This window comes from Haloferax sp. DFSO60, from assembly GCF_046557615.1.
In the GTDB taxonomy this organism is placed as follows: Archaea; Halobacteriota; Halobacteria; order Halobacteriales; family Haloferacaceae; genus Haloferax.
In genome coordinates this window covers 887,748-942,482 of the sequence record NZ_JBKIII010000002.1, presented here as the reverse complement: position 1 = coordinate 942,482, position 54,735 = coordinate 887,748, and the positions used below count along the sequence as shown (strand labels likewise).

The 54,735-nt window shown below is 60.0% G+C and carries 58 protein-coding genes (1 of these 58 cut by a window edge); 31 read left to right on the top strand and 27 right to left on the bottom strand.

Annotation, left to right across the window (positions count from 1 at the left end):
- The first annotated feature begins 118 nt into the window (after positions 1–118).
- Positions 119–1,552 (top strand): Fe-S cluster assembly protein SufB, encoded by a 1,434-nt coding sequence (gene sufB / locus ACK509_RS14440; protein WP_410767229.1) that lies wholly within the window; start codon positions 119–121, stop codon positions 1,550–1,552.
- Between the two features lie 662 nt (positions 1,553–2,214).
- On the opposite strand, the gene ACK509_RS14435 is transcribed toward sufB, so the two are convergent.
- The 4 genes from ACK509_RS14435 to thyA all read right to left on the bottom strand — a co-directional run bounded on the left by ACK509_RS14435 (position 2,215) and on the right by thyA (position 4,237).
- Positions 2,215–2,385 (bottom strand): hypothetical protein, encoded by a 171-nt coding sequence (locus ACK509_RS14435; RefSeq protein ID WP_410767228.1) that lies wholly within the window; start codon positions 2,383–2,385, stop codon positions 2,215–2,217.
- A 141-nt stretch (positions 2,386–2,526) separates the two neighbouring features.
- Positions 2,527–2,721 carry a DUF4177 domain-containing protein gene (locus ACK509_RS14430; RefSeq protein ID WP_410767227.1) on the bottom strand — a complete coding sequence of 65 codons (195 nt, stop codon included), beginning with the start codon at positions 2,719–2,721 and terminating at the stop codon, positions 2,527–2,529.
- Positions 2,718–3,236: a dihydrofolate reductase gene (locus ACK509_RS14425; RefSeq protein ID WP_410767226.1), complete on the bottom strand. Its 519-nt coding sequence runs from the start codon at positions 3,234–3,236 to the stop codon at positions 2,718–2,720. Before ACK509_RS14425 ends, ACK509_RS14430 begins: the two co-directional genes overlap by 4 nt.
- A complete protein-coding gene (thyA, locus tag ACK509_RS14420) occupies positions 3,233–4,237 on the bottom strand; it encodes a thymidylate synthase (RefSeq protein ID WP_410767225.1) in 1,005 nt (334 codons plus the stop codon). Before thyA ends, ACK509_RS14425 begins: the two co-directional genes overlap by 4 nt.
- 97 nt (positions 4,238–4,334) lie before the next feature.
- Here thyA and ACK509_RS14415 point away from each other — a divergent pair, with 97 nt between their 5' ends.
- The gene (locus ACK509_RS14415) at positions 4,335–4,916 is read left to right on the top strand and encodes an MBL fold metallo-hydrolase (protein WP_410767224.1); all 582 of its coding nucleotides are present in this window, start codon (positions 4,335–4,337) and stop codon (positions 4,914–4,916) included.
- A gap of 3 nt (positions 4,917–4,919) precedes the next feature.
- On the opposite strand, the gene ACK509_RS14410 is transcribed toward ACK509_RS14415, so the two are convergent.
- Positions 4,920–5,225, bottom strand: coding sequence for a DUF5827 family protein (locus ACK509_RS14410; protein WP_410767223.1), 306 nt, complete (start codon positions 5,223–5,225; stop codon positions 4,920–4,922).
- Positions 5,226–5,506: 281 nt separating this feature from the next.
- On the opposite strand from ACK509_RS14410, the gene ACK509_RS14405 reads away from it, so the two are divergent.
- Complete coding sequence (locus ACK509_RS14405; RefSeq protein ID WP_410767222.1) at positions 5,507–6,916, top strand: response regulator; 1,410 nt, start codon at positions 5,507–5,509, stop codon at positions 6,914–6,916.
- 203 nt (positions 6,917–7,119) lie between these two features.
- Positions 7,120–7,548: a hypothetical protein gene (locus ACK509_RS14400; protein WP_410767221.1), complete on the top strand. Its 429-nt coding sequence runs from the start codon at positions 7,120–7,122 to the stop codon at positions 7,546–7,548.
- 59 nt (positions 7,549–7,607) lie between these two features.
- Here ACK509_RS14400 and sod read toward each other — a convergent pair whose 3' ends face one another.
- From sod to ACK509_RS14385, 3 genes are all read right to left on the bottom strand, one after another.
- Complete coding sequence (gene sod / locus ACK509_RS14395; protein ID WP_410767220.1) at positions 7,608–8,207, bottom strand: superoxide dismutase; 600 nt, start codon at positions 8,205–8,207, stop codon at positions 7,608–7,610.
- Positions 8,208–8,342: 135 nt separating this feature from the next.
- Entirely contained in the window at positions 8,343–8,948 is a 606-nt protein-coding gene (locus ACK509_RS14390) for a DJ-1/PfpI family protein (RefSeq protein ID WP_410767219.1), read from the bottom strand.
- A 78-nt stretch (positions 8,949–9,026) separates the two neighbouring features.
- Positions 9,027–10,460: a cryptochrome/photolyase family protein gene (locus ACK509_RS14385; RefSeq protein WP_410767218.1), complete on the bottom strand. Its 1,434-nt coding sequence runs from the start codon at positions 10,458–10,460 to the stop codon at positions 9,027–9,029.
- Positions 10,461–10,734: 274 nt separating this feature from the next.
- On the opposite strand from ACK509_RS14385, the gene ACK509_RS14380 reads away from it, so the two are divergent.
- Entirely contained in the window at positions 10,735–11,580 is an 846-nt protein-coding gene (locus tag ACK509_RS14380; RefSeq protein WP_410767217.1) for a hypothetical protein, read from the top strand.
- 19 nt (positions 11,581–11,599) lie between these two features.
- Here ACK509_RS14380 and ACK509_RS14375 read toward each other — a convergent pair whose 3' ends face one another.
- Together ACK509_RS14375 and ACK509_RS14370 are read right to left on the bottom strand one after the other, a co-directional pair.
- Positions 11,600–12,274, bottom strand: a complete 675-nt coding sequence (locus ACK509_RS14375) for a 6-hydroxymethylpterin diphosphokinase MptE-like protein (RefSeq protein ID WP_410767216.1) — start codon at positions 12,272–12,274, stop codon at positions 11,600–11,602.
- A 213-nt stretch (positions 12,275–12,487) separates the two neighbouring features.
- Positions 12,488–13,630 carry a dihydropteroate synthase gene (locus ACK509_RS14370; protein ID WP_410767215.1) on the bottom strand — a complete coding sequence of 381 codons (1,143 nt, stop codon included), beginning with the start codon at positions 13,628–13,630 and terminating at the stop codon, positions 12,488–12,490.
- A 125-nt stretch (positions 13,631–13,755) separates the two neighbouring features.
- Here ACK509_RS14370 and ACK509_RS14365 point away from each other — a divergent pair, with 125 nt between their 5' ends.
- Both ACK509_RS14365 and ACK509_RS14360 read left to right on the top strand, forming a co-directional pair.
- Positions 13,756–14,334: a hypothetical protein gene (locus ACK509_RS14365; RefSeq protein WP_410767214.1), complete on the top strand. Its 579-nt coding sequence runs from the start codon at positions 13,756–13,758 to the stop codon at positions 14,332–14,334.
- Positions 14,331–15,077, top strand: a complete 747-nt coding sequence (locus ACK509_RS14360) for an RNA methyltransferase (RefSeq protein WP_410767213.1) — start codon at positions 14,331–14,333, stop codon at positions 15,075–15,077. Before ACK509_RS14365 ends, ACK509_RS14360 begins: the two co-directional genes overlap by 4 nt.
- A 3-nt stretch (positions 15,078–15,080) precedes the next feature.
- Here the strand turns inward: ACK509_RS14360 and ACK509_RS14355 are convergent, their stop codons facing one another.
- A complete protein-coding gene (locus ACK509_RS14355; RefSeq protein WP_410767212.1) occupies positions 15,081–15,536 on the bottom strand; it encodes a MaoC family dehydratase in 456 nt (151 codons plus the stop codon).
- Positions 15,537–15,669: 133 nt separating this feature from the next.
- Between ACK509_RS14355 and ACK509_RS14350 the strand changes: the two genes are divergently transcribed.
- Together ACK509_RS14350 and ACK509_RS14345 are read left to right on the top strand one after the other, a co-directional pair.
- Positions 15,670–16,590 (top strand): M48 family metallopeptidase, encoded by a 921-nt coding sequence (locus ACK509_RS14350; protein ID WP_410767272.1) that lies wholly within the window; start codon positions 15,670–15,672, stop codon positions 16,588–16,590.
- A complete protein-coding gene (locus ACK509_RS14345; RefSeq protein WP_410767211.1) occupies positions 16,591–17,124 on the top strand; it encodes a hypothetical protein in 534 nt (177 codons plus the stop codon).
- 20 nt (positions 17,125–17,144) lie between these two features.
- Here the strand turns inward: ACK509_RS14345 and gatE are convergent, their stop codons facing one another.
- The 3 genes from gatE to ACK509_RS14330 form a co-directional block, all read right to left on the bottom strand.
- Complete coding sequence (gene gatE / locus ACK509_RS14340; protein WP_410767210.1) at positions 17,145–19,013, bottom strand: Glu-tRNA(Gln) amidotransferase subunit GatE; 1,869 nt, start codon at positions 19,011–19,013, stop codon at positions 17,145–17,147.
- Positions 19,014–19,060: 47 nt separating this feature from the next.
- Positions 19,061–19,225, bottom strand: coding sequence for an HVO_2901 family zinc finger protein (locus tag ACK509_RS14335; protein ID WP_390221229.1), 165 nt, complete (start codon positions 19,223–19,225; stop codon positions 19,061–19,063).
- A gap of 238 nt (positions 19,226–19,463) precedes the next feature.
- The gene (locus ACK509_RS14330) at positions 19,464–20,873 is read right to left on the bottom strand and encodes a class II fumarate hydratase (RefSeq protein WP_410767209.1); all 1,410 of its coding nucleotides are present in this window, start codon (positions 20,871–20,873) and stop codon (positions 19,464–19,466) included.
- Between the two features lie 243 nt (positions 20,874–21,116).
- Here ACK509_RS14330 and ACK509_RS14325 point away from each other — a divergent pair, with 243 nt between their 5' ends.
- From ACK509_RS14325 to ACK509_RS14310, 4 genes are all read left to right on the top strand, one after another.
- Entirely contained in the window at positions 21,117–22,496 is a 1,380-nt protein-coding gene (locus ACK509_RS14325) for an ABC transporter substrate-binding protein (RefSeq protein ID WP_410767208.1), read from the top strand.
- 6 nt (positions 22,497–22,502) lie between these two features.
- Positions 22,503–23,507 (top strand): carbohydrate ABC transporter permease, encoded by a 1,005-nt coding sequence (locus ACK509_RS14320; RefSeq protein WP_410767207.1) that lies wholly within the window; start codon positions 22,503–22,505, stop codon positions 23,505–23,507.
- Positions 23,504–24,463, top strand: coding sequence for a carbohydrate ABC transporter permease (locus ACK509_RS14315; protein ID WP_410767206.1), 960 nt, complete (start codon positions 23,504–23,506; stop codon positions 24,461–24,463). Before ACK509_RS14320 ends, ACK509_RS14315 begins: the two co-directional genes overlap by 4 nt.
- A gap of 69 nt (positions 24,464–24,532) precedes the next feature.
- Positions 24,533–25,672, top strand: a complete 1,140-nt coding sequence (locus ACK509_RS14310; protein WP_410767205.1) for an ABC transporter ATP-binding protein — start codon at positions 24,533–24,535, stop codon at positions 25,670–25,672.
- A gap of 45 nt (positions 25,673–25,717) precedes the next feature.
- On the opposite strand, the gene ACK509_RS14305 is transcribed toward ACK509_RS14310, so the two are convergent.
- Both ACK509_RS14305 and ACK509_RS14300 read right to left on the bottom strand, forming a co-directional pair.
- Complete coding sequence (locus tag ACK509_RS14305; protein WP_410767204.1) at positions 25,718–25,888, bottom strand: hypothetical protein; 171 nt, start codon at positions 25,886–25,888, stop codon at positions 25,718–25,720.
- A 108-nt stretch (positions 25,889–25,996) separates the two neighbouring features.
- Positions 25,997–26,260, bottom strand: coding sequence for a BolA family protein (locus ACK509_RS14300; RefSeq protein WP_410767203.1), 264 nt, complete (start codon positions 26,258–26,260; stop codon positions 25,997–25,999).
- Between the two features lie 92 nt (positions 26,261–26,352).
- Here ACK509_RS14300 and ACK509_RS14295 point away from each other — a divergent pair, with 92 nt between their 5' ends.
- Positions 26,353–26,799, top strand: a complete 447-nt coding sequence (locus tag ACK509_RS14295) for a hypothetical protein (RefSeq protein WP_410767202.1) — start codon at positions 26,353–26,355, stop codon at positions 26,797–26,799.
- On the opposite strand, the gene ACK509_RS14290 is transcribed toward ACK509_RS14295, so the two are convergent.
- Positions 26,800–27,123 carry a hypothetical protein gene (locus ACK509_RS14290; RefSeq protein WP_410767201.1) on the bottom strand — a complete coding sequence of 108 codons (324 nt, stop codon included), beginning with the start codon at positions 27,121–27,123 and terminating at the stop codon, positions 26,800–26,802.
- Between the two features lie 188 nt (positions 27,124–27,311).
- Here ACK509_RS14290 and ACK509_RS14285 point away from each other — a divergent pair, with 188 nt between their 5' ends.
- Complete coding sequence (locus ACK509_RS14285) at positions 27,312–28,352, top strand: hypothetical protein (RefSeq protein ID WP_410767200.1); 1,041 nt, start codon at positions 27,312–27,314, stop codon at positions 28,350–28,352.
- A 188-nt stretch (positions 28,353–28,540) separates the two neighbouring features.
- Positions 28,541–29,458 carry an A/G-specific adenine glycosylase gene (locus ACK509_RS14280; protein WP_410767199.1) on the top strand — a complete coding sequence of 306 codons (918 nt, stop codon included), beginning with the start codon at positions 28,541–28,543 and terminating at the stop codon, positions 29,456–29,458.
- 2 nt (positions 29,459–29,460) lie between these two features.
- Here the strand turns inward: ACK509_RS14280 and ACK509_RS14275 are convergent, their stop codons facing one another.
- Together ACK509_RS14275 and ACK509_RS14270 are read right to left on the bottom strand one after the other, a co-directional pair.
- Entirely contained in the window at positions 29,461–30,765 is a 1,305-nt protein-coding gene (locus tag ACK509_RS14275) for a PQQ-binding-like beta-propeller repeat protein (protein ID WP_410767198.1), read from the bottom strand.
- A 55-nt stretch (positions 30,766–30,820) separates the two neighbouring features.
- Positions 30,821–31,162 (bottom strand): DsrE family protein, encoded by a 342-nt coding sequence (locus tag ACK509_RS14270; RefSeq protein WP_410767197.1) that lies wholly within the window; start codon positions 31,160–31,162, stop codon positions 30,821–30,823.
- Positions 31,163–31,269: 107 nt separating this feature from the next.
- On the opposite strand from ACK509_RS14270, the gene ACK509_RS14265 reads away from it, so the two are divergent.
- The 6 genes from ACK509_RS14265 to ACK509_RS14240 all read left to right on the top strand — a co-directional run bounded on the left by ACK509_RS14265 (position 31,270) and on the right by ACK509_RS14240 (position 38,636).
- On the top strand, positions 31,270–31,848 hold the full coding sequence (locus ACK509_RS14265; protein ID WP_410767196.1) for an NADPH-dependent FMN reductase: 579 nt from the start codon (positions 31,270–31,272) through the stop codon (positions 31,846–31,848).
- A 232-nt stretch (positions 31,849–32,080) separates the two neighbouring features.
- Positions 32,081–32,668, top strand: coding sequence for a thymidine kinase (locus ACK509_RS14260; protein ID WP_410767195.1), 588 nt, complete (start codon positions 32,081–32,083; stop codon positions 32,666–32,668).
- Positions 32,669–32,676: 8 nt separating this feature from the next.
- Positions 32,677–33,273, top strand: coding sequence for a YIP1 family protein (locus ACK509_RS14255; protein WP_410767194.1), 597 nt, complete (start codon positions 32,677–32,679; stop codon positions 33,271–33,273).
- Positions 33,274–33,380: 107 nt separating this feature from the next.
- Positions 33,381–35,546, top strand: a complete 2,166-nt coding sequence (locus tag ACK509_RS14250) for a DHH family phosphoesterase (protein ID WP_410767193.1) — start codon at positions 33,381–33,383, stop codon at positions 35,544–35,546.
- Positions 35,547–35,677: 131 nt separating this feature from the next.
- On the top strand, positions 35,678–37,324 hold the full coding sequence (locus tag ACK509_RS14245) for a tRNA uridine(34) 5-carboxymethylaminomethyl modification radical SAM/GNAT enzyme Elp3 (RefSeq protein ID WP_410767192.1): 1,647 nt from the start codon (positions 35,678–35,680) through the stop codon (positions 37,322–37,324).
- 118 nt (positions 37,325–37,442) lie between these two features.
- A complete protein-coding gene (locus tag ACK509_RS14240) occupies positions 37,443–38,636 on the top strand; it encodes a mechanosensitive ion channel family protein (protein WP_410767191.1) in 1,194 nt (397 codons plus the stop codon).
- Between the two features lies 1 nt (position 38,637).
- Here ACK509_RS14240 and ACK509_RS14235 read toward each other — a convergent pair whose 3' ends face one another.
- Both ACK509_RS14235 and ACK509_RS14230 read right to left on the bottom strand, forming a co-directional pair.
- The gene (locus tag ACK509_RS14235; RefSeq protein ID WP_410767190.1) at positions 38,638–39,081 is read right to left on the bottom strand and encodes a GNAT family N-acetyltransferase; all 444 of its coding nucleotides are present in this window, start codon (positions 39,079–39,081) and stop codon (positions 38,638–38,640) included.
- Entirely contained in the window at positions 39,078–40,439 is a 1,362-nt protein-coding gene (locus ACK509_RS14230; protein WP_410767189.1) for a hypothetical protein, read from the bottom strand. The genes ACK509_RS14235 and ACK509_RS14230 overlap by 4 nt, the downstream gene beginning before the upstream one ends.
- A gap of 99 nt (positions 40,440–40,538) precedes the next feature.
- Between ACK509_RS14230 and rqcH the strand changes: the two genes are divergently transcribed.
- The 6 genes from rqcH (at position 40,539) to ACK509_RS14200 (ending at position 47,546) form a co-directional block, all read left to right on the top strand.
- Complete coding sequence (rqcH, locus tag ACK509_RS14225; protein WP_410767188.1) at positions 40,539–42,641, top strand: ribosome rescue protein RqcH; 2,103 nt, start codon at positions 40,539–40,541, stop codon at positions 42,639–42,641.
- Between the two features lie 175 nt (positions 42,642–42,816).
- Positions 42,817–43,533 (top strand): DUF4013 domain-containing protein, encoded by a 717-nt coding sequence (locus ACK509_RS14220; RefSeq protein WP_410767187.1) that lies wholly within the window; start codon positions 42,817–42,819, stop codon positions 43,531–43,533.
- 58 nt (positions 43,534–43,591) lie between these two features.
- Positions 43,592–44,293 (top strand): DUF4013 domain-containing protein, encoded by a 702-nt coding sequence (locus ACK509_RS14215; RefSeq protein WP_410767186.1) that lies wholly within the window; start codon positions 43,592–43,594, stop codon positions 44,291–44,293.
- A gap of 45 nt (positions 44,294–44,338) precedes the next feature.
- Entirely contained in the window at positions 44,339–45,409 is a 1,071-nt protein-coding gene (locus ACK509_RS14210) for an mRNA surveillance protein pelota (RefSeq protein ID WP_410767185.1), read from the top strand.
- A 277-nt stretch (positions 45,410–45,686) separates the two neighbouring features.
- On the top strand, positions 45,687–46,829 hold the full coding sequence (locus tag ACK509_RS14205; protein ID WP_410767271.1) for a glutamate-cysteine ligase family protein: 1,143 nt from the start codon (positions 45,687–45,689) through the stop codon (positions 46,827–46,829).
- 291 nt (positions 46,830–47,120) lie between these two features.
- Positions 47,121–47,546 (top strand): hypothetical protein, encoded by a 426-nt coding sequence (locus ACK509_RS14200; RefSeq protein WP_410767184.1) that lies wholly within the window; start codon positions 47,121–47,123, stop codon positions 47,544–47,546.
- Positions 47,547–47,549: 3 nt separating this feature from the next.
- Here ACK509_RS14200 and ACK509_RS14195 read toward each other — a convergent pair whose 3' ends face one another.
- The 3 genes from ACK509_RS14195 to ACK509_RS14185 all read right to left on the bottom strand — a co-directional run bounded on the left by ACK509_RS14195 (position 47,550) and on the right by ACK509_RS14185 (position 49,172).
- On the bottom strand, positions 47,550–47,813 hold the full coding sequence (locus ACK509_RS14195; RefSeq protein ID WP_410767183.1) for a hypothetical protein: 264 nt from the start codon (positions 47,811–47,813) through the stop codon (positions 47,550–47,552).
- A gap of 48 nt (positions 47,814–47,861) precedes the next feature.
- A complete protein-coding gene (locus ACK509_RS14190; RefSeq protein ID WP_410767182.1) occupies positions 47,862–48,860 on the bottom strand; it encodes an ornithine cyclodeaminase family protein in 999 nt (332 codons plus the stop codon).
- A 66-nt stretch (positions 48,861–48,926) separates the two neighbouring features.
- Positions 48,927–49,172, bottom strand: a complete 246-nt coding sequence (locus tag ACK509_RS14185) for a hypothetical protein (protein ID WP_410767181.1) — start codon at positions 49,170–49,172, stop codon at positions 48,927–48,929.
- 225 nt (positions 49,173–49,397) lie between these two features.
- Between ACK509_RS14185 and ACK509_RS14180 the strand changes: the two genes are divergently transcribed.
- On the top strand, positions 49,398–50,738 hold the full coding sequence (locus tag ACK509_RS14180; RefSeq protein WP_410767180.1) for an MFS transporter: 1,341 nt from the start codon (positions 49,398–49,400) through the stop codon (positions 50,736–50,738).
- Between the two features lie 39 nt (positions 50,739–50,777).
- Here the strand turns inward: ACK509_RS14180 and ACK509_RS14175 are convergent, their stop codons facing one another.
- Both ACK509_RS14175 and ACK509_RS14170 read right to left on the bottom strand, forming a co-directional pair.
- A complete protein-coding gene (locus ACK509_RS14175) occupies positions 50,778–51,194 on the bottom strand; it encodes a DUF3054 domain-containing protein (RefSeq protein WP_410767179.1) in 417 nt (138 codons plus the stop codon).
- A gap of 21 nt (positions 51,195–51,215) precedes the next feature.
- Positions 51,216–51,797, bottom strand: a complete 582-nt coding sequence (locus tag ACK509_RS14170; protein ID WP_410767178.1) for a class I SAM-dependent methyltransferase — start codon at positions 51,795–51,797, stop codon at positions 51,216–51,218.
- 59 nt (positions 51,798–51,856) lie between these two features.
- On the opposite strand from ACK509_RS14170, the gene ACK509_RS14165 reads away from it, so the two are divergent.
- Together ACK509_RS14165 and fen are read left to right on the top strand one after the other, a co-directional pair.
- A complete protein-coding gene (locus ACK509_RS14165; protein ID WP_410767177.1) occupies positions 51,857–52,465 on the top strand; it encodes a GNAT family N-acetyltransferase in 609 nt (202 codons plus the stop codon).
- A 54-nt stretch (positions 52,466–52,519) separates the two neighbouring features.
- Positions 52,520–53,500: a flap endonuclease-1 gene (gene fen / locus ACK509_RS14160; protein ID WP_410767176.1), complete on the top strand. Its 981-nt coding sequence runs from the start codon at positions 52,520–52,522 to the stop codon at positions 53,498–53,500.
- Here fen and ACK509_RS14155 read toward each other — a convergent pair whose 3' ends face one another.
- A protein-coding gene (locus tag ACK509_RS14155; RefSeq protein ID WP_410767175.1) for an aminotransferase class III-fold pyridoxal phosphate-dependent enzyme crosses the window boundary here: on the bottom strand, positions 53,501–54,735 show its 3' portion. 118 nt of this gene lie beyond the right edge of the window; 1,235 of the gene's 1,353 nt are visible here — the last part of the coding sequence; its start codon lies beyond the right edge, outside the window; its stop codon occupies positions 53,501–53,503.

Below are 54,735 nucleotides of genomic sequence, written 5' to 3'. Positions count from 1 at the left end.
ATACGCGAGATAACCGCCTTCGAAGAGTCGTTGTACACCGACTACCGGCCGAAGTAGACAGTCTCGCGTGCTGAACTCCGTAGGCATGCTGATATCCGCTCGGCACCCCTAGAACATCATGAGTACACGAGAGGAACAGTATTTCAAAGACACTGACGTACAGAACCGCTTCGACTTCAAGAAGGAACAGCGGGCGGCCTTCATCGCAGAAAAAGGGCTAAACGAGGAGACGGTACGCGTCATCTCGGCGGACAAAGACGAACCCGAGTGGATGCTGGAGCGCCGTCTGCGCGCGCTCCGAATGTTCCAGAAGATGCCGATGCCGACCGGCTGGCCGGGCCAACCCGACCTCTCGGAAGTCGATGTGAACGCCATCGTCCCCTACATCCGGCCCGACGTGGACGTTCGCGGCGGCGTCAAAGACTGGATGGATCTCCCCGAAGACATCCGTGACACGTTCGACAAACTCGGGATTCCGGAAGCAGAGCGCAACGCCCTCTCGGGTGTTGGTGCCCAGTACGAATCCGAAATCGTCTACCAGAATATGCAGGAAGAGTGGGAGAGACAGGGGGTCGTCTTCTGCGACATGGACAAAGCCGTCCGCGACCACCCCGAGTTAGTAGAGGAGTACTTCATGACGAAGTGCGTCCCACCGAGCGATAACAAGTTCGCCGCACTCCACGGCGCAATCTGGTCCGGTGGGTCGTTCGTCTACGTTCCCGAGGGCATAACCGTCGAGATGCCGATTCAGGCGTACTTCCGCATGAACTCCGCCGGAATGGGCCAGTTCGAACACACGCTCATCGTCGCCGAAGAGGGGTCGGAAGTCCACTACATCGAGGGCTGTTCGGCACCCAAGTACTCGGTCTTTAACCTCCACTCTGGGTGCGTCGAAGTCTTCGTCAAAGAGGACGCACACGTGCAGTATTCGACGGTCCAAAACTGGTCGAAGAACACCTACAACCTGAACACGAAGCGCGCTATCGTCGATGCAGGTGGCCGCATGGAGTGGATTTCCGGGTCGATGGGGTCGAAGACGACGATGCTCTACCCCGCGACCATCCTGAACGGCCGCGGTGCCTCGGACAACCACATCACCATCGCGTTCGCCAGCGAGGGTCAAAACATCGACACCGGCGCAAAAGTCTACCACAACGCACCGCACACGAAATCGACTATCGTCTCGAAATCAATCTCTCGCGGTGGTGGCCGCACCAACTACCGTGGCCTCGTCCGCATCGCGCACGGCGCGAAAGGGTCGTCGTGTGCCGTCGAGTGCGATGCGCTGATGTTCGACAACGAGTCGCTCTCGGATACGATGCCGCACATCGAGATTCACGAGAGCGAAGTCGATGTCGCTCACGAGGCGACCGTCGGGAAAATCGGCGACGACGACATCTTCTATCTCCAGTCGCGCGGCCTCTCTGACGACGAAGCCAAGCAACTGATTGTCTCTGGGTTCATCGAACCGATTACCAAAGAACTCCCCATCGAGTACGCCGTCGAACTCAATCGCCTGGTCGAATTAGAGATGGAAGGTAGTCTCGGCTGAATCGTCTGTTTTCTCTGTTTCAGCTCTTCTAGAGTGTGCGAACGAAGGTATGATAACGCGAATCGGGTCCCATTGGGCAGCCTGCTCGGCAAAATGAATAGATACTGTCTCCTATCTGATGGTTTTTAATTAACGGGGCATACTGTCTCAACTGCAATGGGAATCTCGAAGAGAAGGGTCTTACAACTCTCGTCAGGTGTCCTCATCGGTTTGTCGGGGTGTCTTAGTTTTCAGACTGAGCAAGGTACAACTCCAGAGAGACAGAATACGTCGAGCGAGATGGACCTGGAGGTACTAGTTAGTAACGAGACAAGTGAATATTTTCAGGGAGATCTAGTCGTTCTTGATCAGCACATGAGCGAAGTGCTGGGTAGTGATGGAAACGGTTGGAACGCTCAGGAATCAGATAGTTATGAAGAACATCTCGATCGAACTCGGAGTGACAGTCTTACTCTCAAGGTCTATTTACAACAAAACTCCGCGACAGAACGATTTCGAGCTGAACTTGGGCCAGATACTGGGTCCGGCTCGGTGAGAATTCTCGTGAGTATCACTGATGGTCCAGAAGTTGGTTTTTCACTGGAATGAAAATCAAGTAGAGAGTGTGGCCAGCAGAAATCAAACTTGACCGAGAGGGCGGATTTGAGTGGTGAATGGGTGGCTCACTCCCGTTCGCCTACGAATCCTGCAACCACCCCAATCGCGCCGACGACTAGTCCTAGATTGACCACCAACTGAAAACTGTTTCCGGGCTCGACGAGCCAGTAGAATCCCCCGAATGCGACTAGCACCAACGCGAACAACTCGACGAGAATCGCCTGTTGGACGTTCATTGTTGGTGAAATGAGTGGTTCCTGTCTAACGGTTCCGAAATTGTCACTGCTCTTTCTTATGTGGTGGCTGGCTCACACCCGCTATTCAGCACGGCTCCCCAAACCAATCGCCGAGTAAGAACCGAAACGAGATTTTGCGTTCTATTCGACCGGTCGCTTGAACACGAGCGCCGTCTGCCCGCTTCCTGCACCTGCACCGCGCGAGTCCGAGATGGCATCGACGAGTTCCCAGCCCTCACTTCCGAGTGAGTCCATCACGTCTTCCATCGGTGCAGTATCACCGCTAAACAGGCCGCCATCCGAGGTTCGGATGATTTTGTACTCCCAGTTGGTCATCGGCTTTCACCGCCATCGCGGCGCTCGTAGGTGACGAACGCGAATCCGTCGCGCTCGTCGCGTTCGACCTCTGTCCACTCGTCGGCGTCCCAGTCAGGGAATCGCGTATCTCCCTCGAACGACTCGTCGAGTTGGGTGAGAACCATCGCGTCGGCACGGTCGAAGAACTGCTCGTAGACGGTCTGCCCGCCGACGACGTATGCCGAATCGACACCCATCTCGTCGGCCGCGGCTTCGGCGGCGTCGATTGCTTCCTCGACTGAGCCGACGACTTCAGCACCCTCGGGGAGGTCGATATCGCGGGTCGTGAGGACGATGTTGTGTCGTCCCGGAAGCGGGCCGTCGATTTGGGCGGCGATGCTCTCGTAGGTCGTTCGGCCCATGACGACGGGATGGCCCATCGTCGTCTGCTTGAAGTGTGCGAGGTCTTCGGGGAGGTGCCACGGCATGTCGCCGTCGCGACCGATGACACCGTTCGCAGCGACCGCGGCGATGAGCGTGAACGAGACGCTCATTCGGCCACCGAGAAGCGAATCCCGTCGGCGGGGTCGTAGTCACGGAGGGCGAAGTCGTCGAAGGTGAGGTCCGAGAGGGGGACATCAGCAATGTCGAGCGTCGGGCGTTCACGGGGTTCGCGGGAGGCTTGCAGGAGCAGACCGGGAACGTGGTCGTAGTCCTCTTTGCCCTCGGCTTCGGCGGGCGCTTCTTCGAGTAACCAGTCGCGCACGTCGAGGTAGCCTTCGGGGTCGGTCACGTCTGCGATACGAGATTGAAGTTCGTCGAGGTTGTCGCCGTACCACTCGCCGCGCTCGCCGGTGCCGCAGTAGACGTGTGCGTCCACGATAGTGTGGCCAAACGACCCGAGTTCGAATCCGGTCTGTTGGGCGACGACCTGCGCGAGAATGGAGTAGGCGGCGATGTTGAAGGGAATCCCGAGCGCGATGTCACCGGAGCGCTGGGTGAGGTGGACGTTGAGTGTGTCCCCTTGGACGTTGAAGACGAAGGTGTAGTGACACGGTGGCAGGGTCGAGACGGCGGCGTTGGCGGGGTGCCACGCGTTGATGACCATGCGACGAGAGTTAGGATTCTCTTCCAGCGTATCGAGGACGTACTGGAGTTGGTCGAAGGTACCTTCGTCGTTCATCCAGCGCTGGTCTGCGTCGGGCCACGCCTCACCTGGCAGTTGAGCATCGTCGTCGGGGACGGGGAATCGCCGCCAAAAGCGTCCGTAGGCGGTGTCGAGGTTACCATCGTCGTCGGCCCACGCGTCCCAAATCTTCGTCTCCTCACGGAGCGTTCGAATGTGTTCTTCGCCCGAGAGATACCACCGCAGTTCGTGAATCAGCGAGTTCCAGCGAAAACCCGAGAGGTCTTTCGTCGTCAAGAGTGGGAACCCCTCGGCGAGGTCGATTTGGTAGTGTTTCGAAAAGCCCGAGATGGTGTCCACGCCGGTTCGATTCGGCTTGTACTTCCCGGTACCGATAACGTCCGTCACGAGGTCGAGATATTGGCGCATATGGGTCCCCCTGTGTTATCTGTTGGTCCTCGTTAGGGCTACAAAGTCTGTTCGGATGGGGCACAACAGGAAAGACCCCACTCACCCTATCCACGGTATGATTCGAAATCTCGCGCAGGGCGTCAGCGCCTTCACGAGTAACGTGTTTCTCGTCGAAGGCGAGACCACCGCGCTCGTCGATACCGGCGCGAACTTCGACGTCGTTTCGGCCGTCCGAGAACACACTGACCACCTCGACGCGATTTACGTGACCCACACCCACCCGGACCACATCGACAACGTGGATGCCGTGCGCGAGGCGTTCGACGTACAGACGTGGGGATACGACCCCGGCCACCTCGCCGTGGACAACCGCGTGGACGACGAAGAGCGCGTCCAAATCGGCGATGCGGTCTTTCAGGCGCTCCACACACCGGGCCACAAGAACGACCATCTGTGTTTCTACGCCAAGCAGACGGGCGTCTGCTTCGGCGGCGACCTCGTGTTTGCAAACGGTGGCTACGGTCGCACCGACCTCGCCGAGGGCGACCGAGACCTGATAATCGAGAGTCTCGATAGACTCCGCACTATCGTTGGCGACGACCTCTCAGAACTCCACGTCGGCCACGGCCCGAGTGTGTTCACCCGTCCGCAGGACGATATCGAACTCGCATGTCGGGCGGCGCGAATGACGGCCTAAGTCCTACTCCTCGTCGGATTCGTCGTCCGTTTCGTCCTCGATAACGTCGGGGTGGAGACCGAAGTACCCCGGTTCGTCACCTCGGGGGTCGTTGATGACGAACTGTTCTTCGTTGGCGACAATCCACGGAATCGTCCACTCGATGAGGTGGTCTTCGGTATCTTCGGCGAGGTCTGTCGTCGGGTCGAGTCCCTGCAACATGCGTGCAATCTCGGAGACCGTGTACATGTAGTCGGGGTGGAGGATGTCGGCGGGTTCGTACAGTAGATAACCGTACAAGGTCTCGAACTCGTCTTTTGACTTCGGCATACCTGCACTATTTCTCCGAGGGTCAAAACACCGACGACCTCACACTGATTGCTACGCTCTGGGTATTCGACGCTCTCAAAATCAGTATTCCTGCTCACAGTTACGTACTGTGACGATTTTTCGAGTTCGTGCGGAATACAGGATACGAGTTGGCAACAAGACGAATTTGACTGTGTTCATGGTTGGTAGATGTGTCAAATAAAACACCTGACACATGCTTGTAAATTCTTGGTAAGTATTATGTATGTAGGAAACTGCTTCACGGTAGGTGACGGATTTCTATGGCTACTCTCAATCAATCTGAAAATTCGGGAATAAATCGAAATTCCTCTACACAAGTCCTCTATGTCGATGACGACTCTCAATTGACTACTCTGGTGGCAACATATCTTGAACGGCTTGACGACGACCTCTCGGTCCTCACGGAATCGAACACTGCTGACGGACTAGACCGTCTCGACGCCGACCAAATCGATTGTATCGTCAGCGATTATCAAATGCCAGGGGCGGACGGGTTGGAATTTCTGGAAGCTGTGAGAAACAAATATCCAAACCTCCCATTTCTCCTCTATACTGGCCAGGGTAGTGAGGACGTTGCTACCAAAGCAATCACTGCAGGCGTCTCCGCGTATGTCCAGAAAGGGGGCACCGAGACCTACGAACTCTTGGCTAACCAAATTTCCAATCTCGTCGGCAAGCGCCGGGCGGAACTTCGGGCAACAGTCGCCCGAGACCAACTGCTCGAAATGTTCGAGCAAGTTGATGGGTTCTTCACCCTCGACAGGGACTGGGACATCACGTATTGGAATCAGGAAATGGCAGAACGAACCGGAATTTCCTCCGACGCCATCATCGGTCAACGTTTCTGGGAGGCGTTCCCTGATGCAGACGGTACAGAACTTGGAGAACAGTACAAGAAAGCCTTTGCCACCGGTGAGTCAGTCAAGTTCAAAACGTACTACGAACCTCACGACTACTGGGTAAAGGTCCGTGTCTTCCCCATGACAGACGGGTTGTTTGTCCACTCGCGTGTGATCACGTCCGAAGTAGAGCATAAGCAGGAACTCCAATGGCGGAACGAACGACTGGAAACGTTCGCGAGTACCCTCTCCCACGACCTGAAAACGCCGTTGAACGTTGCAGAAGGGAATCTGGAGTTAGCAGTACAAACTGGTGACGAGACGTACCTCGAAGAGGTAGCACGAGCACACAATCGGATGGAAAACCTCCTCGAGGAACTCCTGGGGCTGGCCCGTGGGGAGAACCTCACAGCAGAACTACTCTCGTTGGAGGAAGTCGCCTCCAACGCTTGGGCCACCGTTAGCACTGGAGGGATGGACCTGACCATCGAATCCAGTGATACCGTGGTAGCGAACGAAGTCCAGTTACGTCGAGTGTTCGAGAACCTCTTTGGGAACGCAGGCAAACATGGAGATGCAGAGACTGTCCGCGTTGGTATTCTCGATACTGGGTCTGGCTTCTATATCGAAGACGACGGGTCCGGAGTTCTGGAGTCCGAACGCGAGAAGGTTTTCCACTCGGGCTATTCGACAATTGACGGAAGTCCCGGATACGGGCTCTCGATTGTTGCCCAGATTTGCGATGCCCACGGATGGGGAGTTACGATAACCGAAAGTGAGGCTGACGGTGCCAAATTTGAGATAACCGGTGTGGACTTCCTCTTGAAATAGTGCTGTGCGCGTCTGTGACTGAGGCAGACCGCTCTACCGACTGTTGCACAGTTGTATACTGGAATGAACAAGACCTGGCTACTGCACCCTCTATATTCAGCACATCACTCCACTCGATTCCTGCAGATTTCAACAGAATCCACGAGTCGTGTATCGACGTTCCACGACAACACTTATCAGGGGTTGTGAGAGACTGGCGAAAGATGAGCGACGCTTCCGCGCGAGTTGTCGACGTATTCCGAGAATTTGGTGGAGAGTCCCTCCGCGACGTGTGGGTATTCGACCAACGGGCGAACGACAGTCTCTACGTGAGAGACGACGTTTCGACGGCACTCGACTCGGTCGATGTCTCGCGTTTCATCGACAACGAACGATACGGGTACGTCACGAGACACACCTACGAAGCGCTGTACTACGCGGATTACAGTTACACCGTCCGCGGGTTCGACTCGTTCGTGCAGTTCCGAACGTTCGTCGGCCCACACCCTGTCGGCATCCTCGCCGGATTCGACCGTATCGGCGAAGGCCGCGACTTCGCACAACTCGATGAAGCTGTCCAACGACTCGGCGACGAACTCGACCTCTCACGACTTCTCCCCACCGTCGTCGACGGTGCATCTGACGGCCACTAAGTCGCTGTGGCTGTCGCTGTCGGGTGTTGCGCTCGAAAGAAATTTGTCGGGATGAGGGATTACTCGAACAGTTCGACAGCCTGCTCGTAGCGAGCAGACGGCTCTTCCCAATCGACGACCTCGAAGAAGTTCGAGATGAAGTCGCCACGGGCCGGGCCGTAGTCGTGGTAGTACGAGTGTTCCCAGACGTCGAGTGCAAGGATGGGGTGGGAGCCCCAGAGTGCGCCCTGGTCGTGCTTGTCGACGACGACGTTACGAAGCTGGTTCGAGAACGAGTCGTAAACGAGCAGTGCCCAGCCACCTGCTGCGCCTGCTGCGGCTTCGAATTCGCCCTTCCAGGCGTCGTAGGAGCCGAAGTCCTCAGCGATGCGGTCTGCGAGCGCACCTTCTGGCTCGTCGCCGCCTTCGGGCGACATGTTCTGCCAGAAGAGGTCGTGCAGGATGTGACCCGAGCCGTTGTGGGTCACGTTGCGAAGCGCACCGGCGGACGAACCGAACTCGCCCGCTTCACGGTTTGCTTCCAGCGTCTCGTCTGCGGCGTTCCATCCGTTGACGTAGCCCTGATGGTGGGTGTCGTGATGCCACGTCAGCACCTGCTCCGAGATGTGTGGTTCGAGAGCGTCGTAGTCGTACGGAAGTGGGTCGAGTTCGTAGCTCATAATGTATTCCTCCACCCAAGAAGTGGGTTGGAATCCTGTTAAAAGTTGAGGAAACGTATGGTAACACTAGACACAGGCAGGGCGGTCCAGACTGCTGATTTCTCCGGTTTACTGATTGGTCGTGCAGCCGTATTGTCAGCCACCGTAGGGTACGGTTCGGCGCTCGTATTCAATCTCCGTCGCAATTTGTTCGGCGACATATGCACCGAACTCGCGTTCGACGATGTGAAGCGATAAATCCAGCCCCGAGGTGACGCCACCGGCAGTCAGTACGTCGCCGTCGTCCACGACGCGGGCTTCGACGATTTCGGCGTCCGTCTCGCGGAGGTCAGAGAGCGCGCTGTTGTGGGTGATAGCAGGTCTGCCAGCGAGTATCCCAGCACGAGAGAGGAGCATCCCGCCGGTACAGACACCCGCGACAGTGGCCCCCTCGTCGTGAAGGGTCGCAATCGCCGCCGGAATGTCTCCCTTTTCGGCCTCGGCCCACGCACTCTTTTCGGCACGGTTGTTCCACCCACCACCGGGAATCACGAGCAGGTCTGGGCGGTCTGTTTCCGGGTCTAACACGCCATCGACACCGACGCGGAGGCCATGGCTCGCGGTGACGAACTCGCGTTGGTCGAGTGTGACGATGCGGGCTTCGCAGTCGTTCCCGAACGCACCGGCGTTTTGAAACACCTCGAACGGGGCAATCGCGTCGAGTTCGTCGAAGCCGTCGAAGACGAGAATGGCGACATCCATGTGTCGAGAGTCGCATCGGAGTGTGATAGAAATTGGCGTGGCGGTGAACGGCTCGGTCGGTCGAATCGAAACGACGACTCAGTCGTCGCCGCGAGCGTTCTCGAACATCTCCAGTGCCATCTCGCGGCGCTCAGAGTGGTCCACGATGGGGGCGGGGTAGTCTGGGGCGAGTCGTTCGCGCTCCATCTCGCTCAACTCGTGCCACTCGTGGATGGTGTTCGAGGTGACCGCCTCCAGTTCGGGGATGTACTGTTTGATGTACTCGCCATCCGGGTCGTAGCGTTCGCCCTGCGTCATCGGATTGAAGATGCGGAAGTAGGGCTGTGCGTCGGTTCCGGTCGATGCGGCCCACTGCCAGCCACCGTTGTCGTTCGCGGTGTCGTGGTCCGAGAGGTACTCGCGGAAGTGGGCGTAGCCCTCACGCCAGTCACACAGGAGGTCTTTGGTGAGAAACGATGCGACAATCATGCGGACGCGGTTGTGCATGTAGCCCTCTTCGCGGAGTTGTCGCATTCCGGCATCGACGATTGGATAGCCCGTCTCGCCTGCTTTCCACGCTTCCAACTCTTCCTCGTTGTCTCGCCACTGAATCCCGTTCTCGTACGATTTGAAATTCTCCGTGACGACATGTGGGTTGAAGTAGAGGACGTGAGTGTAGAACTCGCGCCACGCGAGTTGTGATTGGAACTCTTCGACCGATTCGGCTTCCTCGTCGCTCTCGGCGCGCTCGGCGGCCTCGGCAGTGGCCTCGTAGACCTCTCGAATCCCAATCGTTCCGAACTTGAGGTCGGTCGAGAGGTGTGAGGTGGCATCTCTCGTCGGGTAGTCTCGGTCTTCGGCGTAGCGGAAGATTGCGTCGTCGCAGAACTCGGCGAGTCGCTCGCGTGCCGCGTCGGTTCCGGCGGTGACGATATCCGAAGATGGTTCTTCGAATCCGAGTGAATCGATGGTCGGTAGCCTCCCGACACTCACTCCATCGAGGTGATTAACCGCGGATTCGAGCGTATCGGCATCGACTAACTCTGTCGGTTCAGAATATGTCGCTGGTTTCTCGCGGTTACGCCACTTCTTCCAGAAGTAGGTGTAGACAGAATACGGGTCACCAGCGTTTGTCGTAATCGACCCCGGCTTGTAGAAAATGGCGTCGTGAAGCGTTTCGCGCTCGATACCCGCGTCGTCCAGTGCGAGACGGACAGCAGCGTCGCGTTCTTTTGCCAACCCAGAGTAGTCGATGTTCCAGACGACACGGGCGTCATCGAGCGCCGCTGCGACCGCTGGAATCTGTTCGCGTGGGTCGCCCATCGCCACGAGCAAGTCACTCCCCTGTGCGCGGTACCACGATTTGAGTTCCTCGAGTGCGTCTAACAGATACCGAACTCGTGGTGGACTGGCGTAGGCGAGAACGTCCGTGTCGAACACGAAAATCGGGGCGACAGGCCCGTTAGTCGCCGCTTGAGAGAGACCGTGGTTATCGGAAGCACGAACGTCTCGCCGATGCCAGTGGAGTTGCATACCGCCGCTCAGGACGGGAAAAACGTCAATGTAACGGCGACAGTCAAATGGGGACTCGGCGTAAAGTGTGACCTAATAACGACAGTGTGAAAATTAATCAGTAAGCGACTGTCAGTCCGTACAGAGTTGCAATTTGTGTGAGAATTCTCTCAAACCAAAGAGTCGGTACTAATGTGATGTTATCTCTCGTTTTCCCACCCGAACGTTGGATTACAGTCTGCGTATCTGACGTACCCGGACCATACCTATACCTATAAAAGCCATTTGGTGTACCATGTCACGGCGTGGGGTCTCTCTGAGGTTCAACACATTCGAGCCACTGCTCACGGCATCCGGGGCAGTTCCAATCGCATTCTTGACAATTCTCTGTGGGATACTCGGGTTCATCGTGTGGTCACCCTATGGCGTCGTCCTCGGCGCGCTTCCACCGGCGGTCGTGTTCTTCCTCTCGTACAACGACCAGCAACTCCAGAACTTCCCGCTTCCAGAACTCCCGTCAGCACGCCCTACTGCCCCTCTCTCGCTCGACGACCGTAACGACCTCGTGAGCGCCCTCGCGTCTGCGAACGTCCTCACGATCGACCCATCCGGGAAGATGGCGGTTTCGAACGAGTTCAAAACTGAATGGCGCGGTCGGATGGTCGATATGGATGGCCGGGACAAAGACGCAGCAGCGCTCGCAACCCTCCTCGGCGTCCACCCCGCACGCGTGGAACTCTCGTGGGGAACCGAAAAACTGGTCGCAAAACTCGACGGTGGCTCTGTCGGTCAGTGGTCGTCTCGCGCCGCGTTCGTCGCCGACTTGACCGCCGTTGCGACGTTCCGAAAGCAGTACCCTGCGTGGTGGCGACTCTCGACTGGCGACCGAAATCGCGTCCTCGGCGCACTGAGACTGAGCCTCCAGCGATGCCCCACCTGCGATGGCCGCATCGACGTGGACACGTCGCTCGTCGAAGTCGAACCGGACGACCACAAGTTGGCCCGCCCCAACAAGAGCGAACAACACGTGACGGCAACGTGTCTCGGGTGTGAGTCGCTCCTGTTCGACTCAGTTATCTCGGTGACCGGTCAGGCGTCAGGAACCGACGCAGAAGCAGGCACGGCCCCACAAAGCCAGTAGAATCGACTCCAGACGGTTTTTACAGCGGGTCGAGCGCGCCGCGTCGCCCGTCGAGAATCGAGAACTGTTCGGAGCGACGGCGTTCGAGCCACTCCAGCAATCGCTCGGCCCATGCGAGTTTTTCGGCCTTCATCGAATCGACCGTCGGGTCGTCGAAGTCCCACCCTGCAAAGCGGAGTTCGCCAGCGCCGAGTTGGTCAGCAATAAAAGCCGCTCTGTCGCCGTCGGTAAAGCCGCCCCAGTTGACGACTGGCCCAGTCGGTTCGGCCTGTGTCGTCGCCAGCACATTGTCGAGGTCGCACTTCGGAACCCACTCGCGGAGGGCAGGGATGTTGTCGCCGTGGGCCGCGATGGCGACGGGAACGCCAGCAGTCGTGAGTTCGACGACTGTCTCCGGGTTTTTGTCGAGGTCGGTCACCATCAAATCCACCGAGTAGCCAGCGTCTCGGACCACATCCGCGGCAGACGAGGCGGCCACAATCACGTCAACGTCGTCGAGGATATCGAGGTCAGCAGAAAGTGACGGTCCTGCGCCGCAGATTACGACCGTCTTTCCGGCCCATGCAAGCCGAGACCGGTCGAATGGGCGCGCGAGTCCTGCGAGGATGTCACGGGCGTCTTCGTCGCCCCTGCGTTCGAATCCCAAACTATCGAGAATCTGTCGGTAGACCGGCTCCCACTCCCTAAATCGCATGGCTGTCGCTCTCGAATGTGTAATGGTATGGGCCGGAATGGCACCCGTGTACCCCTACCCGCGTGCCCTTCCGGCGTCCACAGGCCAGTTTTACAGTCGGATGGTATAAGTTTTCTCTTAGTCGAACGGTCTGTGTCTGCCGAACGTCAGACGATTCTGACTGTCTTGTGTTGGCTATTGACATGGGTGCCGAACCTGAGCGTTTCGAGCCATCTACCGGATGTTTTCCAGAATCAGTTCGAGCGCACCATCGAGTGCATTCGACGATTCGTCACCGAGAATCGGGGGGATTCGACCGAGTGCGGCGGGGGTACCAATCAGTAATGCGCCAGTTTCTCCGCCTGCGAGGACGGCACCGGCGTCGCTCGCAGCAGCGGTGAGAACACTTCGGTCCGATTGAGAGAGACCTTCTAGCTCGAAGACACGTGTGACGCTCTCTTGGGTCGCTTCTCGGGATGCCCCGATTCGATTCAGGTGGCGACCAGCGTCGCCAGTCGTCGTCACGTCGAGTTCTTCGACCGAAACGTCACCGGGTTCGCGGATGCGACGGCGCTTGAACTCGTGGCCGATGAGCGCGGCGTCTCGCGTCTCTCGCACGTCGTGGGTGCGGATGATGTGTGCGCCGCGTTCGACTGCCATCGACGTGGCCGCGAGACTAACTGGGAGTGCGTCTTCGGTCGAGCGCCCGGCTACGTCGCGGAGGAAGTTCTTCCGGTTGATAGAGACGAGAATCGGGTAGCCGTAGCCACGGAACTCGCGGAGTCGATGGAAGGTTTCGCGGTCGTCTGCGAGCGTCTTCTCCTCGGACCAACCGCCGAATGCCGGGTCGAGGATGGTCTTGTCGGTGAAACCGTTCAGTTCGAGGGCGTCGTAGATGTCGTCAACATTCTCGATTGCGCCGGGTCGAGTGAGGTCCGGCGGACTGGCCATCTTGGCAACGGCAGCGTCGTACTGCTCGCAGACTCGAGGCATCTCGGGGTCGGCAAAGCCACAGATGTCGTTCACCATGTCGAACCCGCCGGAGAGTGCGGCGTCGGCGACTTCGTGATACCGCGTTTCGATAGAGAAGACGGCGTCGCCAGAGACGTGGTCGATAACCGAGAGCGCGGTTTCGAGGCGCTCCAGTTCGCCTTCGGCAGAGAGTACGTCGAACTTCTTGTTCGCCGATTCGAGGCCGATATCGACGATATCTGCACCTTCTCCGATGAGTTTCTCGTCGACGTAGGCGGCGGCCTCGGCAGGGTCGTTGAACACACTCGGCTTGTAGGGTGACTCGTTCGAGACGTTCAGCACACCCATAATCCGAGGTGGGTGGTCGTCACCGATAGAGAGACCAGCGGCATCGACGGTTCGCATGGCCGGGTGTTGGACTACACGAATATAGGCAGACCGGTCGCGGATAATCGCGTGATAGCCACCACGTGACCCCCGCAACGCCTGGCATCACGTTCTTTTTATTCGTCGCTCGGATACCTCCGACCATGGCGAAGGTCAGTGTTGGACTCCGAGGATGGCGATTCGAGGAATCCGAGATATTCAACGACGAGGGCGAGTTCAAGCCGCTCGATGAGATTCCGGAGGACGCTCGTCAGCGACTCGTTCGACTCATCACGCTCGTCGAAGAACCGTGCGACGCCTGTTATCTCACGTTCGGCGACGACGAGATTCAGCGGTGCAAACAGGCCAAAATCGTCTACGGCGAACCCGGACACGAGGCACTGTTGTGTACCGACCACGAACCGGACTTCCTCTACTGGTTCCGCGAGGCCGATGGCCGCGAACTCGTCGGTGACGACGTATTCGCCGACGCGTTCCACGAGTGGTTCGCGAGCGGCGAGCGCGCACCCGACGGTTACGCTGGCGTCGAACACGTCGAGACTGACCCCGAGAACATGCCGACGCCGCCGGATGCCGCCGAAATCCAGCGCCGCCTCGAAGAGAACTTCGAAGGCGAGCGCATCAACATCCGCGACTACGGCCCGCAAGACGACGACGGAACGCCACTCACCGACGAGGACTTGGAAGACGTCGACCTCGGCACGGACTATCCGACCAAATGAGCGCCGAAGAGTCTGCCCACGAGTTCATCGTCGTCGTGGTCGAACCCGAGACCCCCGGCAACGTCGGGACGATTGCCCGGGCGATGAAGAACTTTGGCATCTACGACCTTCGACTCGTCAACCCGCCCGAGTTAGACCCCGAGGGCGAGGCGTACGGATTCGCTGGACACGCCCGCGAAGACGTGCTTCCCAATGCGACCGAGACGACGCTCGAAGAAGTCGTCGCCGAGTACCACACTATCGGCACGACCGCCGTTTCGCACGAAGACTCGACGAAACACGTTCGCTACCCGTTCAAAACGCCGGTCGAAATCGCCGACTCCTTGGAGTCGGTCGAGACCAAGACGGCGCTCGTCTTCGGTCGCGAAGGGACCGGCCTCGACAACGAGGAGTTGAAGATGCTTGACGAGATTTGCTGTATCCCGGCTGACCACCGCTATCCCGTCCTCAATCTCGGCCAGGCGGCGACGATTCTCATGTACGAACTCCGGCGTTTTACCGTCAGTGAGACGCAACTGCCCGACGTCGAACGCGAACGTGCCTCCGAGGAAGAAATCGACGTCCTCTATCGGTTCTTCGACGACCTCCTCGAAGCGACGGCGTACCGCGAACACAAACGCGCCAAAACGTCGCAGATGATGCACCGACTCATCGGTCGTGCGCACCCGACAGAGCGCGAGGTCGCAACACTGACGGGTGTGTTTCGACGCGCCGCAGAGCGAGCGCGAGACGACCGAGAGTAGCCCTTACTCGTCGCGCTTGCGACCGAACATCGAGAGACCGACGAACGAACACACCTTTTCGACGTCGCCTGATTCGCGTTCTGCGTACGTGGTCGTCTTGATTTTCGCGAGGCCGCGTGACTCGCTTTCGGGCGTCAACTCCAGCACCTCGTTTTCGATAGAGAGCGCGTCGCCGGGGGACACCGGTGCCCACCATCGGAGTTCGTCCACGCCCTTCGCACCAAGCGACTCCATGTCGCCGACGTACCCATCGACGATGAGGCGCATTGTCATCGCCACCGTGTGCCACCCGCTGGCGATGAGGCCGCCGTACATCGACTCTTCTTCGGCGCGTTCGGGGTCGGTGTGGAACCACTGTGGGTCGTACTGCTCGGCGAACTCAAGAATCTCGTCTTCGGTCACGTCGTAGGTGCCATACTCGTACGTGTCGCCGACAGACAAGTCTTCGAAGAATCGCATGCCGTACGTTCACCGAGACGAGTGGAGAACCTGGCGATGCACAACACGATTGCCGACAGACCGTGCCGCCGATACTCGTTTGGACTTCGACAGCGTATCTCAGGACATGCCACAGCATCGACTGCGGCTCCCGATGGTCCTCGTCGGGCTGACGATATTTGCCTTCTATCTCGTGTTGGCGGCACTCAGTGCGTTCGCGCTGTTGACACTCTGGGAGTTCCGACCGGACCCGGTGACCGCAGCACTCGTCGGCATCTCCGTCTCGCTCGTCTTGGGGTATCTCAGTTTCCGTCTCGGGACGGTTCAACTGCTCTCACGGTTGGAGGCGCGTGATTTGCCACCCGAAGAAGCCCCCGCCGTCTACCGGATGCTCGACCGACTCGCCGACGAGATGGACATCACAGCCCCGACGCTGAAGATTGCGCGATTTTCGGCCCCCAACGCGCTCGCACTCGACCCGATGGGACAGGACGTTGTGGTCCTCGATGCGACGCTGTTTCGGTTGCTCTCGGGCGACGAGTTCGAAGCCCTCCTCGCACACGAACTCGCCCACCTCGAACGCAAAGACGGTCTCTCACAGACGCTCATCGCCAGCACGCTCCAGACCGTCGTGGGGATTGGCTACTTCTTCGTCTCGCCGCTGACGTTCCTGACGACGGGCACCGCACTCGGACTCGCGTGGATGCGCGGCACGCCCACGGCGTGGGAACAGACGCTTCCGGGGAAGATTCGCCACCGACTCGACACCTTCGTCGGCGTATTTGGCTTTGGCCTAACCGTCTTGGTACGCTCGCAGTCTCGAAAGCGTGAGTTCGCCGCCGACGCCCGCGCTGCCGAGGTGACGGACAATCCACTCGCGCTCGCATCTGCCCTGCAAAAGTTGGAGCGCGCTTCACGACCCGAGTGGGGCTTTTCGCCGCTGTGGGTCTACGGCGAAGTCGAAGCCGAGGACCGCATTTCGTCCTTGCTCTCGACGCATCCATCGACGGAAGAGCGAGTCACTCGCTTGGAGGCAATCGAATCGGGGTCGTGGACGCAAATCGAGGTGAACTGAATGCCGGGAACGCCGGACCCAGTGTTAGGAAGCGAAGTTCTGACGCACGCCGTCGCATCCGCCGTCGGTCTCGTCCTCGTCGCCGACGTGTATGCATCCCGAAAACGAATCGCCCGCGACCGACTACTTCCTGCACTCGTCGGGATCGTCTACGCAGTGACAACGCTCGCAGTCTGGGCCGCCAGCAGAGCCGTCACTGACGCGTTCCCGTCGGGGGTCTCCGAAAATCCGACTACCGTGGTCGGAGTTCTCGTGTTTTCGCTCCTCGTCTTGACTGGATTCGTCTTCGGTACTGCGCGGTTGTACGCCCGATACGGCCTCCTCGTCCCACTCGTCGGTCTCTTCGGCGTCACAGAACTCGTCTGGTGGGCGTTTCTCCACGTTCGCGGCGAGTCCGATGCGCTGGGGATGTTCGTCTTCTTCGGGCCGTTGTTCTTGATTCTCGTCTTCCTCGTCGCTGGCGTCGAATACGCGATTCGGACGCTCTGGAAGCGGTTCGGTCGCGGCGGAGATAGCAGTCGCTCACCGACCTGAGAAAGAAAAATCGAGAGCGCTTAGGCCCGTTTCTGAATCTCTTCGCGGAGCACGTCGCTCACGACGCCGCCGTCGGCTTTGCCGCGGAGTGCGCCCATCGCTTCACCCATGAGCGCCGAGAATGCGCCCATACCCTGTTCTTCGACTTGGTCGGCGTTGCGTTCGACGACTTCGGCGATTGCTTCACGGACTTCGTCGTCGGAGACGCCGGAGAGTCCAGCCGCTTCGACCGCTTCGTCGGCCGAGAGGGCAGGGTTCTCTGCGATAGTCGCGAGTACGTCGTTGACGCCCTCTTTTGCGAGGTCGCCATCTTCGACGAGGTGCATGACGGCGAGCAGGTGGTCGTCGGAGATGTTCCCAACCACAACGTCGTCGCGGCGGAGTTCGGTCAGCGTCGATTCGAGGAGACCGGCGGCGAACGTCGCGTCGATGCCTTCACCGACTGCCTGTTCGAACAACGGCATCTTGCGACCGTAGGCGACCTGTTGTGCGAGTCCGGCATCGAGGCCGAACTCGGACTGGTAGCGGTCTTCCTTCTCGGTGAGGAGTTCGGGCGTCTCCACGTCGCTCGGGTCGAGGTCAACGGGGAAGACGTCCGTCTCGGGGTACATGCGGGCCGCGCCGGGAAGCGGGCGCAGGTAACGCGTCGTGCCGTCGTCGTTGGCACCGCGGGTCTCTTCAGGAATTTCCTCGATAGCGACGGCGGCGCGCTCGGCGACTGCGTCGATAGAGAGGTCTGCGGTTTCGGGGTCGTCCGCGACGATAGCAACCGCGTCCTCGGGACCAGCGCCGACTGCCTCGCGGAGCGCGTCTACTTCTTCTTCGGTGACGCCGTAGGCGGGGAGTTCGTCGGTGTGGAAGATGCCGCCTGCGCCGTGACGCTTGGCGTGGTCGGAGAACTCGGTGCCGAGGCGCCGGTCGGGTTGGAGTTCGCGGCCGACGAGTCCGTCGAAGCCGAAGAGCGGGACACCCATGACCTTCCCACCCGAGTCGAGTGCGCCCTTGATGACGCCCGAATCGGTGTCTTCGAACACGTCGGTCACGTCTGCGACGTCGCCAACAGAGGCGTCTCGGGATTGGAGTTCGTCGCGGATTTCGACGAGTTCGGCCTGCCGACCGACTTCGAAGCGAACGATTTCGTCGATTTGGTCGAGAGCTTGGACACCCTTGATTTCGACGCGTGCGCCCTCTGCGATGGAGACGTTCACGTCCTGTCGGATAGTGCCGAGGCCGCGTTTGACCTTGCCCGTGGAACGAAGGAGCATCCCGATGCGCTGGGCGGCCTCGCGTGCCTGTGCGGGCGAGGAGATGTCCGGGCCGGTGCCGATTTCGACCAGTGGGATGCCGAGACGGTCGAGGCTGTAGAGGACGCCATCGTCGCGCTCTTCGGTGCGCTGGGCGGACTCCTCTTCGAGCATCAGGTCCACGATAGAGACGGGGCCCTCGCTCGTCGAAATCTCGCCTTCTTGGGCGATGAGCGACGAGCGCTGGAAGCCCGAGGTGTTTGACCCGTCGATGACGAGTTTGCGCATGACGTGTGCCTCATCGACCACCTGCATGTCGAGCAGGTTGGCGATTTGCATGGCGACGGTGCGCGCCTCGTGGTCGAGTTCGTGCGGCGGTTCGTCGTCTTCTTCGACCAGACAGGTCGTGTCGTAGGCGAGATATTCGAACTCGCGTTCGACGCGGCTCTCTTCGAGTGCGGCGTCGTCCAGTTCGCCTAACTCACTCTTCGTCGGGTGGAGAAATCGCGTAAACGTGCGTGCAGCGTCCTCAGGTTCGCGGATAGTCGTTGGACACCCACAGAACAGTTTCGCCGCGGTGTCGAGTTGCTGGTGAATCTCCAGCCCCGCGACGAGTCCGAGGTCCTCATAGTCGTACTCGCTCATTGGTACTCCCTGCGTTCGGGGGGAGTAAAAAAGGATTCAGTCTGTCTTCAGAGACGCCGGAGCCCTTCGCCGATGCCTTCCACCTGATGACATTCAGGGCAAATATACGTCCAACCATCGTTCGTTGCTCGCCCCTCGGGGAATACGGCCCCACAGCCTCGACACTCCAACATGTCTCGCCCGCGGGCCCGCTGCTTTTGCAGTCCGGGCATATCTCTATAGACGGCGAAATAGGGCTTGAAAATACCGATTTTAGCGTTTTCGTGTGACTTTCTCGCTAGACGGAGAATGTCACGCCAGCGAGGGAATGCGATTGCTACTGCTCGCCGAATAAATACAACGAAGAATAGTTGTGAACATGAGTGAACAGAGTGTGCTAAAGAATGGCATACCAGCCCGCACACGCCCGCTAAGAACTGTCAAAAATAAGAGGGGTATCTATTGAGTTACTCAGTTGTCGCCGAGGATGCCGCGGTGGGTCATCTTCTCGGGGTCGAGTACTTCGTCGGCTTCCTCTTCGGTGAGGTAGCCTTCGTCGACAGCGACTTCGCGGACCGTCTTATCCTCTGCGAGGGCTTGCTTTGCGACCTTCGAGGCCTTGTCGTAGCCGATTGCCGGGTTGAGCGCGGTTGCGAGCGCCATCGACTGTTCGACCTGCTCGGTGCAGTGTTCTTCGTTGGCTTCGAGTTTGGCGACGAAGCGCTCGGCGAACACTTCAGAGGAGTTCGAGAGCAACTTCGCCGATTCGAGGAAGTTGTGCGCGAGAACGGGTTTGTAGAGGTTGAGGTCGATTTGGCCCTCTGCGGCACCGGCGGCGACGGCGGCGTCGTTACCGACGACCTGCTTGTGGACCTGGTTGACTGCCTCGGCCACGACAGGGTTGATTTTGCCGGGCATAATCGACGAACCGGGCTGGTTCTCGGGTTGTTCGAGTTCGCCGAGTCCGTTACGTGGACCGGAGGCGAGCAGGCGCAGGTCGTTGGCAATCTTGTTGAGCGAGCCAGCGACGGTGCGGAGTGCGCCGTGTGCCTCACCCATCGCGTCGTGGGCGGCCTGCGCTTCGAAGTGGTTGTCGGCCTCGCGGAACTCGACACCCGTCTCTTCGGTCATGTACTCGGCCGCCTTTGCAGGGAACTCGGGGTGGGTGTTCAGGCCCGTGCCGACTGCGGTACCACCGAGGGCGAGTTCGCCGAGGTGTGCGCGGACGTTCTTCACGCGCTCGATACCCTTCTCGACCTGCGTGCGGTAGCCGCCGAACTCCTGTCCGAGACGAACTGGGGTCGCGTCCTGAAGGTGCGTGCGGCCCGTTTTGACGATGCCGTCGAACTCGTCTTCTTTGTCGCCGAGAGCTTCGGCGAGCGTTTCGAGTGCCGGAATGAGGTCTTTCTCGACGGCTTCGAGCGCGGAGACGTGCATCGCGGTCGGAATCACGTCGTTCGAGGACTGGCCGAAGTTGACGTGGTCGTTCGGGTGGACCGTCCGGTCGCCGATTTCCTTACCCATAATTTCGGCGGCGCGGTTGGCGATAACCTCGTTCGCGTTCATGTTCGAGGAGGTGCCCGAACCGGTCTGGAAGACGTCGACCGGGAACTGGTCGTCGAGTTCGCCCGCGATAACTTCGTCCGCGGCGGCGACGATGGCTTCGGCGACGTCGTCGTCGATCATGCCGAGGTCGCGATTTGCCTGTGCGGCGGCCTTCTTTACGACGCCGAGGGCGCGGACGAACCGTCGCCCGAACGTGATACCCGAGATGGGGAAGTTCTCGACTGCTCGTTGGGTCTGTGCGCCCCAGTAGGCGTCCACAGGAACTTGCATCTCTCCGAGACTGTCCCGCTCGATTCGATAATCATCGTCTCCCATAGTTGGGCCGTCGTCGTGGCGTGAGGTAAAATCCATTGGTCCGTGGCTGTCTGTCCCACGAATTTTCTCACATGTTCGATTTCGAACGAGTGCTGGATTCAAACGCCACAGTTCTGCTACTCCTGAATTTCAAGATGTACTGAACTCACGAGAAAAATTTACTTCATTTTGAATTGTCCGCTCAAAAAGTTTTAAGTAAATCGTGTAAAATCTCTTTCACAGAACTGTCAGAGAGTAACAATCATGACCAGAAAAGTACCAGACACAGACGGCCTGTCTCGACGGACGTATCTCAAACTCACCGGTGGCGTAGGAAGTGCAGCACTTCTCGCGGGATGTACCGGTGGCGGCGGTGGGGGCGAAGGAACCACCGGAGAATCCGAGGACACCGACGACTCCTCTGGTGACTCTGAGACGACCGAGTCCGGTGACGACTCGGGAAGCGAACTCAACGCGCTCGAAATCCAGCACTGGTGGACCGGTGGCGACGGCGGGGCGGCGATTCAAGCCCTGCTCGAAGGGTTCAAAGAAGCCCACCCGGACATCGAAATCACCGAGAATCCGGTCGCTGGTGGCGCAGGGCAGAACCTGCACGCGGTCATCAAAAAACGGATTCTGAACAACAACCCACCGAGTACGTGGCAAGCGTGGCCCGGTGCGAACCTCCAACCCTACACGGACGCCGAGAAACTCGAAGACATCTCGGAGTCTGTCTGGAGTGAAAACGACATGCAGTCGGCGTACCTCGAAGGGCCGAAGAACGCCGCGAGTCCGGCGGGGACGCTCGTCTCGGTCCCGCTAAACATCCACCGACTCAACAACCTGTTCTACAACGTCAGCGTCGTCGAAGACGCGGGTGTTGACCCCTCGGCGATTGGTTCGCCGAGTGACCTCGTGAACGCCCTCTCGAAAGTCGATGAGGCGGGCTACGTCGGCATGGCCCAGCAGACGAAATCCGCGTGGTCTACCGGCCAACTCTGGGCGCAGGTCCTCCTCGGCGAGTACGGTGCTGACGTGTACGCCGACGTGACCGGCGGCAACGTCGAAGCCAACGCCGACGCCGTCCGCGACTCGCTCGACCTCGTGAAACAGTACTCGCAGCACTACTCCAACGACGCCGGGTCGATTTCGTGGCAGGACGCGAATTCGAAGATTATCGAAGGCGAAGCGGCGTTCTTCCACCAAGGCGACTGGGCCGCGGGCATGTACCGCGGACAAGAGGACTTCGAGTACGAGTCCGACTGGGGCCACGTGCCGTTCCCCGGAACCGACGGCATCTACGCGCTCAACATGGACTCGTTCCCGATGCCAGCCAACAACCCGTCGCCTGAGGCGACCAAAAAGTTCCTCCAGTACGTCGGGTCGGTCGATGCACAGGAGCGATTCAATCCGAAGAAGGGGTCGATTCCGCCGCGGACGGACGTTCCGAAGGACGCCTTCGGGCCGTTCCTCCAGAACCAGATGGACGACTTCGCCAACTCGGAGGCCCAACCGCTGTCCATCCAGCATGGACTGGCCGTCAGCCCCGACGCGCTCACCGCCTTCGGCGACGCGATGTCGTCGTTCATCTCGGGCTACGACGTAGACGCCGCCTACGAAGACGTGAAAGCGGCCTTCGAATAAGGCGACATGCCAACCGATATTTTCGCACGACTTAGCTCATTCACCAGTGACAACGGTCTCGAGGGCATCGGCTCGACGCTTCGAGAGAGCGAAGCCGTTCGCTCGGCCCCGTTCTGGCTCCCGCCGTTCCTGCTGATGGGCTTTTTCGTCTACGGCGCAATCACGTGGAACGTCGTCATCTCGTTTACCGATTTCGGGGGACTCACGCTTCCGACGTACGACCCCGCGACGTTCGACTTAGAGATGTATCGTCGGGCGTTCTCGGACGAGCGATTTTGGCTCGCCACCCGAAACACGTTCGTCCTGCTCGTCTCGTTTACAGGCCTCTCGCTCGCGGGCGGCCTCGGCCTCGCAATTCTCGTTGACCGTGGGATTCGGTTCGAAAACTGGTTCCGAACGGTCTACTTGCTCCCGTTTAGCCTCTCATTCGTCGTCACGGCGGTGTTCTGGCGCTGGATGTACAACTTCGATTCGGGCGTCATCAACGTCGTTCTCAGGGGCGTGGGACTCGATTTCCTCGCCTCGAAATGGCTCGCGGGCGGTGTCGATTTGGGGGCACTCGGAGGACTTCCGCTCGTTCCCGAGACGCTCCAGTTCAAACTGTTCGCCGTCATCTTCGCCCTGTTGTGGCAGTTCAGCGGCTACGCGATGGTCGTCTATCTCGCCGGTCTTCGCGCCATCCCCTCGGACCAGTACGAGGCCGCTCGCGTCGATGGCGCGTCCACACTTCGGATGTATCGTCGTGTGATTCTCCCGCAACTCCGCGCTTCGACCGTGAGCGCCGCCGTCGTCCTGATGGTGTTCGCGCTCAAGGCGTTCGACTTCCTCTACGTTCTGTTCGGGAACAACCCCGGTCCGACAGCCGATATCCTCTCGACGATGATGTACAGGCAGGCGTTTTCGGCCAACAACTGGGCCTACGGCTCTGCGATTGCCGTCGTCCTGTTCGCCGTCGCGCTGACTGTCGTCGCGCCATATCTCTACGGCGAATACCGGCGGGGTGAACTATGAGCGTCCGCGACCAACTCGCCGACCGATTCGACCTCGATACCGACGAACTCGACCCGATTCGTGTCGCGCTCTACGCGACGCTTCTCGGCCTCGTCTTGTTCTACCTCTCACCCCTCGAATCGGGGTTGATGACGGCGCTCAAGACGGAAGCCGAGTTCGCCACGTCGCCACCGTTCGTTCCGCCGACTGCCGATGGCTTCACGCTCGAACCGTTCGGTGTCGCGCTCGACACGCTCTCGTCGGCCATCCTCAACAGTATCATGCTCTCCGTTCCGGCGACGATTATCTCGGCGCTCGCCGGGAGTCTCGCCGCCTATGGCCTGACGAACTTCGAGTGGCGCGGCCAACTCGGGATTGTTGGACTCTTCATCGCGGGCATCTTCATCCCATATCAGGCCGTTCTGATTCCGCTCTCGCGTCTGTGGGCCATCGTGAATACGAAAGAGTTGCTCGCGCCCGTCCTCGATATCACGCTGTTCTCGGCGCAGGTGCCTGTCTTGGGGACCGTCGAACTCGCAACGCACCCGCACTACGCGAGCATCATCAACCTCATCATCACCCACGCGGCCTACGGAATTCCGATTACGACGCTTCTGTTCCGGAGTTACTACAAGAAACTCTCCTCGGAGATGCTGGAGGCCGCCCGCCTCGACGGCGCGAGTGCCTTCACTATCTATCGTCGCATCGTCCTCCCGCTCTCGGTACCGATGTTCGCGGTCACGCTCATCTACCAGTTCACGCAAATCTGGAACGACCTGTTGTTCGCGCTCATCATCATCCCGTCCGGCTCGGGTCCGGCGGCGGTGGCGACGATTGCACTCAACGAACTCACGGGAGGAATCATCCAGACGTTCAACACGCAGATGGCTGGCGCGTTCGTCGCCGCGCTGCCGACGTTGCTCGTCTACGTCTTGTTCGGCGACAAGTTCGCCGAGGGGGTCGCAGGCGGCACATGACCGGCTCTTTCGAAGGTTCACCCCTCGCATCGCAGACGACCATCACACCACCAACTCACACCACACACCATGGCTGAACTCACACTCGACCACGTCTCGAAGTTCTTCGACGACGACGGCTCTCAAGTCGTCGCCGTCGATGACGCCTCGATGGAGATTGAAGACGGCGAATTTCTCGTCCTCGTCGGTCCGTCGGGATGCGGCAAATCGACTACGCTCCGCATGATTGCGGGCCTCGAAAGCGTCTCCGAGGGAGAAATCCACCTCGGCGACGAGCGCATGGACAACCGACCGCCACGCGACCGAAACATCGCGATGGTGTTCCAGTCCTACGCGCTCTACCCGCACATGACCGTTCGCGGCAACATGCGGTTCGGACTCGAAGAGTCCACGGAGATGGCCGACGGCGAAATCGAATCTGTCGTGACCGAAACCGCAGAGATGCTCGATATCGCGGAACTCCTGAATCGAAAGCCCGGCGAACTCTCCGGCGGCCAGCAACAGCGTGTCGCCCTCGGCCGCGCTATCGTCCGCGACCCAGCAGTGTTCTTGATGGACGAACCGCTGTCGAATCTCGATGCCAAACTCCGTTCGCAGATGCGGACGGAACTCCAGCGGTTGCAAGAAGAGTTGGGCGTGACGACGGTCTACGTCACCCACGACCAGACCGAGGCGATGACGATGGGCGACCGAATCGCCATCCTCAACGACGGCGAACTCCAGCAGGTTGCGACGCCACTCGAAGCGTATCACCGTCCGGCAAATCAGTTCGTCGCAGGATTCATCGGCGAACCCTCGATGAACTTCTTCGAGATGGAAGTTGAGGACGGAACGCTCGTCGGTGACGAGATCTCTTACCAACTGTCCGAGTCCTCACGGGAAGCCGTCACTGGAACCGACCGCGTGACACTCGGTATCCGCCCCGAGGACGTCGAACTCGTCTCTCCGAAAGACGACAACCACACCTACGAAGCGACGGTCGATGTGGTCGAGCCGATGGGCAACGAGAACGCCGTCTATCTCGATTTCGGTGCCGACGCGAGTTTCGTGGCCACCGTTGGTGGAATGCGTCGTGTCGAGGGGGGAACAGCCGTCCACGCCCGCATTCCCGAAGACGCCGTCCACCTGTTCGACACCTCGACCGGCGAAGCACTCCAGAACCGGTCGCTGGAGTCTGCTGAGATGGTCGAACCCGAACCGCAAACGTAGAGACGCCGGAGGTCGGCACAGGTGATTTTTTGGCCATCTCGAAAGCTATCGAGTGAACAGTAACGCGCCGACAGCAGTGAGGAGAAAGTCTGACCAGCAATGGGCGAACGACTCGTCCCAGAGCGAGAACAGGCAGGGGAGAAGTCGCATGAACCCGGCGATAAACGCCAGTAACCCGACGACAGTCACCACTCTGCCGAGCGTTTTGGAGGTCATAGTCGTAGGCCTCGGTGCAGGTGTATGAACCTTGTCGCCGTCTCGTGACGACACAGGTCAACCAGACACGGAACGTGCAGAATGCGGGTTCTTCTCGGCCAGTTCGTGTTACTTCTCGGCCGCTTCGTACTCCTCGGGCGTGTAGGTCTTGAGTTCCATCGCGTGGATGGACGTCGTCATGTGGTCGCCGAGGGCGTCGTAGACGAGTTGGTGCTGTTGGACGAGCGACTTGCCCTCGAAGGCAGGTGAGATGACGACGGCCGCGAAGTGTGCGTCCTCGTGATTTTCGTCTACTGTCCGCGGGCGCGAGACGGTCGCATCGGCGTCTTCGATGTTCGATTCGATGAGTTCCTCGATGTCTGCGATATCCATGCCTGTATGGGCGCACGGCGCGGGGAAAAATCGACCGGGACAGGATTCGAGTACCACGGAGGTTTTTATCCCATGACGGCCCACCACGTCCTGTGACAGACGGAACGCAAAGCGAGACGCCGCCGCTCGCCGCTTGCTTCGACGACGCACGTCGCGTACTCGAAGACGAACACGGTCGCTTGCTCACCGTCATCGGTCAGTGTGCGGATGCAGTCGCAAAGTCGTGGGACGACGACTCGACGACTGACCGCGAAGAGGTCGTGCCGCGGTTCGCGCAGGCGCTCGACGGCTCAGGTGCGTTGTCGAGACTCCCACGCGCGCTCGCTGACGCGGTGACTGCAACCGGTCGCTCGATGCCTGCGCCACCAGTCGCCGCGCCGCCCTACGTGGTCGTGACGAGCGAAGGCGTCGTCCTCCGCGCGAACGTTGGCGAGGAGCGTCTCATCATCACGCTCCGGGTCTTCGCGCTCGAAACCGGGGGTGAAAAGAAGCGATACACACGAATGCCCGGCGTCGAACTCGAATTCGAAGCCCGGTAGTTACATCTGATACCGGCGCACGTCGTCGCGCGGCGGGGCCTGTGACTGGCCAGTCATCTCCTCGTAGGTCATCCCCGAGAGATACTCGTCGTAGGTCACGTCGTAGCCCTGTCGGAGGTGGAAGTCCAGTTGTCCACGGTCGAGCGCGGACTGGAAGAACGTATGGACTGCCCGACGGACGAGTTCGTCCACGTCGTCGGGTTCGTACAGCGCCGTCAAGAGGGCGAGTTCGTGGCGCGTCTCGCGGTCGAGAGCAAGTTCGATGTCGTCGTCGAGGTCGCTGTACGCCTGTTGTACGTCGTCCGAAAGGTCGTCGAGGCTCATTACTGGGCGATGGGTTCGTCAATGGGATACGCGTTTCGACCGATTACTCCCACACGAGGCCGAGGCGGGAAGCCGAATTGAGACGAATTTGGTAGAGACTCGAAAGAGACGCTACCGTAACTTCATCCAGAATGCGGTCAGATGTTAAAAAACCAATATCATTCGATAGCGGCTCTGTTCAGGTGACGATGGAACGAACACCAACACGAAGACAGTTCGTCGCTGCGACCGGACTCGCTGGCGCGGCCTTCCTCGCCGGTTGTACAGCACCCTCCAGCGGTGGGTCGTCCGGCACCACGACAACCGAGTCGATGGATGGCGAGATGACCGAAGAACCGATGAACGACGAGACGATGACTGAGGAGACAATGACCGACGACGGGATGTCCGCGATGGACCCCGAGTCGGCCCCTCGCGTCGAGGTTGACCGATTCAGCGAGGCCGCCGGGACGCTCATGGTCCGCACGGACGAGAATGGACTTCCCGGCCCGAACGAACCCGTAGACTTCGACCAAGGCCCCTTCATTACCCAAGGATTCGGCCCCGACGGCGAAGTCGTCCGCTACTACAACTTCGACGTGCAGTCTACGACACCAGCGCCCATCTACGTCCTCTTCCGCGAGGGCGAAGACGCGCCGGTCGAAGGCCAACTCAACGTCATCGACACTATCCCCGGTGACGACGGCTACAACGACTTCTGGCACGTCCACGCGGTCACCGTCCCCGAGGACTACGAGGCCAACGCCGTCACGAGCCTCGCCGATATCGGCGACTCGGGCTACGAGATAACGGAGACCGACATGCTCGTCAACTGCCCGGTCGTCCCCGATGATTCGACCGCGACGATGCGATACGGCGACGAAGACACTGGTCTCGTCGAAGGCTGGTATCAGGGCCAGGTCGTCTCGTACTTCCAGTTCACCGAAGCATCGCTGGCGATGACCGACGGGAACGTTCCCCTCTCGCCCATCTACGTCACGTTCAACGTGAACCCCGGCGAGGACGGCGGCGGCCCGCCATCCGGCTTCGTGACCGAAGAAGGAAGCGAGCAGACCCACAACGTCGTCGCCACCCTCCCCGACGACAGTGGCTACTCGCCACTGTGGTTCGTCAACATCTACGACAACGCCGACTTCGGCATGGTTTCGGACCTCTCGTCGGCGACCAATGCCGAACAACTCGCCTCCGGCGCGGCGAACGTCAACTGTCCCATCGTCTCGGTCGAATAATTCGGCCGATTCGGCGCTCTCCACCCCCACGAGCCACCCACAACACCCCTCCAACCCCCCACGAGCCACCCTCCGCCATTCGCGTGCGCCACCCACGCATCACCCCTTCAGAGGCACTCCCCACTGACGCTCGGTTTTTTCCAACCCGCATCGCCACCGCTAAACGCCCTCCATCCCAAGCCCGGGCGATGAGTGACGAGGCGTCCGCGCTTCCTGCCGACCTCGACAAATCGGCAGTCCAAGCGGCCCTTATCGACTGGTACGAAGCCGACCACCGGGACTTCCCGTGGCGACGAACCGACGACGCCTACGAGATTCTCGTCTCCGAGGTGATGAGCCAGCAGACCCAACTCGGGCGCGTCGTCGAAGCGTGGGAAGAATTCTTAGAGACGTGGCCCACCACAGCAGACCTCGCGGCCGCCGACCGCGCCGACGTCGTCTCCTTCTGGACCAATCACCGACTCGGCTACAACAACCGCGCGAAGTACCTCCACGAAGCGGCCCGGCAGGTCGAAGAAGACTACGGTGGCGAATTCCCGCAGACACCCGACGAACTCTCGGAACTCATGGGTGTCGGTCCCTACACCGCCAACGCCGTCGCCTCCTTCGCCTTCAACAACGGCGATGCAGTCGTGGATACCAACGTCAAGCGCGTCCTCCACCGCGCATTTGACGTGCCAGACGACGACTCTGCCTTCGAAGAAGCAGCCGCCGAGATGATGCCCGAAGGCAAGTCGAGAGTCTGGAACAACGCCATCATGGAATTAGGCGGCGTGGCCTGTGAAAAGACGCCCTCGTGCGACGAATCCGGGTGTCCGTGGAGAACGTGGTGTCACGCCTACGAGACGGGGGATTTCACCGCTCCTGACGTGCCGACGCAACCGACGTTCGAGGGGAGCAGACGGCAGATGCGTGGGCGGGTGGTGCGGATTCTGGGCGAGTACGAGGAACTGAAATTGGATACACTCGGCCCGCGAGTGAGAGTCGATTACGGCGGTGAGTACGGCCACGAATGGCTCTTCGAACTCGTCTCTGACCTCGAATCGGATGGTCTCGTCGCAGTTGACGAGCGCGACGAAGCCGTGTTCGTCTCGTTGGCGAAGTAGAATTAGTCGAGCAGGCAGTATCCACGCGCTCCGACCGTGCACTCACCGAGCGCGTAGAGGTTGTCGAAGTCCGTCGTGAGATACACGAGGTCTTCGGTGACTGCGGGCGTAGTCATATCAGATGTCTCGTTCCGGCCGATTTTGAACTGTCCCTGTTTCTCTCCGCTGGCGGCGTCGAAGACGAAGAGTTGTCCATAGGACGTCTCGCGTTGGAACAACCCGGGAGCGTAGACAGACCCGCCGGAGACGACAGGTGTGGACCGGAGGTCGAACTGCGGTTCGTCCGGTGGTTCTTGTCCTTCGTCGTCGCGCCTGCCACCGACCTGCCACACGCGCTCGCCGGTGTCGAGACGGCGTGCTTCGAGGCTGAACCCCGCCATGTAATAGAGTCTGGAATCATCGACAGCCAACTCCGCATCCGGCCATTGCGTCTCGATTGGAACTCTCCATCGAACCGAGCGAGTGTGTCGGTCGAGCGCGACGATGCTGTTCTTATTGTTCTCTCGGAGTGTGACTAAGAGCAACTCGTCGGTGATAGTCGGTGTTCCGCTCGTTGGCCCCTCCCATCGCCATTGCTCTGCTCCGGTCGTGGTGTCGAGTGCGACAATTCCCTGTTCGTGAAATGGGACGTAGACGAGACCATCGGCCCCTGCCAACTGCCACATGCCGTCGAAGCCAGGATAGGTCGCGCGCCACTGTTCCTCACCAGTTTCCGGGTCGATACCGAAGACGGTCTCCGGTTGGTCGTCATCGACACTCGATTCGTAGGTTCCCGCGACGACCACCTCGTCGGTCACAACTGGGGTGACGACATCGGGAACCTGCTGGCCCTGATAGAGATTGTCGAAGGTCCACTGTACCTCACCGTCGGTGGTGAGCATGGTCAACCCGGGCTTGGTTTGGACGAATAATCGGTCGTCTTCGACGACCATCGAATCCGAGAGATAGAAAAACGCGAATTCGTCGGACTGATAGAGTTCGGTTTTCCATCGAGACTTCCCAGTCGCCGCATCGAGTGCTTCGACCCAGACTCTCGTGGACTCGTCATCTCCTTTCTTCGCGTTGCCAACGTAGACTGTTTCATCGGCGACGACCGGCGAAACGTCTCTCGCAACGTCCTCTCGTCGCCATTCAGTGTAGAGGTCCGTCGTCGGTCCGTTTGTCTCCGAGTAGCCTGTATGCTCGTTGTTCAACGTTCGTCTCGACCACGACCCCTCAGTACTCGGCGCTTCGAGTGAGAGACAACCTGCGAGCGAACTAATCCCAGCAGCACATGCTGCGAGAAACGACCGGCGGCTGGAGGGCATTACCCATTGATGCTCGGTTCCACAAAATATGATTTTTGGCTAACTGTTTGTTGGCTCAGGGCACTTTTAGATACGCATCGCCCGCTGTCTGCCGTTTCACCAGCTCACCAACGCCCGAGGGGACTTTTTCAACGCCATCGACCAATCGGGCCATATCGAAATCACGAGAGCGGAGCGAATTACTGCACGCTCGGCACCGAACACCCGATTCCACGAGACCCTCCACACGGTCGGCGACGACCGAGGTTTCGAGAAACAGATGTACCGCGTCGCCGTTGGCGAGGAGTGTTATCTGGTCGATATCGGCAGTGTCGTCGGCCCGCAGATTCCGGACGTTGTTGAGTGCGTGTTTCCAATCGCCGACGGTGCCGCTCGAAACGTGAAAGACGACGTTCATACACCCACCACGACCCCAACAATCGTCTAGATTTCCCTTGTTTACATTACTGAGTGTCAGTTTCGCGTGCCGATGCCGTTTTCAAGGCTCACTGGATGAGAGTGGATATGAACCAAACTCACGTCATTGCCATCGCTGGCAGTCTTCGTGACCACAGTTACACTCGGCTTGCTCTCCAAGTCGCTCTCGACGGTGCAGAAGAAGTCGGCGCGACGACCGAACTCATCGACCTCCGCGAGTTCGACCTCCCGCCGCTCGATGCAGACTTCGACGAACAGGGCGACTCACAGAAACTCGTCGAACTCGTCGATGAGGCCGATGCGGTCATCCTCGGAACGCCCGTCTACCACGGGTCGTACTCGGGAGTACTCAAGAACGCACTCGACTACTGCGGATTCGACGAATTCAGCGAGAAAACCGTCGGTGTGCTGGCAGTCGCAGGCGGGTCGTTCCCGGTCACCGCACTCGAACACCTGCGCACGGTTTGCCGGTCGCTCAACGCGTGGGTGCTTCCGCATCAGGCGGCGATTCCACGCGTCTACGAGATGTTCGACGACGGCGAACTCACTGACGAAGATATCCGTAACCGAGTCAAGCGCCTCGGCCGCGACGCGGTGATGTACGCCAACATCGAACCCGAACCCGCGACGTTCGAAAGTAGCGAGAACGTCGGCGCTGACGACTGAGTGCCCGAAGGAAGGAAGTGGTGGAACGCCTCTGATGCGTTCGTCCGCATCTCCCTCTGAGACGTATTGAACTGTTCGTACCACGAGAATACCATATTCTATTTTCACATACCATTTCCAGACATCCGGGTGTGGGGTGTCTCGTACAGTTCACCTCCCCCGACCATCAGGAACTGGCGACAGTCGGCACAGATGAGCAATCGTTTTGACCCTGCTGTGTTCCCTCAGAGATATGCATGCCATCACGAAGAGTGGATGGATAGAGGTCGTCACCGGGTCGATGTTCTCGGGGAAGACGGAGGAACTGCTCCGACGCCTTCGACGGGCGGAAATCGCCGGACAGGAAGTGGCCGTGTTCAAACCCGAAGTAGACGACCGCTACGGAAAGACCACCGTGGGGTCGCACGTTGGTGGGTCGTGGGAAGCGACAGTCGTTCCCTCTGAAGGCGAGGGCATCTGGGAGATTACGGACGAACTCAACGGCGAGGACGTCGTCGCCATCGACGAGGCGAATTTCTTCTCTGTGGACCTCGTCGAAGTCTGCGAGCAGTTGGCCGCCGAGGGCAAGCGCGTCATCGTCTCCGGCACCGACCAGACCTTCCGCGCCGAACCGTTCGAACCCCTGCCACAGCTGATGGCACTGGCTGAGTACGTCGATAAGTTACAGGCGATTTGCACAGTGTGTGGTGAACCTGCGAGTCGGAATCAGCGACTCGTCGATGGACAACCAGCGCACGTCGATGGCCCGACTATCGTCGTCGGTGCCGAGGAGTCCTACGAAGCGCGCTGCCGGAACTGTCATACACTCCGGCGCGACTAGAGGCACACGTGACTACGTGGGTCGAGACTCCTCGCGAAGGCCGTGACCGTGGTGTAGTCGGTCTCCTTCGCGCGTGGGTCGCCGTTCTCGTCAGCCCTCGGGAGTTCTTCCGAAACGGCGTCGCGCCGGGAGACCAAGCCCCGGGGCTCCTCTTCGCCATCTCGGTGACGCTCGTCTATCAGGGACTCCAGTACGCGCTCGTCCCCGCGACGATTCCCGCAATTGGGGCTGGGCCGATGCTCTCAGCACTGGTCGCACTGCTCGTTATCGCGCTCTTCGTTGCACCCGCCGTCCTCCACCTCACTGCCGCGATACAGACGGTCATGCTCGTCCCGTTGCTCTCGCGCAGAGCAGGTGTGAGCGAGACAGTCCAAGTCATCGCCTATTCGGCCGCGCCGTGTGTCTTCGCTGGCGTCCCGATTCCGGGAGTGCGACTTATCTGCGCACTCTACGGGTCGGCACTACTCATCGTCGGTATTCGAGAGGTTCACCAGACTTCGTTTGCCAAAGCAGCGGTGGCCGCCGCGATTCCCGCAGGCGTCGTCTTTGGCTACGGATTCGGTGGTTTTCGAGCGTTCAACGATTTCGTCACTGCGCTCACATAACCTAGTTTCCACGCCGAACGAGCGTGGATGATTCGCCACGCGCGTGCCAATCATCACCTGAGCGTCTATCGACAATCGTTTTAGTAAGGGGTTGTTTGCTCAACTCAATGGATTGGATTACGCACGAGGAGGACGTCTGGTTCGAGTTCCGGGGCAATAGTCCCCACCAACTCGTCCCCGGACGCTTCTACAGAGGCACCGTCGACGGATACGCCGATTTCGGTGTCTTCGTCGACCTTGCACCGAACGTGACTGGTCTCCTGCACCGCAGCGAACTCGACAAGCGCCTGGAGAGTCTGACCTGGGAACCCGGCGACGACGTATTCGTTCAGGTGAAGAACGTCCGTGACAACGGCAACATCGACCTCGGCTGGTCGATTCGCCAGGGCGAAAACGAGTTCCGCGGCGCTCGCATTCACGACCCAGACGGCGAGGCTGACAATCAGCCCGTCGAGAGCGACAAATCCGAACAAACGGCTACAATCAAGACGAAGCCGGTCAGCGGAAAGCGCCGCCACGTCGGCGAAAAGTCAGAGCCTAAGAGCGCCGCCGCTGAGACGCAATCGGTCGAAACCGAAGTCGTCGAAGCCGAGCCGGAAACCGAAGAGACGACCGCGGACGACGAATCCCGCGCACCCACGGCCAGCGATGTTGTTGGCAACCTCGAAGAAGAGACGGAAGAAGCAGAAGCCGAATCCGAGCAAGAGACGGAAGAAGCAGAAGCCGAATCCGAGCAAGAGACGGAAGAAGCAGAAGCCGAAGAGGCAGAACTCCCCGAGCGTGTCTCGCTCGGAATCATCGGCGACCACGTCGGTGACCACGTCACCGTCGAAGGCACCATCTCCAGCGTCCGACAGACTGGCGGCCCGACTGTCTTCGAACTCCGCGACGAATCCGGTGTCGTCGATTGCGCCGCCTTCGTCGAAGCAGGCGTTCGCGCCTACCCCGAAGTCAACGTCGACGACAACGTCCGCATCGTGGGCGAAGTCGAGCGACGACGTGGCGAACTTCAAATCGAGACGGAGGACCTGACCGTCCTCGAAGGCGAAGAATCCGAGGCTGTCGAACAGCGCCTCGCCGACGCGCTCTCTGACGAAGCACGTCCGGACGCAATCGCGCCGCTCGCCGACCACGAACCGGTCGCCGCCGTCGGTGCCTCGCTGCTCGATGCCGCAGAGGCAATCCGCCGCGCCGTCCTCGAATCGCGCCCAATCGTCGTCCGCCACACGGCCACCGCCGACGGCTACGTCGCTGGTGCCGCAATCGAGCGCGCCGTGCTGCCCCTCATCCGCGAGGAACACCCACGCGACGACGCCGAGTACCACTACTTCACCCGTCGCCCGCTCGACGAGGCTGTCTACGGCATGGACGCTGCGACGAACGACGTGACGCGCATGCTCGAAGACCGCGACCGTCACGACGAAAAGCTCCCGCTCGTCCTCTTCCTCGGCGCTGGCTCGACCACCGAATCGCTCGATGGCCTCGGCCTGCTCGGCGTCTACGGCGCAGAGCGCGTCGTCCTCGATGCCGCGCCTGCAGACGAAGAAGTCGCTGGCGAAACTGACGTACTCGTCAACCCCGCACGCGAAGGTGCAGACGCTCGTGACCTCTCGGTCGGCGCACTCGCTGCAACCCTCTCTGTCGCCGTCAACGCGGACGTCCGCGACGACGTGTCGCACCTCCCTGCGGTCACCTACTGGGAGAACTGCCCACAGCAGTACCTCGACCTCGCGGCCGACCACGGTTTCGACGCTGACCGCGTCCGCGAACTCCGTGAAGCCGTCGCGCTCGAAGCCTACTACCAGTCCTACCAGGACAAGCGCGAACTCATCGCCGACCTGCTCTTCGACGCCGACGAAGGCCTCGCTGGGCACGTCTCCGAGCAGTTCCGCATCAAAGTCGAAGACGAAGTCGAGACGGCCGAAGCAAACCTCGAAGCCCGTGACGTTCACGGCGTCACCGCAGTCGTCCTCGACTCCGATGCCTTCAGTCACCGCTTCGACTTCCCGCCGACGGCCCTGCTCGTCGACGAACTCCACCGCCGCAACCGCGACGGTGACCGCTTCGTGACCGTCGCCTTCGGCACCGACGAACTGTACCTCCGCGCAACCGGTGACCTCGACTTCCGCACGCTCGTGGAGTCGGCCGCCGCAAAGGCACCCGCCGCTGGCCTCGGTGCCGCTGGCATCCGCGAAGGCCGCATCGAGTTCCTCACCGGCGCACGTGAGGAGGCACTCGACGCCGTCCTCGCCGCCGTCGCCGAACAGTTCTAAGTCGCAATCCAGACTCCTCCTCGTCGTTTTGGGAGGACGAATTCTCCACCCCCGAGCGACACGCTTATCCACGAAACGACCCGATTCGGCGTCATGAACCGTCACCACGTCACCGATAGCGAGGTGTTTTCGTGAACGCCGAAACCGAATCCGACGCGTTCGAGCAGACGTGTAAGGCTCTCGTCGAGCGAATTCTCTCGGGTGAGGTTGGCCGCGACGACCTCGAATCCGCCAAACTCGATGCCTGCTCGGAACACTCCTCACCGAAGGTGCCGAAGAACACCGAGATTCTCCAACACGCACCCAAGGACCGGCGCGAAGAGGTCAAAGAAGTCGTCCGCCGTAAGCCCGTTCGCACGGCCTCGGGCGTCTCTCCGGTCGCTATCATGACCTCGCCGCACATGTGCCCGCACGGGAAGTGTCTCTACTGTCCCGGCGGTCCAGCCAGCGAGTTCTCGTCGTCGCAGTCCTACACGGGCCACGAACCCGCGGCCGCCCGCGGCGTTCAGAACGATTACGACCCGTACGGGCAGGTCACTCTCCGTCTCGAACAACTCCGACACATCGGCCACCCGGTCGATAAGGTCGAGCTCATTCTGATGGGTGGGACGATGACTGCTCGGAGCCACGACTACCAAGAGTGGTTCGTCAAGCGGGCACTCGAAGCGATGAACGATTACGACCTCGATACGGAACCCGCACCAAAAGAGAACCAGTCGTTCAAGCCCGACCCCGAGGATGTCGAGTTCAAGTACATCGAGGACGTCATCGCCGAGAACGAGACGAACGAGATTCGGAACATCGGGACGACGTTCGAGACCAAACCCGACTGGTGCGACCCCGAGCAAATCGACCGGATGCTCGACTTAGGAGCGACGAAAGTCGAAGTCGGCGTCCAGACGACCTACGAGCGCATCAACCGCGAGATGCACCGCGGTCACGGCGTACAGGCGTCTATCGACGCCAACCGCAACCTCCGCGATTCGGCGTTCAAAGTCGGCTTCCACATGATGCCCGGCCAACCCGGCATGACCCGCGAGATGTGCCTCGAAGACTTCAGACAACTCTTCGACAACTCCGACTGGCGGCCGGACTACCTCAAAATCTACCCGACGCTCATCGTCCGCGACACCATCACCTACGACATGTGGCGTCGCGGCGAGTACGAACCGCTGAACAACGAGGAAGCCGCCGATATCGTCGGCGAGGTCATGGGTATGATTCCGAAGTACACGCGCCTCCAGCGCGTCCAGCGCGACATCCCCGCGGACTTCATCGACGCTGGCGTCTGGAAGTCCAACCTTCGGCAACTCGCCGAACAGCGTGCCGAAGAGAAGGGTATCGTCCCGCGCGACATCCGCGCCCGCGAAGTCGGCATGAACGAGGCCAACCCCGACCCCGAGCGCGTCGAACTCGATATCATGACCTACGAGGCCGCAGGCGGCACGGAACACTTCATCTCGTTCGAAGACCCCGTCGCAGACCTGCTCATCGGCTTCTGTCGCCTGCGCTTCCCCGGCAACCCGGTTCGCCGCGAACTCCAGAACGCCGCGCTCGTCCGCGAACTGCACGTCTACGGGTCTGAGGTGGGCATCGGCGACCAGGGCGACTGGCAGCACAAAGGCTACGGGCGCAAACTGCTCGCACAGGCCGAGTCGATGGCCATGGATGCCGGATTCGACAAGATTTCGGTCATCTCAGGGATTGGCGTCCGCCAGTACTACAAGCAGAAACTCGGCTACCACCAAGACGGTCCGTACGTCTCGAAGCGGTTGTAGGGATTACAACTGTAATCGGTCTCGTTCGATTCTCGTTCTTGATTCTCACTCCGCCACGTTTTTTGACTATCTTACAAACCAATTGGTAGTATGGGAGTTCTTGGGGGGACGTGGTGAGATGGCGGCCACGTGGATAGAGAGCGTTCGTTCGACACTCGCACAGTTCGTCTCGACCGAAGAGCGCATCGGTATCTCGGCAGCGCTGATAATCCTCGCATTCGGGGTCGCGCTGTATCTCGCACCGAGAATCGTCTCGCGTGCGGCGAGTGAGTTCCACAACCGCGTGCTGTCGCACACAAAAGTTCCGGACCAAGTGGGCGACGTTGCGTGGATGTTCCCCGCGAAGATACTGATTCGGACGCTCCAAGTAGCCATCTTTGTCGGTGTTGGCCTTTCGCTCTTGGTACTCTGGGGTTACGGGTCACTCGCGTTGACGGCCACCGCCATCATCGCCGTCATCATCCCGAACATTCTCAAAGTCGGGTTGACGCTCGGTCTGCTCGCGGGCGCGTTCGTCGGGACGAACATCCTCGAAGCGCAACTCGACACCTACGCGTCGAACTCTGACCACATCAACGCCCATCAGCAAGGTATCGCGTTTCGCGTCCTCCAAGTCGTCGTCCTCATCGCGGTGGGGATGGCGACACTCACCGTCTGGCAGTTCGAACTCGACGGCCTCCTCGTCGGTGCCGGATTCCTCGGCATCGTCGTCGGTATGGCCGCCCGACAGACACTCGGGTCGCTCATCGCCGGGTTCGTCCTCATGTTCTCTCGACCGTTCGAACTCGGCGATTGGGTCGAAATCGACGGCGCAGAGGGCATCGTCACCGACATCACCATCATCAACACGCGACTGAGCAACGCAGACGGCGAGACGGTGGTCTTTCCGAACGACCGGGTGACGAACGCGAAAATCACGAACCGAACGAAGCGAAATCGACTCCGGCTCAAGTTAGACGTGGGAATCGATTACGACGCAGATATCGAACACGCCGAGGAAGTCGCTACGGGCGCGTTCACGGACCTCAAATTCGTCGAAGAAGTGCCACAGCCGCAGGTCATCCCGACGACGTTCGGCGATTCGTCGATTGGACTCCAACTCCGATTCTGGATTACGAACCCTTCCGCACCGCGCCGTGCGCAGGCGAAAGCGGAGGTACTCCGGAGCGTGAAGACGGCGTTCGACGACGAGGGTATCAAAATCCCGTTCCCACAGCGGGAACTCCTCGCCCGCGAAGAGGTCGATGGCTTCCAACTCAAACACGAACGCCGCAGTCAGCCTGTGAAAAAGTCGGTCTCGAGCGAAGACTGAGTTATAGCGACTTTTCCATCACGACGTGCGGAATACCCGCCTCGTCGAACACGTCACTGGTCGTTTCGTACCCTAAGCCGTGATAGAAGCCTTCTGCCGAGGTTTGGCCGTGCAAGTAGAGCGAGTCGTATCCGGCGTCTCTCGCTTCTGCTTCGAGTACCTCCATGAGTCGCTTTCCCCAGCCTTCGCCACGGGCGGATTCGAGGACTGCGACGCGTTCGACCTTCCCCACACCAGGTTCGTACGCGCGGATTCGTGCCGCACCGACTGCCTCGCCATCGCGGTAGCCGACGAAGTGGCTGGCATTGGCGTCTGGTTCGTCGTACTCGTCCCACTCCAACTCTTCATCGACGCCCTGTTCGTCCACGAAGACGGCTCTTCTGACGGCGAACGCGTCTTCTCGTTCCGCGTCGGTCGTGACGACGCGAACCGCTGTTTCGCTCATGCCCCGTGATTTTGCGGGTGACTACCTGACGGTTGCGGAGCGGATTTCGTGTTCGATTCGCCGCCGAGTGCCCACCCGAGACGATAGGCCAGCGTTCCCGAAGCGAGAGTGAGAAGCGTCCACCCGCTGAGGAGCAGCAGCATAAACGCCGGGCCGAACCCACCGATTGGGAGCGTCGGGATGGTGAAGACGACGGGTGCGGCGACGATGGCGAGCGCGAACGGCCACGTGCGATGCTCTCGTCTGGCGGCGTAGCCGAACGGGAGGAACAACGCGAACGTCAGCCCTAACGAGAGCGCGCTTGGGACGCCCCAGAGGAGTGATGGTCGAGTGACGAACGAGACGACGAAGGCGGCAGCGATTGGCGGTGCAAGTGTTGCAACGAGTAAGCGTCGGAAGGTGAACAGTCCGGGTTTCTTGGTCGCAAGGAGGCCGAGCAGTGCAAACTGAATTCCGAGTGTCCACGCGACGATTGCGTACCCACCGGAGACCAATCTGACGGCGACGAGGCTGAAGAGCCACGCGACGCTGATTCCCATCGTCAGGTAGCCGAGTACGCGAACCGACCTGCTCTCCGCATCGACGCGGCGTGTGAGTCGCTGGATGGCGACGACACCGAATCCCATCAAGAACGTCGGAACCAATGCGGCCCCAACGAGGTCAGAGAGGAGGTACGGTGCCGAATCGGCGGCGATGCTCGCAGTGGCCGCCGCTTGAGTGGAGAGGCTTCGGTCCGGCCCGAAGGCGAGGTACGTCTCGTCGTCGATGTATGGCCCAGAATGGTCGTCACCCAACCACACTGCGGCCGTGTCGTCGTCGTTCTTCAACTCCGAGGGGTCGTTGACGAGGACGCTCCCATCCGGTCCGCTGACGACGAATCGGTCGGCATCGACGTAGACGCGCTGTGTGTAGCCGTCGGCGTTGAAGTAGTCTACGAGGAGTACACCGCCCGAGGTCCGATAGCCCATCTCGGGAACCTCGAAGGTGACGACGACGGTGTTGTCTTCTATCTGCGCTGTGAGGTTCTGCGGGTCGTCCACGAACGGGCGATACTGGTCGAACGTCTCTCGAACGACACTGTCGAGGAGTGCCGGATTCTCGCGGAACGTGGTGGCACTCTCTTCGTCGATAGCGACGCGAGCGGTCCAATAACCGGTTCCGTCGTCGTCTATTTGGAGGGTCAATTCGCTCGATTCGATAGTGAGTTCGACGCCGGATTCGGTGGCGGCATCGACGAACGGGTCACTACAAACACCGCAGACCGTCTCTGGCGGGGAACTGGCCGATGTCGGCGCAATTGCACCGGGGACTGCGGCAATCAGGAGAAGGAGGACAAAACAGGCGGCGCGGGCTCTCATCTCTCGAAAAATTATGGGTGGTTGATAAGTATCTTCTCCCCGGGAAAACGACCCATCGAAACGACATCCCTTTTCGTCCAGCGGTGAAAAACCGCGACTATGGACCCGAAGCGGGAACTCACGAGCGTCGACCTCGCCGCTCTCGTCACCGAATTGAATCGGTACGAGGGGGCGAAAGTCGACAAGGCGTACCTCTACGGCGACGACTTGCTTCGCCTCAAGATGCGGGATTTCGACCGCGGACGGGTCGAACTCCTCCTCGAAGTCGGCGACATCAAACGGGCACACCTCGCCGACCCGAAGAACGTCCCCGACGCACCGGGTCGCCCGCCGCAGTTCGCAATGATGCTGCGAAATCGGCTCAACGGTGCTGATTTCGCGGGTGTCGAACAGTACGACTTCGACCGGATTCTCACCTTCTCGTTCGACCGCCCCGACGAAAACACGCAAATCGTGGTCGAACTCTTCGGCCAGGGTAACATCGCCATCCTCGACGAGACGGGCGACGTGATTCGCAGTCTCGAAACCGTCCGCCTCAAGTCGCGGACGGTCGCTCCCGGCGCGCAGTACGAATACCCGTCGTCTCGACTCAACCCGCTCACCGTAAGTCGCTACGAACTCGAACGTGTGATGAGTCAGTCCGACACCGACGTGGTTCGGACGCTGGCGACGCAACTCAACCTCGGCGGCCTGTACGCCGAAGAACTCTGTACTCGCGCAGGTGTGGACAAGACGCTCGATATCACCGACGCGACCGACGAAACGTACGACAAGGTCTTCGACGCAATCGAGACGCTCCGCGACCAAGTTCGCGCTGGAGAGTTCGACCCGCGCGTCTACCTCGACGAAGAAGACGAAGTCGTTGACGTGACGCCCTTCCCTCTCCAAGAACACCAGAACGAAGGGCTCAGTGAGGAAGCCTACGACACCTTCAACGAGGCGCTCGACGAGTATTTCGTCCGCCTCGATTTGACCGCCGACGAGCAAGAGGCCACTTCGAACCGTCCCGATTTCGAGGAGCAAATCGCCAAACAAGAGCGCATCATCGAGCAACAAGAACAGGCGATTTCGGGCTTCGACGAGCGCGCCGACGCCGAACGCGAACGCGCCGAACTGCTCTACGCCCACTACGACCTCGTCGACGACGTTCTCTCGACGGTTCGTGGCGCACGCGAACAGGGCGTTCCGTGGGACGACATCGCCGACACACTCGCCGAGGGTGCCGAACAGGGGATTCCGGCGGCCGAAGCAGTGACGAACGTCGATGGCGCGGAGGGGACCGTCTCTATCGACATCGACGGGACGAACATCACCCTCGACGTGTCGATGGGCGTCGAGAAGAACGCCAACCGCCTCTACACCGAGGCAAAGCGTATCCAAGAGAAGAAAGAGGGTGCGCTCGCGGCTATCGAAGACACCCGCGAAGAACTGGAAGCGGCGAAAAAGCGCCGCGACGAGTGGGAGGCCGACGATAGCGACGAACCGGACGACGACGAAGAGTACGAAGAGACCGACTGGCGCTCGTTGCAGTCGGTCCCCGTCAAATCGACCGAACACTGGTTCGAACGGTTCCGTTGGTTCCGCACCTCCGACGGATTCCTCGTCATCGGCGGCCGTAACGCCGACCAGAACGAGGAGCTTGTTAAAAAATACATGAACAAGCACGACCGGTTCTTCCACACCCAAGCGCGCGGAGGGCCAGTGACGCTCCTCAAGGCCTCCGGGCCGAGCGAGCCATCGGTCGAAGTCGATTTCCCCGACTCCTCGCTCGAAGAGGCCGCCCAGTTCGCCGTCTCGTACTCGTCTATCTGGAAAGACGGCCGATTTGCCGACGACGCCTACATGGTCGAACCGTCGCAGGTGTCGAAGACGCCGGAGTCTGGTGAGTACCTCGAAAAAGGAAGCTTCGTCGTCCGGGGCGACCGAACCTACTTCAACGACGTCCCCGCAAAAGTCGCCGTCGGCATCCAGTGTGAAGGCGAGACCCGCGTCCTTGGCGGCCCGCCGTCGGCTATCGAACCGCGCGTGGAAGCGATGTTGACGCTCACCCCGGGGCAGTACGCACAGAACGACGCCGCAAAACTGTGCTACCGCGATCTCCGGAATATGTTCGAAGACCAATCGTTCGTCAGAAAAGTAGCATCCCCCGACCAGATTCAAGAGTTCCTTCCGCCAGGCGGCAGTACAATCACGGACGACTAACAATCGTTCTCAGATTGTGGAAATTCCGGTTATTCAGGTCTAATTGTCAATTATTCGCACGGGGCGGGTGCAAGATTATATACTTTCTCGTTGTAATGATAGTCGAGCGCAGTACACACCTGACAGAATATCAGCCACTGGGGCGGTTATCGTCGGCGGCGCTCAGTGACTTACAATGCTTTCAGAATCAATCAACTACCTTCGTAACGACGAAAGTTGGCTCAAGACCGTCCTCATCGGCGGCGTGCTGACTTTCTTTAGCTTCCTCATCATCCCGGCGTTCGTCGTCCTCGGCTACACGCTCAGCGTGATTCGCGCCACGATGCACGGTGACGAAAAGCCTCCAGAGTTCGGCGAATGGGCCGACATGACTGTCGATGGCATCAAAGGCTTCGCAATCGTCCTGGTGTATTCGCTCATCCCCGCCATCATCGCGATGGTGTTCGGGTTCGCGGGTATCCTCAGTATCGCTGCTGGCGGTGGTGACTCGGGTGCGGCTAACGCCTTCGGCGGTATCGTGACGCTGCTCGGCCTGCTCGCCGCGTTCGTCCTCGGTATCTTCGCGGCGTACGTCACCCCGGCGGCGCTGTCGAACTACGCCGAGACCGACCGCATGGGCGCTGCGTTCAGCGTGAGCGAACTGCGTCCCATCCTCACCTCGGGTAAGTACGCGACCGCGTGGCTCATGGCCTTCGTCGTGATCTTCGCGGCATCTGTCGTCACTGGCCTCCTGAACGTCGTCCCGCTCCTTGGCTTCGTCCTCGGTTCGTTCGTGACGTTCTACGCAGTCGTCGCCGCCTACTACATCATCGGCACGACGTGGGGCGAACTCCACGAAATCGAGATGATGGAAGACGACGGCGACATGCCCGGCGAACAACCCGCAGTCTAATTTCGCTACGCGTTTTTTCGACGGAATATCTAAGCCCCCTTACTGAGTGAAATCATTCATGCTCTCTGACGCATTGCTGTTCCTCAAGAATAGCGACGACTGGGTCGCCACGACGGTTATCGGTGGCGTACTCTCACTCCTGTCTATACTCATCATCCCGGCGTTCATCCTCCAAGGGTATTTCGTCAAGACCATGCGTGCGGCGGCGAACGGTGACGAGGCCGCACCGTCGTTCACCGATTGGGGTGAGATGCTCGTCGATGGCGTGAAACTATTCGTCATCGGTTTGGGCTGGTCGCTCGTCGTCATCGTTCCGATACTCATCTTGGGCATCTTCCTCGGACTCGGTTCTGCCGCGCTCACGCAGGGGGCAGCCGACCCCAGTGCGGCCGGGAGTGTCGGTCTCAGCATCTTCGGATTCGTCGGCTTCTTGTTGATTGGTCTGCTCGGACTGGTCGTCGGGTTCCTTTACCCCGCAGCGAGCGCGAACTTCGCTATCGAGGGGAACCTCGGCGCAGGATTCGACGTTCGGACGATTATCGGGGCCGCCTTCACCGGTGAGTACGTCGTCGCCTGGTTGCTCGCAATCGTCGTCTCCATCGTCCTCGGGACCATCGGAAGTCTCCTGAGTATCGTCCTCATCGGTATCTTCGTCTTGTTCTACGTGCAGGTGGCGACCTTCTACCTGTGGGCACGCGGCTACGCCGATGGACGCGGCTTTACCCCTGTTTCGAGTGAGAACTCTGCTTCGGGTTGGTAAGCGTCGATAGCAGGACTCTTTTCCGTTCCGTGACGACTCACGGATATGCGTATCGCCAATCGCGGCCGTGGTGAGGAAGGACGCGAGCGAATCTCACTGGTCCCCGAGAACGTCGACGACCTTTGGCACCTCTCGTACGTACTCGAACCCGGTGATTTAGTCTCCGGTGACACCACTCGCCGTATCCAACGCGACGACGACCAAATGCGCGACACTGGCGGCGAGCGCGAGCATCTCAACGTCACTATCGAAGTCGAGGACGTGGAGTTCGCTCGGTTCGCCAATCGCCTCCGTGTCGGCGGCGTCATCGTCGGCTGCTCGAGAGAAGACCAACTCGGCCACCATCACACGCTTAACGTCGAAGAACGCGCCGAGATAACCATCGAGAAGCACTTCAAAGCCGACCAAATCGACCGTATCGAAGCCGCAGAGGCGGCAACCGAGAATCCCGACGTCGCCATCGCGACGGTCGAAGAAGGTGCCGCGTACATCCACACCGTCGCCCAGTACGGCACCGAAGAGTACGCCTCGCTCACGAAACCGACGGGCAAAGGCGAGTACGCCCGTCCGCGTTCCGAACTCTTCGACGAACTCGGGTCGGCACTGTCGCATCTGAAGGTCGATGCCATCATCCTCGCCGGACCGGGCTTTACGAAGAACGACGCGATGGACTACCTCGACGAGAACTACCCCGACGTCGCCGAGAACATCATCACGACCGTCGATACCGCCGGTGTCGGCGATAGAGGTGTCCACGAAGTTCTCAAGCGCGGCGCAGTTGACGACGTACAGAAAGAGACGCGCATCGCCGAGGAAGCGAACCTCATCGACGAACTGATGGAGAACATCTCGACCGGTGCGAAAGCGGCCTACGGCATCGAACAGGTCGCCGAGGCCGCCGAGTTTGGCGCGGTCGAAAACCTCCTCCTCCTCGATTCACGACTGCGAGAAGAACGGCAAGGAAACGGTGACTGGGACCTCGATATTAACGACGTCATCGACTCTGTCGAGCAGAAGGGGGGCGAGGTCACCGTCTTTTCGGCCGAGTTCCAACCCGGCGAGCAGTTGCAGAATCTCGGCGGCGTCGCCGCGATTCTTCGCTATCGGCTTCAGTAACGTGGCTTAGCTGAACTACGCAACAACTGAGGCAGACGGTGTGCTGAATACAGACACCGAATATTTCAGTGAATTCACGTGATGACAACGGTATCGGTTGCTACGTCACACCCTTTAGAACTGGAAGAGTGACAATTTAAAAAAGCAGCATGGGTGCGAGATAGTCGAAAAATCCGATGGGATAATCGCTAGATTCTGCGGTGATCGTAACCTATAACACCAAATATTGGGAAATAGTGTCATGCCGTAGTCGAGCATTGCGCTCAGAATGAACAACATGGTAGAACGAAGAACAGATGGTGGAGTTCCGGGGCCGCCTCCCGGGTCACGTACGATTAGGCGGAGTATCGAAGTAGAGTACTGGGTTGTCGACGAAGCAGGGAACCTAGTCGAACCAGATGGGTTGACTGATTTTCCAGGCGTTGAGCGAGAGTTCGTGAAACCACTTCTCGAGATTAAAACGTCACCTTGTGAGAGTTCTGAGGAGTTACGGGCCGAACTCCTCGAGCGCATCTCCAAAGTAGTAAACCGAGGAAATGACATCGGAAAACGACTCGTCCCACTCGGTACACCCATCAACGAACCCGAGATACAAGAACACCCAAGCGACCGGACACGTATTCAGAACGACGTCGTCGGTGAGAACTTCGACTACGTCCGTCACTGTGCTGGGACGCACATCCACGTCGAGCAGCAACCGGGGCGGTCGATAGACCAGCTGAATACGCTGATTGCATTGGACCCGGCCCTTGCGTTAGTCAACTCCTCACCGTACTACCAGGGGCGCAACGTTGCAGCCAGTGCTCGGTCGTGGCTCTACCGCTGGAAGGCATACGATGACCTCTCACATCAAGGCCGACTCTGGCGATATGTCGAAAGCCAAGACGAGTGGAATCGACGACTCGAACGCCGGTACGAAGACTTCGTGACCGCAGCGATGGACGAGGGAATCGACCGGCGAGACATCGAAGCGAATTTCGATCCCGAAAGTGCCGTTTGGACGCCAGTCCAGCTCCGAGAGCGATTCAACACGGTGGAGTGGCGTTCACCCGATACCGCACTCCCGAGTCAAGTCCTGCAAATCGCCGACCACATCTCCGAGGTGATAGAGCATCTCGAGAGGACAGAATTACGCATCGAAGGAGAGAGAGGAGAGATTCGAGAAGATGGAATCATCGTCCCCGAATTCGACACCGTTCTCGGGTATCTGAACGAAGCGATAGAGAATGGCCTCCGCTCAGAGGCAGTGTGCGGCTACCTCGAACGGATGGGGTTCCAGCCCGACACGTACGACCCAATCGCCCACGCGATAGACGGTCAGGAGGTGGTGCAGCAAGAGGAAGCTCGAAAAATTCGCCTTGCATACGCCACGCGTCTCGAAGAAGACGTGAATCGCGCCGCACCGACTCGTCGTAAGTGACGATGCCTCGATGCGTGTCCACAACTGTTCGGTATCGAGAGTAGGGCGGTTCGGTTCACAGTTTGCCGGATTTTTTGTCGTTACTAATGGAGAGCCGAAGAGTCGCCACTCACTTCCGAGAGAGCAGTGCCCTGAGAAGTGAGGAAGTCCCCCGATTCGATACTGCATTCGCACTCTCTCTTCGATGTGATTTTCTGAAGGTATGAACCGCCCTACGTTCCCGAAATCAGCATCTCACCTCAGGATAACCGTTTAGCTGACTGACTCCTTACACTCTCTGTACGTCAGCGTATGGCCTCGAAGCTCACTGCACGAGTTGACCGATGGCTCGACCAGGTGTTCTTTGCCGGGTGGGAGATTTCGGTCCTCGTCATCCCGACACTGTGGTTTCTTATCTTCGCGGAGCCCCCGGAAGCGGTGTCGCTGTCGGGAATCACGGCACTCATCACGAGTTCGGCCGCCGTCGGGACGTTCAGAGGTGGCTACATCGATACCGGGTCGTGGCCCCGTCCTGGCCATCTCCCGTCGCTCCCCGCTCGGTCTGCGTATTACAGCCTCGTCGTCGGTGGGTCGGCGATGCTCGGTGCGATGGCACAAGTCGAACTCGGGTCGTTCTGGGTGGGGATTGTGATTCCAACCGTTGCGACGATTCTCTCGTTGGCGCTCGTTCCGAGGGTTCTCGCACAGTTACAGCGTGTTGCACGAGTGGCGGTGTGAGATTCAGGCGAGAACGAGAAGGACTGTTCCAAACACTGCGAGTGCTGCGGCGAGCGCGACGGGCAAGAGTGAGGTTTGTTCTGGTATCTCTGACCGGTCTTTCACTGTGAGCGTATAGACGACGGAGGCGACACACAGGCCAGCGCTGAGTGCAAGCAGTGCTGAACTGAATCTGAACCCCTCAGTAACGATTGTATAGACCGCGCTTGCACCGAACAAAAGCCCAGTGATGCCATACAAGAGATGGAAGAGAACCGTTCGGTCCATGCCCAAGTATTCAATTGAAAGACAGATATTGGTTTTGCGAACGACGAGTTATTCGCCCGTCAGCGACTCGCTCGCGGGAGAGAAGTCGATTGTCGTTCCCAACTCTTCCGCACGAGCCTTCTCGTAGAGCATGTACGCGGCGGCAACAGTCTCAATACCGGTTCCGCCGCTGTCGAAGACGGTAATCTCTTCGTCGTCTTCCCGCCCCACAACCGTCCCTGCGACCACCTCACCGAGTTCGGCGTAGATGTGGTCGTCGTCCACGACGCCCTCCTCGCGGGCGAGCAGGAACGACCCAGCGTCCATCAGGGCGCGTTCTCGCAGGTCGGGGACGTACTTCGCGCGCTCGATGGTCGTCGCGTCGAGTTCGCGCTTGTCGGGGTGGTACTGACCCATCGCGGTGACGTGGGTGCCGGGTTCGAGCAGGTCGCCATCGAACACCGGTTCGGCTGCCGTCGTCGCGGTGACGACGATATCTGCGCCTTCGACCGCCGCACCGCTGGAGGCGACAGCGGCGACGCTGGCGTCGAGTACGCGGTCCATCTCGCCTGCAAATTGCTCGCGGTTCTCTTTCGTCGGCGAGTACACCCAGACGCTTTCGAGGTCACGGACGGTGGCAAGCGCGCGGAGTTGTCCGCGGGCCTGTGCGCCGCTTCCAATGAGTGCGACCGTCGAGGCATCGTCGCGGGCGAGTTCGTCTGCGGCGACTGCGCCCGCGGCACCGGTCTTGAAGGGGTTCATGCTCGCTCCGTCGAGGAGGGCGAGCGGCTCGCCAGATTCGGCGTCGAACAGCGGCGTCATGAACCACGCATCTTCCGCGCCGAACCCGGCGGAGTACATGTACCCGCCCATCGCGCCCGTGTCGGGAAGGACCGCCGCGTAGGTGGTGAACATGCCCGGTGGGTCGCGGTTCAAGAGTTTGGTCCGTGGCTCGGCGGGTGCGCCCTCGCCGTGTTGTCGATAGCCCTCGCGGACGGCATCGACGTACTCGACTGGCGTGGCGAGACCATCAACGTCAGCACTGGTGAGGAATCGAGTGTTGGTCATGTGAGGGTTCACGTGACGAGTAGTGAAAACCCTGCGGGCCTCACCGAAAACAACCGACAGAAGCGCTTAATCCGCGTCGAGAACAGTAGGTCCGGGGCGTTCAGATGCCCCAGATGGAGAAACGCGACCGGGTGAAGGAGAGGGACTGGAAGGCCCATTGACAAACAGCGCATGTCCGGTGATGAGTGCAGCAACCCCTGCGGCCATCGGTACGGCCATCGATACGCTCAACCCGACGACGACGAGTGCGCCAGTGATGCCAAGGAGTGCAAGCGGAATGAGCCCAAGAATGTAGTCGTAATATCCGGTCATAAGATATCTATATGTACGAGAGTAAGTGGTATAATTCTTTCCCATAGCTCACTGATATTCTCGCTGTGGCTTCTGAATCACATTTCTATAACTTATGAGGTACAAAATCGCCGGACTGCAGTGGGTTGAACAATTCATATAATGGCCCATATAACACTCAAACGAGTTGTGAACGAGTTGTGAACAACTGCACCGCCCTCGTGGCACGGCCTGCCGCAACTCCACATGGTTATCCGTACTCGTGTCGTGCGAGCGCATGTGAACCGAAACGACCGCGATATCGTCTCACTGGTGATGCTCGCCCACGGGATGGTTCACACCTACGAACTGTCCATCCCTATCTTCGTCGCCATTTGGCTTCGTGAGTACACCAGCATCAGCCTCGGTTTCTCGTCTGTCGCCGTCACGACGGCATCTCTCGGGGTGATGACGGGACTCGGCTTTGCGCTGTTCGGACTGGGGGCACTCCCCGGTGGGATTCTCGTCGACCGACTCGGCTCGAAACGCCTCATCGTCGGGTGCTTACTCGGGATGGCTGGCGCGTTCGGCTTGCTAGCGATTGCACCAAACCTCACCGTCGTCGCGCTCGCGCTCGTTATTTGGGGTATCGCCGCGAGTGTCTACCACCCCGCAGGGCTTCGACTCATCAGCACCGGCGTGGAAGAACGCGGCACCGGATTTGCGTACCACGGCATCGCGGGCAACATCGGCATCGGCTTCGGCCCCTTCGTCACGGCACTCTTGTTGCTCTTTTTCGACTGGCACGTCGTCGCTGGCGTCCTCGCCATTCCTGCATTCGTCGCGGCTCTCGTTGCGACTCGCGCTGATTTCGAAGAACAGGCGGCCGTCGCAACTGCCGACGGCGGTGACGGAGACGACGCCTCCCCGGGTGTCTCCTCGTTCGGTGAGTTCGTCACCCAGTCCAAGCATCTCTTCCTCGGTGGGTTCGCAGTCGTGTTCTTCCTCGTGATGTGTTCCGGGTTGTACTACCGCGGCGTCACGACGTTCCTTCCTGACCTCATCGGCGGCGTCCTCGGCATCGAACCCGTTCCCATCTCGGAGTTCCTGCCCGCGTCGCTCGTCCCCGGTGACTCCTCGAACGCACCCACGCTCGATATCGAACTCTACGTCTACGCTGGACTGCTGACGGTTGGTGTCTTCGGGCAGTACGTCGGCGGCAAACTCACCGACCACATCCGGACAGAGCGCGGTCTCTTCATCGGATTCGGGTCGCTGGCGGTCATCGCCGTGGCCTTCATTCCGGTGGCGCAACTCGGCGTCGTCCCACTGCTCGTCATCTGCGCACTCCTCGGGTTCTTCCTCTTTCTCATCCAGCCACTGTACCAAGCGACGGTTGCGGAGTACACGCCTGCGGGCTACCGTGGTCTCTCCTACGGCTTTACCTACCTCGGCGTGTTCGGCGTCGGCGCACTCGGTGGTGCCATCGCAGGCTACGTCCTCAGTGTCGGTACGCCGAACGACCTCTTCTACGTCGTCGCTGGGTTCGGCCTGACGGGCGCACTGCTCAGCGCCGTATTGTTGCGAAGAAAGCCAGCCCCTGCCTGAGCAGGGTGCGTGGCGAGTTCGAAAATTCGATTCGGATTCTCAGACGAGACGGAAGTACACCGTTCGCCAGACACCGAGCGCGAGCGACCCGAGGACGAGCATCACGACGATGAACACCGGGTCGGCACCGCCTTCGAACAGGGGCGTCCAGCGAATGATACCGCCGAGGATGGCGGCCACCAACCACGACCGAATTCCGAGCGGGACTGCCGATTTCGCGGACTCGGCAGCACCGGGCGAGTAGGCACCCAAGAGCGGTGCGGCGATAGCCCACGCGACGAGGAAGGGAACTGCGGTCAGTACCCAGCCAGCGGGGTCGGTCGAGAGGTACGAGACGCCGTTGTGGTTGATGACGCCGACGGTCACGAGGAGGAAGATGACGAGGATGTCACCCACTGCGAGCGGGAGTGCCCCGGCATCGAGTCGCTCCTCTAGGAAGGACGTCGAAGTTGCCATACTCCGAAATTCGTCGCCCCCCTAATGGCTCTCCCGTTTTTTCGCTACGACCGTGAATTCGAATCCATCTTCGACGACTTCGGTCTCTAACTCGAACTGTTCGAGGAAACGCGTGAGTTCGCGTGGTGTCGAAAACGCCGACCCGAACCCGACCAGTTTCTCGGCCAGTTCGAGACCCCGACCGCGGACTGTCTTGGGGTTGAACTCTTGAACGACGAACACGCCACCTGGTTTGAGGACGCGGACGACTTCGTCGGTGACGGTGCGCTGATTCGGCATGTGGTGGAAGGCATCGACGACGGTCACGGCGTCGATAGACTCGTCCGAGAAAGGGAGCGAACGCGCGTCTCCCTGTACGCAGTCGAGACCTCGATTCGACGCTCGACTGAGCATTCCCGCCGACTGGTCGAAGACGAGTGGGTCGGAGACGGGAAGCGCCAGTGTCGCGCGTCCGGACCCGCCGCCGATGTCGATGACGCGGTCGAGTTCCACGTCGGCGCGGGCGAGTCCTGCCGAGAGTGCCTCGCTCTCTGCGGGTGGCATCACGATGTCATAGAGTGGTGCGAACCGGTCGAAGAATCGAACGTCGCCAGCGCCGTGCATGGGTATCTTCTCCAACCCGTCAGGGAAGGTTCTTGCGCGTCGCCCTCGTTCGCCCAGATATGGAGTTCGCAGTGCTGGGGTGGCAAACCGACGGCCCGCGACTTCGCCTCGACTACCGGCGATTTACCTACGCCGGGAAGTTCATCACGACGAAGACGGGGAAGGCCATCCTCCGCGACTCGGATGCGCCACTGCCGCCACTCACCGACGAGCGGCCGCCACCCGCAGACGGCCCGGAACACATCGGCGAACCCCGAGACGACGTACTCGCGGCTGTTGCGTTCAACGAGGACCGCACGGATTCCGACACACTTTGGATTCGCTACATCACGGTTCGACGTGACCGGCGAGGGGAAGGACTTGGGCCGAGACTCCTCGAACGATTCGCCGACGAAGCCGCCGACCACAGTTACAAACGACTCCGAATTGCGACGAACAATCCGTTCGCCTACGAGGCGTGCCACAAGGCGGGGTTCGGATTCACGGGGCGCGAGACAGGCATCGCCGAACTGGTCTTAGAACGCCCGGCAACGCGTCCAGCGAGCGTTTCGAAAGAAGACTACCAATCCGGGCTGGACCGCTATCGCGTTCGTGACCTCGGCGACGACGAACGCGCATTTTTAGCGGCTCGTGAAGGCGCAGGCCCACCGCTCGTCGCTGAGGAGTAGGCCACGACGCGACACTCGGGCGATTCAAATCCGTGGCGTGCGAACCCCGTCGCAATGGGAAATGCAGACCTTCGAAGCCTCGCCGCACTGAGCGAGGTTTCCTTCGACGACGTGGCCGGGAGCGTGGTCGCCGTCGATGCGCACAACTGGCTCTATCGATATCTGACGACGACGGTCAAGTGGACGAGCAGTGAGAAGTACACGACGAGCGAGGGCGAGGAAGTCGCCAACCTCATCGGCATCGTCCAAGGCCTGCCCAAGTTCTTCGAACACGACCTGCAACCCGTGTTCGTCTTCGACGGTGGGGTCACCGACATGAAAGACGACGAGGTGGCAAAGCGCCGCGAACAACGCGAGAAGGCCGAAGAGCGCCTCGAAGAAGCCCGCGAAGCCGGTGACGCAGTCGAGGCCGCCCGGATGGAAGCCCGTACACAGCGACTCACGAGTACGATTCAGGAGACGAGTCGTGAACTCCTCGCGTTGCTCGACGTACCGGTGGTCGAGGCCCCCGCAGAGGGCGAGGCGCAGGCCTCCTACATGGCTCGGAAAGGCGACGCCGACTACGTGGGAAGCGAGGACTACGACACACTCCTCTTCGGCGCACCCTACACGCTTCGCCAACTCACGAGCAAAGGGAATCCAGAGTTGATGGACCTCGATGGAACGCTGGAGAAACACGACATCACGTGGGAGCAACTCATCGACATTGCGATGCTCTGTGGGACGGACTTCAACGAAGGCGTCTCCGGTGTCGGCCCGAAGACTGCCGTCAAAGCAGTCAAAGAACACGGCGACCTCTGGGGCGTCCTCGAGGCTCGTGGCGAACACATCCCCAACGCGGACCGCGTGCGCGAGTTCTTCGTTGACCCGCCGGTCACCGACGACTACGATATCGACTCGGACTACTCGCCCGACGTTGCGGCCGCCCGCGAATACGTCACCGAAACGTGGGAAGTCGATGCCGACGAAGTGAAACGTGGCTTCGAGCGTATCGAAGAGTCGGTGACGCAGACTGGGTTGGACCGCTGGACGTAGTTAGGACACGTCCTCGATAGCGTCGAGGAGCATGTTCGCACCGAGGTCGATTTCGCGCTCGGTCACGTCGAGTGGCGGCAGAATCCGGAGAACCTTGTAGCCGCAGCCGAGCGTGAGTAGTCCGCGTTTGAACGCTTCGTCGTGGACGGCGTTTCGGCGCTCGTGTGTGTCGAATTCGACTGCGAGCAGGAGCCCTTTGCCGCGGACATCGACGACTGTCTCGGGCGCGCTGTCCCGAATCGTCTCTTTGAACTGCCGACCGCGGACGACGGCGTTGTCGAGCAGGTCGTACTCCTCGATTGCATCGAGCGTCAGGACGCCTTGCATCGAGGAAATGATGTCTCCTGCTCCCCACGTTGACGAGATACGGCCCGTCTCTTCTGGGAAGATATCTTTCTTCGAGATGGTTGCGCCGACGCGAAGGCCTTTTGCGGCGCTGATGACGTCTGGTTCCATCGGGTAGTGGTCTGAACCCCACATCTCGCCGGTTCGGCCCACACCCGTCTGAATCTCGTCGGCGATGAGCGTCAGGTCGAAGTCCTCGACGACGGCGGCGAGTTCGTCGGCGAACGCGTCTGAAGGGAATCGGTAGCCGCCTTCGCCCTGAATCGGTTCGACGATGACGTAGGACACTTCCTCGGCGTCGATGTGGCCGCGCTTTGGGTCGAGTTTCTTGCGGAGTTTCGACGCTGCCGATTCGGGGTCCGAAAAGAAGCCACACGAACACGTCTCGGGCGAACACGTTCTGTCGTCGCAGAACGGCACGTCGGTAATTCCCGAAATCTCGGGGTAGTTGCGCCGGTAGACGGACTTCGAGCGATTGAGCGAGAGTGCGCCTAATGTTCGCCCGTGGAACGCGCCTTCGAACGTAATTCCGTACTTCGCGCCGTCAGAGTTGTCGTAGCAGATTTTGATGGCGTTCTCGACGGCTTCAGCCCCGGAGTTCGAGAGGAACACGGTGTCCATCCCGTAGTGACTCGTGAGGTCGGTGAGTCGGTCCATGAGGGTGGCAGGGCCAGGGAACTGCTCCTCACCGGGAGCGGACCCGTCGCTCACGAAGAAGTCTTGGCCAGCGATTTTGGTGGGATCAACCAGGTCGAACTCCGCCATCGGCTCCAGAATCTTCGAGTTGTTGTAGCCGAGTGGTGCGGCCGCGACGTGGCTGGTGAAATCGAGAAGTACGTTGCCATCCACGTCGGTACAGAAGGGGCCTTCGGCGTCTTCTGTGATATCCC

What these genes read in the sequence shown, in the direction of transcription:
- gatE (WP_410767210.1), bottom strand. Translation starts at nt 19,013, where the DNA reads ATGAGCGAGTACGACTATGAGGACCTCGGACTCGTCGCGGGGCTGGAG.
- ACK509_RS14200 (WP_410767184.1), top strand. Translation starts at nt 47,121, where the DNA reads ATGGCCTCGAAGCTCACTGCACGAGTTGACCGATGGCTCGACCAGGTG.
- ACK509_RS14300 (WP_410767203.1), bottom strand. Translation starts at nt 26,260, where the DNA reads ATGGATATCGCAGACATCGAGGAACTCATCGAATCGAACATCGAAGAC.
- ACK509_RS14320 (WP_410767207.1), top strand. Translation starts at nt 22,503, where the DNA reads ATGCCAACCGATATTTTCGCACGACTTAGCTCATTCACCAGTGACAAC.
- ACK509_RS14330 (WP_410767209.1), bottom strand. Translation starts at nt 20,873, where the DNA reads ATGGGAGACGATGATTATCGAATCGAGCGGGACAGTCTCGGAGAGATG.
- ACK509_RS14275 (WP_410767198.1), bottom strand. Translation starts at nt 30,765, where the DNA reads ATGCCCTCCAGCCGCCGGTCGTTTCTCGCAGCATGTGCTGCTGGGATT.
- ACK509_RS14380 (WP_410767217.1), top strand. Translation starts at nt 10,735, where the DNA reads ATGTCACGGCGTGGGGTCTCTCTGAGGTTCAACACATTCGAGCCACTG.
- ACK509_RS14285 (WP_410767200.1), top strand. Translation starts at nt 27,312, where the DNA reads ATGGAACGAACACCAACACGAAGACAGTTCGTCGCTGCGACCGGACTC.
- ACK509_RS14180 (WP_410767180.1), top strand. Translation starts at nt 49,398, where the DNA reads ATGGTTATCCGTACTCGTGTCGTGCGAGCGCATGTGAACCGAAACGAC.
- ACK509_RS14385 (WP_410767218.1), bottom strand. Translation starts at nt 10,460, where the DNA reads ATGCAACTCCACTGGCATCGGCGAGACGTTCGTGCTTCCGATAACCAC.
- ACK509_RS14215 (WP_410767186.1), top strand. Translation starts at nt 43,592, where the DNA reads ATGCTCTCTGACGCATTGCTGTTCCTCAAGAATAGCGACGACTGGGTC.
- ACK509_RS14390 (WP_410767219.1), bottom strand. Translation starts at nt 8,948, where the DNA reads ATGGATGTCGCCATTCTCGTCTTCGACGGCTTCGACGAACTCGACGCG.
- ACK509_RS14260 (WP_410767195.1), top strand. Translation starts at nt 32,081, where the DNA reads ATGCATGCCATCACGAAGAGTGGATGGATAGAGGTCGTCACCGGGTCG.
- ACK509_RS14365 (WP_410767214.1), top strand. Translation starts at nt 13,756, where the DNA reads ATGGCGAAGGTCAGTGTTGGACTCCGAGGATGGCGATTCGAGGAATCC.
- ACK509_RS14415 (WP_410767224.1), top strand. Translation starts at nt 4,335, where the DNA reads ATGATTCGAAATCTCGCGCAGGGCGTCAGCGCCTTCACGAGTAACGTG.
- ACK509_RS14430 (WP_410767227.1), bottom strand. Translation starts at nt 2,721, where the DNA reads ATGACCAACTGGGAGTACAAAATCATCCGAACCTCGGATGGCGGCCTG.
- ACK509_RS14350 (WP_410767272.1), top strand. Translation starts at nt 15,670, where the DNA reads ATGGTCCTCGTCGGGCTGACGATATTTGCCTTCTATCTCGTGTTGGCG.
- ACK509_RS14280 (WP_410767199.1), top strand. Translation starts at nt 28,541, where the DNA reads ATGAGTGACGAGGCGTCCGCGCTTCCTGCCGACCTCGACAAATCGGCA.
- ACK509_RS14400 (WP_410767221.1), top strand. Translation starts at nt 7,120, where the DNA reads ATGAGCGACGCTTCCGCGCGAGTTGTCGACGTATTCCGAGAATTTGGT.
- ACK509_RS14435 (WP_410767228.1), bottom strand. Translation starts at nt 2,385, where the DNA reads ATGAACGTCCAACAGGCGATTCTCGTCGAGTTGTTCGCGTTGGTGCTA.
- ACK509_RS14265 (WP_410767196.1), top strand. Translation starts at nt 31,270, where the DNA reads ATGAACCAAACTCACGTCATTGCCATCGCTGGCAGTCTTCGTGACCAC.
- ACK509_RS14315 (WP_410767206.1), top strand. Translation starts at nt 23,504, where the DNA reads ATGAGCGTCCGCGACCAACTCGCCGACCGATTCGACCTCGATACCGAC.
- ACK509_RS14185 (WP_410767181.1), bottom strand. Translation starts at nt 49,172, where the DNA reads ATGACCGGATATTACGACTACATTCTTGGGCTCATTCCGCTTGCACTC.
- ACK509_RS14240 (WP_410767191.1), top strand. Translation starts at nt 37,443, where the DNA reads ATGGCGGCCACGTGGATAGAGAGCGTTCGTTCGACACTCGCACAGTTC.
- rqcH (WP_410767188.1), top strand. Translation starts at nt 40,539, where the DNA reads ATGGACCCGAAGCGGGAACTCACGAGCGTCGACCTCGCCGCTCTCGTC.
- ACK509_RS14175 (WP_410767179.1), bottom strand. Translation starts at nt 51,194, where the DNA reads ATGGCAACTTCGACGTCCTTCCTAGAGGAGCGACTCGATGCCGGGGCA.
- ACK509_RS14425 (WP_410767226.1), bottom strand. Translation starts at nt 3,236, where the DNA reads ATGAGCGTCTCGTTCACGCTCATCGCCGCGGTCGCTGCGAACGGTGTC.
- ACK509_RS14290 (WP_410767201.1), bottom strand. Translation starts at nt 27,123, where the DNA reads ATGAGCCTCGACGACCTTTCGGACGACGTACAACAGGCGTACAGCGAC.
- ACK509_RS14230 (WP_410767189.1), bottom strand. Translation starts at nt 40,439, where the DNA reads ATGAGAGCCCGCGCCGCCTGTTTTGTCCTCCTTCTCCTGATTGCCGCA.
- ACK509_RS14375 (WP_410767216.1), bottom strand. Translation starts at nt 12,274, where the DNA reads ATGCGATTTAGGGAGTGGGAGCCGGTCTACCGACAGATTCTCGATAGT.
- ACK509_RS14190 (WP_410767182.1), bottom strand. Translation starts at nt 48,860, where the DNA reads ATGACCAACACTCGATTCCTCACCAGTGCTGACGTTGATGGTCTCGCC.
- ACK509_RS14195 (WP_410767183.1), bottom strand. Translation starts at nt 47,813, where the DNA reads ATGGACCGAACGGTTCTCTTCCATCTCTTGTATGGCATCACTGGGCTT.
- thyA (WP_410767225.1), bottom strand. Translation starts at nt 4,237, where the DNA reads ATGCGCCAATATCTCGACCTCGTGACGGACGTTATCGGTACCGGGAAG.
- ACK509_RS14325 (WP_410767208.1), top strand. Translation starts at nt 21,117, where the DNA reads ATGACCAGAAAAGTACCAGACACAGACGGCCTGTCTCGACGGACGTAT.
- ACK509_RS14360 (WP_410767213.1), top strand. Translation starts at nt 14,331, where the DNA reads ATGAGCGCCGAAGAGTCTGCCCACGAGTTCATCGTCGTCGTGGTCGAA.
- fen (WP_410767176.1), top strand. Translation starts at nt 52,520, where the DNA reads ATGGGAAATGCAGACCTTCGAAGCCTCGCCGCACTGAGCGAGGTTTCC.
- sod (WP_410767220.1), bottom strand. Translation starts at nt 8,207, where the DNA reads ATGAGCTACGAACTCGACCCACTTCCGTACGACTACGACGCTCTCGAA.
- ACK509_RS14250 (WP_410767193.1), top strand. Translation starts at nt 33,381, where the DNA reads ATGGATTGGATTACGCACGAGGAGGACGTCTGGTTCGAGTTCCGGGGC.
- ACK509_RS14170 (WP_410767178.1), bottom strand. Translation starts at nt 51,797, where the DNA reads ATGCACGGCGCTGGCGACGTTCGATTCTTCGACCGGTTCGCACCACTC.
- sufB (WP_410767229.1), top strand. Translation starts at nt 119, where the DNA reads ATGAGTACACGAGAGGAACAGTATTTCAAAGACACTGACGTACAGAAC.
- ACK509_RS14165 (WP_410767177.1), top strand. Translation starts at nt 51,857, where the DNA reads ATGGAGTTCGCAGTGCTGGGGTGGCAAACCGACGGCCCGCGACTTCGC.
- ACK509_RS14405 (WP_410767222.1), top strand. Translation starts at nt 5,507, where the DNA reads ATGGCTACTCTCAATCAATCTGAAAATTCGGGAATAAATCGAAATTCC.
- ACK509_RS14305 (WP_410767204.1), bottom strand. Translation starts at nt 25,888, where the DNA reads ATGACCTCCAAAACGCTCGGCAGAGTGGTGACTGTCGTCGGGTTACTG.
- ACK509_RS14335 (WP_390221229.1), bottom strand. Translation starts at nt 19,225, where the DNA reads ATGCCCGGACTGCAAAAGCAGCGGGCCCGCGGGCGAGACATGTTGGAG.
- ACK509_RS14205 (WP_410767271.1), top strand. Translation starts at nt 45,687, where the DNA reads ATGGTAGAACGAAGAACAGATGGTGGAGTTCCGGGGCCGCCTCCCGGG.
- ACK509_RS14345 (WP_410767211.1), top strand. Translation starts at nt 16,591, where the DNA reads ATGCCGGGAACGCCGGACCCAGTGTTAGGAAGCGAAGTTCTGACGCAC.
- ACK509_RS14370 (WP_410767215.1), bottom strand. Translation starts at nt 13,630, where the DNA reads ATGCGAACCGTCGATGCCGCTGGTCTCTCTATCGGTGACGACCACCCA.
- ACK509_RS14220 (WP_410767187.1), top strand. Translation starts at nt 42,817, where the DNA reads ATGCTTTCAGAATCAATCAACTACCTTCGTAACGACGAAAGTTGGCTC.
- ACK509_RS14270 (WP_410767197.1), bottom strand. Translation starts at nt 31,162, where the DNA reads ATGAACGTCGTCTTTCACGTTTCGAGCGGCACCGTCGGCGATTGGAAA.
- ACK509_RS14235 (WP_410767190.1), bottom strand. Translation starts at nt 39,081, where the DNA reads ATGAGCGAAACAGCGGTTCGCGTCGTCACGACCGACGCGGAACGAGAA.
- ACK509_RS14355 (WP_410767212.1), bottom strand. Translation starts at nt 15,536, where the DNA reads ATGCGATTCTTCGAAGACTTGTCTGTCGGCGACACGTACGAGTATGGC.
- ACK509_RS14210 (WP_410767185.1), top strand. Translation starts at nt 44,339, where the DNA reads ATGCGTATCGCCAATCGCGGCCGTGGTGAGGAAGGACGCGAGCGAATC.
- ACK509_RS14310 (WP_410767205.1), top strand. Translation starts at nt 24,533, where the DNA reads ATGGCTGAACTCACACTCGACCACGTCTCGAAGTTCTTCGACGACGAC.
- ACK509_RS14410 (WP_410767223.1), bottom strand. Translation starts at nt 5,225, where the DNA reads ATGCCGAAGTCAAAAGACGAGTTCGAGACCTTGTACGGTTATCTACTG.